The organism is Silvanigrella aquatica, from assembly GCF_001907975.1.
GTDB lineage: Bacteria > Bdellovibrionota_B > Oligoflexia > Silvanigrellales > Silvanigrellaceae > Silvanigrella > Silvanigrella aquatica.
The window spans coordinates 1930352-1988022 of sequence record NZ_CP017834.1; the positions used below are offsets into that span (position 1 = coordinate 1930352).

Below are 57671 nucleotides of genomic sequence, written 5' to 3' on the forward strand. Positions count from 1 at the left end.
GGGATAATGGATACGGTATTTCTGTGCCACGTTCCTTACAAACCGTGAACGATTCTATTTCAAAAGCGTTATCCGGCTTTCAATCAAATAAACCTGGAAAAGGTATTGATATTTACAAAGTAGAAGGATGGAATTATTTAAAATTATGCGAAGTTTATTTAGAAGCGGCAGAAAAAGTTCGTAAAGAACACAAACCTGCTTTAATTCACGTCATCGATATTACACAACCGCAAGGACATTCGACAAGCGGAAGTCATGAACGCTACAAGACAAAAGAACGCTTAGATTGGGAAAAAGAATATTGTTGTATTAAAAAATTTCGTGAGTGGATTATTGAAAATAAAATATCTACAAGAGAAAATCTTAATACTTTAGAAGATGAAGAAAAAGAATATGTCGAAAAATCACGCCTAAAAGCATGGGAACTTTTAATGTCTCCCTTAAAAAAAGAACGTGATGAAGCTTTAAATATATTAAACAAAGTGATTAAAAACACCAAGAAGCCAGATCAAGTTCAAGCGGCTATTGCAGGGCTTGAAAACACTGTTACTTTAAACAGAAGAGTTCTTCATGCCAGTTTATTTAAAACAATTGTTTCTTTATCTGATGAAAATACCCCTGAAAAGCTATCGCTTCTCCATTTTTATTCTGAATTTTCAAAAAAATATGTAAAAACATATGAAAATAAACTCTACAGCGAATCCCTTCAATCACCTTTAAACATTCCCGAAGTTAAACCGACTTATTCCGAATCTGCAGAAATTGTCGATGGTAGAGTTGTTCTCCAGCGCTGTTTCGATCAGCATTTTGAAAAGAATTCTAAACTTTTTGTTATCGGTGAAGATGTTGGGAAACTTGGTGATGTAAATCTTGTATTCGAAGGACTCAATGCCAAATATGGTGATTTGCGTGTCACCGATACGGGAATCCGCGAATCCACTATTTTAGGACAAGGCATTGGAGCTGCCATACGAGGGCTTCGTCCTTTAGTCGATATTCAATACCTAGACTATTTTTTATATTGCCTGCAAACAGCTTCCGATGATTTAGCGACGTTACATTATCGTACTGCAGGAGGACAAAAAGCGCCTGTTATTATCCGTACAAAAGGTCATAGATTAGAAGGAATTTGGCATACAGGTTCTCCTATTTCTATGCTTCTAGGAGCTCTTCGTGGTGTTTACTTATGTGTACCGCGTAATATGACTCAAGCTGCAGGAATGTACAATACGCTGTTGCAATCCGATAATCCTGCTCTTGTTATTGAAGTGCTCAATGCCTATCGCTTAAAAGAAAAAGTTCCCGATAATATATCAACATTTACCGTTTCTTTAGGCCAACCCGAAGTATTAAAAACAGGAAATCATATTACTATTGTTACTTATGGAGCCTGCTGTAAAGTTGCTTTAGATGCTGCTGTGGATTTAGAAAAATGCGGCATTTCAATTGAAGTGATTGACGTACAAACCTTACTTCCTTTCGATCTTTCCGGAGCTATTACAGAGTCCATCAAAAAAACAAACGCCGTTTTATTTTTTGATGAAGATGTTCCAGGCGGTGCCAGCGCTTATATGATGCAACAAACTCTAGAAAAAAATAATGCCTTTTCGTATTTAGACTGCATGCCACGTACTTTAACGGCAAAAGAAAATCGATGCGCCTACGGTAGAGATGGGGATTACTATTGCAAGCCCCAAGTGGAACACGTTTTTGAAGTTTGTTACCGTATTATGCAAGAACGCGAACCCCAAAAATTCCCCAATTTATTTCCCAACATGAAAAAAGTTCAGGGAGCTATATCGGTAAGTGATTTAACTGAAATTTCATATTCTCATAATGAAACGCATGCACATGAAGAAAATGTGTTTTTGAAGAACGAATAGGTATTATAATTTTCGATTGAATTTTTAATTTTTCAATTCGAAAAAATAATTTGGCTATTATTTAGACATTATTATTTATATATTTATTCATCTCAAGTAGCTACAGATTATGGAGTTTTAATTTCTAATAATCCTTCCTTGTGATTCTTTTTAGCCCCTTGAAGTGCACAAAATGCAATTTCCTTTGTTTTAACAAATGGACTAGTATATTTATTATTTGTATTAAATGACAGTCCCCAAAGATTATCATAAGGTTTAATCGCAAAATGCCTAATAACATTTTTCCCAGACTTAATATCAAAATTCAATCGATCGTCAAAATCAAAATTATTTGCTTTCCCTAAATAACTAAATATAATAGTTAAAAAAATTTACTCAAATTATTAAAAAAATTGGCTAATTTAAGTAAATTTAAGCAGGTAACTAAAAATTTATTATTTATCAAAATAAAACCTCACAGACTTTAGTCAAAAAACACAAAAATACATTTCAATATTAACTTTTTAAATTCATTGCCGATAGCATAGCGATATTTTCTCTTTTCCAGAAAGGACTGAACATGTCGCTAAAATTATTGATTATTAAAAATTGTGCTGTAATCACCACCCTGCTTGTCGTTTTTTCAAAGTTTTCTTTTGCCGAAGATCTCTCTCTTGTTAAAACAGGAACGTTCACAATAGCACACGACGATTCATTTGCTCCCTTTGGATTTGCAGAAAAAAACAGTCAAGGAAAATATAATAATTCCGTTGGATTTGAAATTGATTTATTAAAAAAAGTTGCTGAAAAAATCGGACTTAAAGCTGAGTTCCAACCAAATGCCTGGGCAAAAGTACTTGTATCTGTAAAGGTGGGAACAGCAGATGCCATTGCGACCATAGGTATAAACGATGAAAGAAAAAAGAGTTATGATTATTCTGAGCCCTATGCAAAATATGCCGCTATACTATTTATTCCAAAAGATAAAGGCTTATCAAAATTGAGTGAATTAAATGGAAAAAAGTTGGGTATCCAAAAAAATCATTTTTCTGTACCCTGGATTCGCGCTCAATTTCCAAAAATTGAGCAGGTCACATTTGAAAATGCAAAGGACTGTTTTTTAGCAACTCTCTCTGGAAAAGTAGAGGGAGCGGTTGCCGATAAATTGGTAGGACTTTATACTATAAACCAAAATTCTGAATTAAAAGGTAAATTAAAATTTGTTGGAGATGAGTTTGCAAGCACTCCTGTTGCCTTAGCATTTGCAAAAGGACAAAAAGTCCAACTTCGTAAAAAATTTAATGAAGCTCTAAATACTTTTCAAAAATCAAATGATTCTGAACAAATATTTAATAAATGGTTTGGCACTAGTGATAAATAAAATTTAAAAATGAATAAACCAAATTCATCACCAAATACACTCACAAAATTAATATACTTAATTATTCTTATATTTTGCATTTCAATATGTTTATTGAGTTTTTTCATTTATAATTCTTCTTCAAAAATTGTGACTATTCGTGCTGAAAAAGAAACATTAAATTTATCCCATCAGGTTGCAGAGCAATTAAATGATTCAATAATACGAGATATAAATATTTTAAAAAGCATATCACAAATGCTACAAACCGCTACAAATATCAATGATGCTATCGTAGAACAATTGAAAGTTCTAAATCAATTTGAACATATTTTTATAGTAAATGATAATGGAAAAATTGCTAATATTGGACCATATAACTTTAATAAAATTGGACTAAATATAAAAAATACAACATATATTAAATATGTTATGAAAGAGAAAAAACCATTTGTCTCAACTCCTCAGGTAGGATTTTGGGGATATAAAGCCATTGTTATTGCAATCCCTATTTTTCTTGATGTAGGTTCAAGTAAATGGGAGTTTTCTGGCGTGATTTGTGGTACCTTAAAACTTGAAAATATGTTTAAACCCCTCAACGAATTTAAAGCGGAAAAATATGGTTTCGCTTTAATTATGGATACACAAGGAAATATTCTTAATAATTTAGATAAAAAATACTCTTACGCTCATAAATTTAGCGAATTAGACAAAAATAGTAATAATATTAAAAAAACTGAAAATTTTATTCTAAACAATACAAATGGTATAAGCAATTTTTATATGAATAAAGTTGAATATATTGTTGGATTCAAAAAAATGGGAATTCAAAATTGGAGTGTTTTAGTTTCACTCCCAGTAAATGAAGTATTAGTGGACGTATTTGAATTAAGAATGAATACTTTTATTTTAACAACTATCTTTCTAATTTTATCAATAATATTTACAGTCATCATTCAAAATAGAGCATATAAACTTCATTTAGTAGTTAGCGAAGCACTCATATCTCTAAGCAACTTACAGTCAAAATTAATTAGCTCATCTAAAATGTCTGCTCTTGGTGAAATGGCAGGTGGAGTTGCTCATGAAATAAATACTCCACTAGGAGTTATTACATTACGAGCTTCTCAAATTAAAAGAGTTCTTTCAAAAGAACCAATTAATCTTGAAACTATAAAAAATTATATAGATATTATTGAAAATGTGGCACAACAAATTGCAAAAATAGTATTAGGATTAAGATCATTTTCACGTTCAGGGGATCAAGATAAATTTGTTTTGACCCCCTTAAGATCAATTTTTGATAATACATTTATTCTTTGCTCAGAAAGATTAAAACAAAGAGAAGTAACACTTATTGATGAATTAAAAGATAATAATATTTCTTTAATGTGCCGTTCCGTTCAAATTTCTCAAGTCATTTTAAATTTAATTAATAATGCATGTGATGCTTTATTAAATCAAAATGAAAAATGGATTAAAATTTCAGTTATTGAAACAAATTCCATAATTAAAATAAGCGTTATGAACAGTGGTACAAAAATAGCGAAAGATGTTCAAGAGAAATTAATGCAACCTTTTTTTACAACAAAAGACATTGGCGAAGGAACAGGACTAGGATTAAGTATATCTAAAGGTATAATTGAATCTCATGGAGGATTATTATATTTAGATCCCTCATCTGATCACACAGAATTTATTATGGAACTTCCAAAAAAATCAGTTTAGATAATTAAATTGTAGTAGATGGTATTTTATCTGACAATCTCCCTGTTTAAAAAGACTCCCAAAAATGAAATTGTCTGTCAGTTAAAATTCAATCCAATATCTTTTTCCTTCCATTTTGGTATTCCGTCAAGGAAAGTTTGCATTGGCGTTCTTCCACAACACATTTTACCTTGGTGCGTACGATTTAAATTATATTCTTCTAACCAATTATCAAGATCTATTTGCAATTCCTCCATGCTATTATAAATCTTTTTTCTAAAAGCTATTTGATAAAATTCATTTAAAATTGTTTTATGGAAACGTTCGCATATTCCATTTGTTTGGGGATGCCTTGCTTTTGTTTTTGTATGATCAATGTCATTGATGGCAAGGAATAATTCATAATCATGCGTTTCTTTATTGCCGCAATATTCAGTACCTCTATCTGTTAACATTCTTAATACAGGCACATTATAACTATCAAATAAAGGTAATACCCTATCATTTAAAACATCAGCAGCTGTAATAGGAGTTTTAGTATTATAAAGTTTTGCTACAGCCACTTTGGAATAGGTATCAACAACTGTTTGCTGGTAAATCCTACCTACACCTTTTAAGGTGCCAACATAAAATGTATCTTGGGATACAAGGTAACCTGGATGTGCTGTTTCAATTTCTCCACAAGCTTCATCATCAAATTTTTTTCGCTCTAAAGCCACAATCTGGGCTTCGGTAAACACAATTCCTGCTTCTGCTGATTTAGCTTCTAATGCTTTTAATCTCTTTTGAAACACTTCTAATCCGTGTCGTTGCCAAATTCCACGTACACCAGCTGAAGATATAAAAATTCCATTCTTACGAAGTTCATTGCTGGCTCTAAGTTGGCCATAAGCAGGAAAATCAAATGCCATTTGCACGACACTTATTTCAGTAGCATCATCAATTCTATTCTTTAAATTGGGTTTGCGTCTTGATTTATCATGAAGTGCAATTTCTCCACCTTCATCTACGAGATCACGATATCTATAAAAAGTATCTCTTGAATAACCGAGCATCTTGCATGCTTGTGATACATTCTTTAGCTCTTGAGCTAAATTTAATAGACCAAGTTTATTTCGTATAACTTTTGTGTTACTCTGCATATAAGTTACCCTTAATGATTTGCTCTTTGAGCTATTTGTTTTGAAACTTGAAATTCTTCAAAACAGGGTAACCTATTTTTTTACGATTGTCAGATGGAATCCAAACTAATACAAATTAATTATTTTCAACTCTATTATATATTTTATAGCAACAGCGAGATCCTTTTTTTATTTCAGATTTTCTTTCAATTTCATTAAGTATATTTTCATAAATAGTCATTCCAGCAGTTTCATCATTTTCATTACTTACATTACTGGTATTTTTATTTTCAACACCCTCCTTATTTTCAAATAAATTTTCCAAATTTTCAAGTTGTCCTTTATTTAGTAAAGCATATTTGATTTTTGTTCTAATGCTTTTTACTTTTTTGTATACTCTTGCATTAGGATTTAATTTTAAGGAATCTAATATTTCTAAAGATTTTTGCAAATCTTTATTTCGAACATAAGCAAGCGCTAAATTATATGTGATTAATTCTTTATATTCATTTAAATCATCAGACAAACTATTTAATGCATTTTTATATAAGTCAATTCCTTCTTCAAATTTTCCTGCAAGAATTTTTGAAACAGCATCATTATTTATAAGCCCTATAACACCTGTCAATGAATTTAAATTTTTCAAAATATTTGATGCTTTTTCAGTATCTGAGTTTTTAATTGCAATGCGATAATCCATTTCAATAACTTCGGTACTTGTTGAGTCAATTTTTTTTGCTGATTCAAGTAATATACCAGCTTCAGCAACATTTCCTGACTCCTGCTTTAAATCAACAAGAGTAAGAATTCTATCCATATTTGTAGGAGAGAGTTCGTGTGCTTTTTCAAAACATTTCATTGCAGATTTAAAATCTTTTAATTTTAAAAAACATTTTCCAAGTAATGAAAAAAGGAGAACTGACCCACCAACAGACTTTAAAACGTTTAATGCAAGTTTACTAGCTGCTCCATAATTCTCTGTTTCATACTCATATTCTGCCTGCATTTGAAATTTTGAATACTTTGAAATTTGAGAACGACTTAAATATTCATCCAACAATTTTTTTGCTTCATCAACCTTTTTTGAAGATAACAAAAGACGGATTTTTCTTTCAAGCGATCTTTGCTCAAGAGGCTTGCGGTCGCGTTGAGTGACTCCAATAAGCTCTTTTGATAGTTTTTCCCCATCAAAAGGTTTCTCTATAATTGTATCTACTCCTACCTCCTGTAGCAGGGGATGTTCTGTCACTTTAACAAGAGAACTTATTATTACGATAAAGCATTGATTAAATCCTAATTTCCGAATTCTTTGAACTAAAGCAACACCACTAATTTTTGGAATTTTCCACTCCATTATAATTAAATCTGGTTCTTTATTTTTAGTTAAGTATTCAAGAGCAGAATCACCATCTGTTATTTTCTGACAATCAATAACGCCTAGTCTTTTTAATGTTTCACTGACATAGTATTGAACATCTGAGTCAGGATCAATAATCATACAATTTTGAATTCCCAAAATATTTTTATTTTCTTCTTTTGATACTTCATTTAAATGTTTCAAATACTTTTCATAAATAATATTGCATTGACTTTCAGATTCTGGATCAATAAATTTAGCTTGTGCAATAGTTTTTGTTGCAGATGAAAAGTCTTTATTTAAGCACTCAGCCTCCGCCAAATTAATCAAACAACGAGGCGATCCTGGAAAAAAATCTAAAATGGATTTTTCAAATTGCAATAGATCCTTATACATTTTATTTTGTTTTAATATATTTCTTATAAAATTACTTGAGACAAGAGTATAATTACCTTTTAAAATATTCACACTTTCTAAAAGATCTTGCAATTGTTTTTCAAAATCTTCCATAGAAATTGGTTTCAAAAAATTTGAAAATAATCCTTGTTCAAATAAAGACAACAATAAATTTATATTATCATTTTCCTTATTAATAATACTAATAGTTAATAATTGATTTTTTGAAGATCTATACAAATTATTTAAAAAATCAATTAAATTAGTATTAACTAAATGCTCTAAGCTTAGAATACACCAGTCCACGTGAGATTCTCGAATATAATTAATGAGCTCATTTAAGTCTGAAAAGGGCGAGACTAACTTATAATCTATGTTTATAAATGCACTCATATACATTTGCTGAATGGGTGAAATAGTTTCTAATATTACTATAACACACTTCTCTTTATCTAAAAGTGAAATGTTCGTCATGCTACTGTCTCCGGTTACTTTCCACGTGGAATAACTTCAATTATTTCTTTACTTTTTAACTTATTTATCCATGCAGCTAAGGTGGAAGAATGAAGATAATCAAAATAGAGACCATACTCATCAGATTTTCCCTCAGGATTTTCTTTTTTCCAAACGATATTACCCATTCCTTCAATTTGTTTAAAATCACCGCTATTAAATTCAAATTTAAATGAAATAATATCACCAATTTCAAATACAAGTTTTTCAATAGCTAAATACATACCAGCTCGGCCAAAATTAATTTCTTTAAGGCTCTGATCGTCATATGCACATGGAAAATTTTTAGAGATATGATAAACAGCTGAAGTTTTTGGAAGTTCATTCCATCGTTTTTCAATGGGACGACATAATTTCTGTAGCAAGATTTCTAATTTTTCTGGATTTAATGGCTTGCCTAAAAACCCATCAGCTCCCATGGCATAAGCTTCTTGAATTGAAAGATCGGCAAACCCTGTCATAAATACAAAGGGAGGAAATGATTTTTGAGTCTTTCGAAGCTCATTCAAAAACCACTCACCATCTTTATTTGGCATACGAATATCAGAAATAATAAGGTCTAATTTTGATTTATGAGCTTGCTCTAGAGCCTCCATTCCGTTTCTTGCTGTAATAGAATCAAAGCCTAGAAAATTGACTTCATCGACAACAGCTTGAAGAAATGTATCTTGATCGTCAACAACAAGCACAAGCAACTTTTTTTTTGAGTCATTCATAAAACACCTCAATTTTAGAAAAATTAACTTTAATATAGATCATACATTTTTTTATACTTAACAGTATTTGAGTTGTTTAAATTTTTTTAGTGTCAATTTAATGAAAGTTTAATTATTTGATTTTTTTCAGAATTCATTAAAATAAATTGATACCGAAAGGAGATCTTAATACAATGAAATACGCCATACTTATTTTAATATTGTTATCATTTAATTCATATGCTAAAGAAATGAAGGTATGTTTTGAGGATTTTTTACCTTCAGCCGGAATGAAAGGTGACAAACCCATTGGAATCGATGTTGAAATAATTAGTGCGGCCATGAAAACGCAAAATGTAAAAATTAAATTTATTATGCTTCCTTGGAATCGATGTATATATGAATTAGATAAAAAATCAATTGATGCTATTATACCCATGGTTTATAGCCAAGAAAGAGATGAAAAATATAGTTTAGGAACCTCAATGCGAACCCGAGGTAATATTCTTATACGAAATCCAAAGACAAAAGAAATCAACTCACTTCAAGATATGTCAGGTTTAAAAGTAGGAAGCGCTAAAGGCTATGTTATTTCGAAAGAATATACAGAAGCGACAAATTTTACAAAAGTTGACATTACGTCCTCTGATGAAGTCGCAGCAAAAATTTTAAAAGAAATTGCGAATGGCTCTGTGGATTGCGGAATTGTCGATATGGATTCTGCATATATATTAATAAAAAAATTACAGCTTGAAAAAAAAGTTATAATTTCAAATTTTAAACTTAAAAAAGCATCGCATGTCGGCTTTGTAAAAAATAGTCCATATTTAAATTTATATGAAAAAGGATTCAAAATAATTTCAGATAATGGACAAATTAAAAGGATAATTGATAAATACTACCATAATAAATAAAAAAATGGGATTTATGTCTTGAAAAATTTTAAAATGTATTATTTTGACTGCGAAAGAACTTCATTTATCTATTTGCCAATACCAAGATAATATATTTGATTTTTAGTTTCCGATACGGGCTTATTAATAACTATTTTTTTACCATCGGATTTCCCATCGGCATAATACTCACTATATACTTTATTATTTGAAGCTCCTTGCCTACTCAATCTTGGATAAATTCTTTTTGTATATTCATTTAATTTTTTATTTTCCAGTATAATAATTTCAGACATTGAATTATTGTGCTTTTGAGAATAAAAATTTATTTCATTATATAATTTATTTTTTGCAATAGAATCGAGCTTATTTTGAAATCCAACTAACACTCCTTTTTGATAAGAGAGCTTATAGCGAGCAGGAAGATTATTGTTCATTTGATAAATTTTCCATAAGCTTTCAATTGTTTCTTTCAAAAAATAAAACACATACTCAGCCATAAGTACATTATGCCGTGTACCAATTATTTCAATAATTTTATGGGATTCATCACATAGAGGGTCGTACAATTCAGAATAGATGATATTTACAAAATAATGAGCTTGAATAAGTGATGATATATAAACATAAGTTGTAGGAACACATTTCTTTTTAAAATTAATAATTAAGGAATAAAATGAAGAATCTAAACCTTCTTGAATCCGATTTAAATTATATTTTAAGTTGAGCTCTTGAACTTTTTCCATTGCTAATAGAGCTTCGTGCTCATTAGCAGATTGAGCTAAATTTAATAATTTATCAAGCTTGCGCATGACAACCAACTCTTCTTCACCTAAAGTTGAATTTTTCCAATGAGTGATTTTATTTTCAATATTTAGAGAAGCCTTACAATACTCCTTCGGAACTCCAATGAGTTCACATGCCTTTTGAAAGCTTTTTCCATGAATATCTTCTGAATTAAAAACCTCTGTGACAATTTGATGTGCCATTTCGTGTTTTAAAACACCAATGATAATATCCCAAGAATATTCTTCAACTAGTTGAGCAGACAAAGTAATAACTCTGCCCAAAGGATCCCAATTACCCCAAGTAGAATTTAATTGTTCGATAATTATTAAGGGTTTTTTTAAATTCACACGATGCTGAAAACAAATATTTTCAAACTCTTTATATAGTTGAACTATCATTCTAGAATGCAAATCATTTAAAAAAGTTTTAAAATTCACAGCATTTCCTTTACCTTAGACACTTGTCAGCAGAAATTAATTTTGATAGGTTAACCCCATCAGTTCTTTTCTATAAATACAAAGAGAACAAAATTAATTTTATTTCAAATAAAATACTATTCTCTATTTAAAACATCTTATATATATTTGAGGTTTATATGATATGCAATAAGGAATGTTCACTTTTCATTGTTATTTTTTCAATTTTTTTTTGCGAATACAATGCTTTCTCAGAAAACATCCCCACCCTACCCGATCATCAGTTCCAAGTTCCTGATTATAGAGAGATACCTCTTAACGATCACATTTCTCCTTGTGATAATTTTTATGAACACGTCTGTTCCATAGAAAATTCTCGTTTTAGCATGCCAGAGTCTCATAGCAAATATATATATAATTTTAATGATTCTGCTTTTCGAATTAAAAATATTCGATTAAAATACATAAAATCTTTATTAAATGAAAGTAATTTAAATCAAAGCAATACTATGCTAAAAAATTTCTACCAATCATGTATGAATACATACGCAAGAGAAGTTGAGGAAGATGAAATATTCACTGAATTTGAAGAAAATATATTAAGATTAAATAAAAAGAAAATTCTTGAAAAAATAACATTAGACACAATCCAAGGTGAAGACTATTTATTTGAAATAAAAGAAATTAAAAACATAAAAAATCCCAAAATAAAAGATATTATAATTTATTATAGTCTCCCTCTAAAGTCCAAGGAATATTATGAAGACGAACAACTCATGGCAGATTATAAAGATTTAATAAAAGAATTTTTTTCCTTAATTTTATATTCAAATGGAGAAGAATATGCTAATTTTATAATAAATCTCGAAAAGAGTATCGCAAAAACTTATCCCACAAAAGCAAAATTACGCGAAGCACTATCAGCAGATAATTCTATAACAAGACAATATTTAACTTATCATTATCCAATGTTTAATTTTCATAAATTATTTGAAAAAATCCCACAAACAACAATTATAAATTTATTACCTAAAGAAGCTTTTATAAAATTAAACGAGCACTTAGAAACTGCGAATGACTTAGAAATAAAAGCTTTAGCACTATGGAATAAGTTCTCTTTAGGAATGATAAAATACTCAGTACCAGATTATTATTTAAAAGTAAAAGAATTTAATCATAAGCACTTTGGCAATTCCTTAACAGAAGAACAACTGGAAAAGCAATGCATTCAGGAAACGCACAATCATTTAGGCTCAAGATTAGATTTTGAAATCATTCAAAAACAATATCAAAATTTTCCTACAAAGCGTATTCATTTGATAATTAAAGAATTACAAAAAGCAACTTCTGAAAATATTAAAAACTCAAAAGGGATGTCTGAATTCGCAAAAAAGAAAGCTCTAAAAAAAATCGAAAATATGAAATTTCAAATTGTAAAACCGGAGCGCATTGAAGATTGGGATTTGGAAGTTTCTATGCATATAGATTCAAAAAAATTCCTAAAAAACAAAAATGAAATCAAAGCTCAATATTTTCAAAAATTTATTCAAAATATTTCTCTCCCCATTAACGAAAATTTATGGCACATGAAACCCCTTACTGTGAATGCCTATTACGATATCAATGCCAATCGATTTTTCCTACCATTAGGCATTTTACAACCCCCTATTTTTGATGAAACAAAGTCCGATATTGTTAATTTTGGCTCCTTAGGGGTTGTTGTGGGACACGAAATTGCTCATGCTTTTGATGACAAAGGTTCTAAATTTAATGAGCATGGCATATTAGAGCCCTGGATGAGCCGTTATGATAAAGAGCAATTTAAAAAACAGGCCAACAAAATGATTGCCCATTTCGACACTGCGGGTATCAATGGAAATTTGTCCGTTGGAGAAAATATATCAGACTTTCTTGGTATTCAAAATGCATTTCATGCCGCTTTCTCAAATAAAAATATAAAATTGCAAAAAGAATTCTTTATTCAATATGCTAAAATTTGGTGCGGAGTAACACAGCCTAAATATAAAGAACATTTGAAAAAAATTGACTTTCATGCGCCAGGGGAACTCAGAGTAAATCAGCAATTAAAATTGTCTAAGAATTTTTATGAAACTTTTTCATGTAAAATAGGAGACCCTATGGCATTAAGTGATGAGGAAAGATTTTCAATTTGGTAATTTAATCTTTTATTGGTGACAGAGTTGTATTTGTCGTATAAGTGGTATTATTTTTATTTTTTTCAGATTGCTGTCCATCGGATGTCTTTTGAGTATAAACAGGTATCACAAATTCTTTTGTTGTACCTCCTGCTAAAATTACATCAATCCTTGTTTTTGGTAAAACTAAATTTTGATCTCCTACAAAATAAGTCAACAAAAATTCGCCTTCGGGCAAATAAATTTCATCAGGTTTAAAATACATTAAGTCAATTGATTTTCCAAAAACATTGACTCCTTTCGACTCAAATCTTACAAAATCTGTTTTTATATTTCCTGTTGTATAGCGTGTCTCCCATTTTATTTTTACTTTTCCTAATTTATCTATTTTTACAGAATCTTCAGAAGTTCCTAATATTTTAAAAATCCCTTTAATTCCTTCAATTCCATATTCATACTTCTGATCAAACACAAGAAATGGCATATCAGTAAGTTCTGTCATAAGAATAAAGGGCATTCTATTGATATGAATTGTTATTCTCGTCATATGTCTGCATTTATCATAATTATTATCACAAGGTGGTGATAAAACAAGTGCTCCTCGAGTTTTAACTTCACTCACTTGATCTTCAATAACAGTGACATATTTTTCAATTTCAGAGCCTTCTAAAGTAACACGATATTTTCCTGGAAAAACGGGATAATCCGTGTTAAGTCGGAATAAAACTTTTTCATTAATAAATGCAAAAATAGGTTGTCCCCCAGCCTGTAAACGCTTCTCAATAGGAAAATTTTTAGGTGACACTATACGAATCACACCTAATTTTATTTCAGAAGAGGAAGAATCTTTTATATTCACAATTTGCTTGCTACCATTCACTTCAATTTGATATCGCCCACTCTGTAACCAAACTGTGCTATTTACAGGAGAGGAAATCACAAATTTCTTTTCGGTTGAAGTAAGATCAAGTGGAAGTGAAAAAAACTTACTTGAATCCGTATTAATAGGTGAGGAAAGAGTTAAAGGCCAAAGTTGAATTTTTTTGTCTGAAAAAAGTGTCGGATGTAAATTTAATTCAACATCTCTACCAGAAACGGATAGTATATTTTTACCTGGTAATATATCAAATTCAGATTTATTTATAAACCAATGTTCTTGTTTGTCTAAGGGATCGTAGCATAAACTATTAAATGTATTTCCAATTTTATTTATAACTTGATTTTGATTATTTTTTCCAAAATTAAGACTCAATTTACTTAAAACTACTTTTTGCTCATGAGTTCCATCATTAAAAAACTCATAGGAAGTGCATTCATTTGCAAGAAGATAATTTCCCATAGGCAATAGAATTTTAGTATTTGTAGTTAATCTCATTAAAGGATAATAAATTTTTTTATCCTTATTATTTTTAGTTACTTTATATAATGTTACATCTTTGTTAGGTAATCCTAGAAAAACGACATATTGCTTGCCTTCCGAAGATGAATTTTTTTGGCAAGAGGGCAAAAATAATAATATGAGAAGTAGCGAAAACAGTAATTTCAATTGCTACACCTCAATAATGAGGAAAAAGTAAAATATTTATGATTTTCATAAATAGATAATTTTCCTAATATAGATACATTTTTTCCTTTTTGAACACAAGAAATATGCGATGGAATATTTTCTGTTGTAACTTGAATATATCCTGTTTTGTCTTCAAGAATAAACCACAATCCTCCTGGTCCTATGTCATTAATTTTGCCGTTCAATACAACAGGAAAATTAAAAAAATTATCTGGCGTTAAAATTAATAATTTAATATCAACCATACGTGTCTTTTTTTCACATGAATAAATTAAAGATATTAAAAAAAATATGTTAATGATCAGAAGCGCCTTCTTGATCCGCATTTTCTGTTTCCTCTTTAAGACCCAATGTCATCTCTGAGACAATTTTATCAAGATCGATGATACCACGAATGCGCTCACCAACTCTAGATACACCAGCAAGAATTCGATATTCAGCAGGAAAGAAATTTTGAGGAATAGATTCTATTTCTGCTGCTTGTAACCTTACAAATTCCGTAATGTCATCTACAATAACTCCAAAACCACCATAATCACATTGTAAGATGATAACGCGCGTTGTTGAATCGGCTTTGCCGCGTTCAAATTTTAAAAATCTTCTTAAATTTAAGACGGGCATAATTTCACCGCGTAACGCAATAATTCCTTCCATTAGAAATTTAGCACCAGGAACAAATGTAATTGTGGTGAGCATTATTATTTCACGAACTAACGACATAGGTAACAAAAATTCTTCTTTATGTAATTTAAATCCTATGTATTGAACACCCGGAGTTTGAACAACGCCTTCATCCGTCACATCATTAATATAGCTATTTGCTGTATCATCTTGATAGGGTAAAGGTACAGGAGCTCCCGCATTATTTCCGGCATTACCTCCCGCTTCATTTGACATAAAAAATAAATTTTTAATTTTGTAAAGCAGCACGGTTTGCATTCCCCGGTTTTGTTTGTGAAAAATCGTCTATTATTTCGCCAACATCAAGAACAAGAGCCACTCTTCCATTTCCTAAAACACATCCTCCCGCCACTCCGCGTCTTTTACCCATCAAGCGTCCTAAGGATTTAATCACGATTTCCTGTTGTCCCTGTAACTGATCGACAACCACGCCAACACGTTTTTCACCCACGCCAACCACGACAAATATTATTCTTGGTTTTGTGTGACGCACCCGAAAAGATAACGAATGATTTTGATGTGTTTTTCCTTCACCTTCATGAGGTTTAGATAATACTTCAACAGGTTTGGAAGACTCTTCAGGAGATTTTATTTGTGCAAGAGCTTTATCGCCTTTTTCATTTTTATCTGTATTTTCTTCTTCATCATGATGTTTAATTCTCTGAATATCATTAACAGAATACCATAAAAGATTTTCCATAGCATGCAAATCAAAAACATCGGCGAGTTTTAATAAGGGTAGCACTCTGTCACGTAACTTAACAAAATCAGCACTTCCCATTTTTTGAACATCTTCTGGTCTAATACGAATACTTTCAATTACATTTACGAGAGGAATAGCATAACTTTCACCCTTAGTTTCGACCATCAAACTTGGAATGATGGCAAGTGTTAATGGTAATTTAATTGTTGTCGTTGTTCCTTTACCAATTTCACTATCAAGTTCAATAATTCCTTTTAACTTAACAATACTTTTCTTAACAACATCCATTCCCACGCCACGTCCTGAAATATTTGTTACTTTTTCAGCCGTTGAAAACCCTGATTCAAAAATAAGTGAGAATATTTCTTTATTTGTTACGTGATCCGTTTCTTTAATTAAACCTCTTTCAATTCCTTTACTGCGAATTCTATCTACTTGTAAACCTTTGCCATCATCAGAAATGGTAATGACAATCATATTTCCATCTTGACTTGCTTTTAAATGAATATTTCCTTTTCTTGTCTTACCTATTTTTTCTCTGTCATCGGGAAGTTCCACACCATGGTCAACACTATTTCGAATCAAATGCACAAGGGGATCACCAATTTCTTCCACAAGCGTTTTATCGAGCTCTGTTTCTCCACCGATAATATGAAGATCAATTTCTTTACCAATTTGTCTACACAAGTCACGAACAACTCGTGTAAATTTATAAAATGCGTTACCTACAGGTACCATGCGAATTTTCATGATAATGCTTTGGACTTCATTCATATGACGTCCAAACAGCAAAACACTTTCACTCATGGCATGACCCAGTTCACTATTTCCATTGCCCCTAAGTTCTTCTTCAATACGAGCAAATCTCGTTCTGTCAATAACTAATTCACCCACTAAATTAACAAGACTATCCAATCTTTTGAGGTCAACACGAATGGTCCCACCGGCTTCATCGGCTTTTTTCTCATCGGGTTTTTTCTTATCACCACCTGCTGCAGGTGGTTTTGCCGCTGCGGGAGGAGCTGCTGGCGCAGCAGGAGTTGCGGGAGCTGCCGGAGCTGCGGCCGCAGGAGCGGCGGGGGTGGCAGGAGCCGCGGCTGCCGGAGCTCCTCCTGAGGCCTTTTTACCTCCCCCACCTGTTACGGCTAATCTAAGTTTGCTTAAGGCATCGTTAATAGGCTGTTCTGAAGATTGATTTTTCTTGATGGCCTCAAACATACTCCGTATTCTATCAAGACCAAAAAACAAGCCATCCATAAGAGCCGGAGTGACAGAAAGTGTGCCTTTACGAATGCGATCAAACAAATTTTCCATCTTGTGGGTAAGTTTTTCAATGGCTCGAAAGCCAAACATCCCCGATGTTCCTTTAATCGTATGCGCATTTCTAAATATACTTTCGACGGCTTCTTTACTTTCAGGATTTCCTTCTAGCTCAAGCATAGCTTGACTTAAATTTTCGATTAAATCATCGGCATTAGATAAGAAGTCTTGCAACATTTCCGGATCTAAATCCGGCTTTTCAAAACCATCACCACCGGCTAAGTTCTTTGTATCAAAATCCTCTTCGGGCTCTTCTTCTTCTCCCCCTCCGCCACCATGAGCATCTTTAGGAGCTTCTGCAGCGGGGGCAGGAGGCGCTTCAGCCACTGCTGCTGCTGGTGCTGGTGCCGCTGCTGGTGCGGCTCCCGCATAGACTAAACTCTCCCAAGGAGCACCCAGAACTTTTAAACAGGCTGGATCTTTTTTATCCAAGGCAACAACTTCGCCTTCAGCAACACCTGTAAGAGTTTTAGCATCGAGTTCGGCTGCAAAAACGATAAGAGAACCGCTGTCAAAGGCGCGCAAAAGAATGAAGTCACCAACACGAGAAATATTATCATAGTGCTTTCCTGCTTTTAATTCATCGATAGTTTTGTATGTGCCATCTTTTAAACTTAATGCAAAAAGATTTTCAATACGCGGAACAAATTTTGCGTAATTTGCATTTTCTTCATCGGTTAAGGGGGTCACGCCTCCACCCCCGCCTGCCGCAGCGGGAGGTTCACCAGAGGGCGGTGAAGCGACAGCGCCTCCTGTCGCAGGCTGTCCTCCGTTTTTAACGATATCTGCTAGAGCGTGGAATTCATGAACAATTCTATTAGCTTCCATCAAAACATCAGATTCAATAACACTGGGATAAGCTTTATAAACTTGCTCAAATACATTTTGAGCATCGGAAATAAGCTCAATGACTTCTTTAATCAGTTTCACTTTTTCGGAACGGACAAATTCAATATAATCTTCAACGGCATGAGCCATGGCAACCATTTCAGCAAGGTTTGCCATTTGAGAAAGGCCTTTAAGAGTATGGAGAGTTCGGAAAAGCTCTTGACTCTCTTCTAAGGGCACTTCTTCATTTGCGATAAGATGCTCTTGAAATCCTTGACACAAGCCCGCAAGTCGCTCATAGAGCTCCGTCGCTTCGTTTTTAAGTTCTTGAGCAAGCCCCGAATCTGTTTGATCGGGAGCGAGAATAAAAACAGATCTTCTACCGTGGTACACAGTTACCCCCACATGTATACATCATATTGGCATGACAGGGGTCACGCCATTTATTGATATTTTAATCTCAATAAATGCGTATGTACTTTTTCAGAGTTAAGGATTTGGCGGTAATTTATGAAAAGCAATAATATGACAAAAATTATCTTAGCAAGCGCATCACCGAGAAGAAAACAAATGCTTTTAGCAAGTGGCATTCCTTTTACCGTGGTGGTTTCAAACATCGACGAAGTTCCCAAAGAAAATGAAGGGGGACACGATTACGTACAAAGAAATGCACGAGAAAAAGCATTGGCCGTAAATAAACAATTTAAAAATGGTGAATTTATTTTAAGCGCAGATACTATTGTGGTAACAAAAGAAGATAAAATATTAGAAAAACCTCTTAATCACGATCATGCAAAAAGTATGCTCCAAATGCTATCAGGAAATACGCATCTTGTACTTAGCGGATATTCCATTTATCAGAATAATAATGAGATTATAACTCGAGTTATTGAAACATTTGTTACTTTTCGTAATATTTCTAATAGAGAAATTGAGGCCTATATTATGACAGGAGAACCTTTTGACAAAGCGGGAAGCTATGGTATACAAGGACGAGCCATGGGATTCATTGAAAGTGTAAAAGGAAGTTACACAAATGTAATGGGATTACCATTAAGTCATGTCTTAATTGATCTCGAAAAATTTGTAGGCGTAGAAACATTTAGCACCCTAGAAGATTTTTAAAAAAATAAATTGCTGGAAGTTTAACATGTCCAATGAAATCGAAAAAAATATAAACAACATAAAAAATAAAATTTCTTTCGCAACACAAAAATACAACCGTAATCCAAATGAAATTGAATTGATTGTTGTCAGTAAATTTCAAAGTGCTGAAAAAGTTCAATCTGCATATCAAGCGGGAGTTCGACATTTTGGTGAGAATTACATTCAAGAATGGAAAGAAAAAATCTCGACTTTATCACATTATTTTCCCGAAATAAAATGGCATATTATCGGGAATGTCCAGTCCAATAAGACTAAATATATCAATTCTCATATTCACTGTTTACAATCTATGGATAAAATTTCACTTGCCAAAGAAATTGAAAAAAAAGCACCCTTAGACTCAAAACTAAACGTCCTAGTGCAACTTCAAATTGATAAAAATGATATCAATAAATCGGGCGTAACATTTGAAGAAGCAAAACAACTCTGTGAATTTATCGCAAAAAGTAACAAAATGCAGCTGCAAGGTTTTATGGGCATAGGACCGCTGGAAATAAAAGACAACCAAAGAAGAGAATTATATTCTCATTTTGTGCAAGAGTCACATAAGCTGTGGAAAGAATTTTCGTTAAATTTGAATAAAACTCCCGTTATTTCTCTCGGCATGAGTTCTGATTTTGAAATAGCTCTAGAATGCGGAAGCACCATGTTACGAATCGGTACTGCTATTTTTGGTGAAAGAAAAAAAGATGTTAGATAAGTTTTCGCATATATTTTCAGAAGGAATTACCAGACTCATCCTTATTACAAATTTTATCAAATAAGTCTGTATTATATAAATTAACTAATACTCAAATTAAAGAAACATTTGAATCTGCTGCTTTTTTAGAAAATCCTTATGATGAAAGAATAGACTTTGCTATTAAAATGCTCGAAACAGATTTTTTAAAAGTTATGAGTTGTATCTCTATAACTCATACTTTAGTCATTATAAATCAACAACTCCAATTGCCGCGAAAAGAATTAAAACCTGGCGATCAATTTTTCAAAAATTTTCTATTCGATTTAATTATTAAAGAAATATGTATAGAGAAAAATTCAAAGTTACTTGAACAAACAAAAAAAGAACTTAGTTTCAGTCGCAATCCCTTGTTTAAAGATACACTTTCTAAATTACTCAGTATCATTGATAAAAAATTTTTAAACATTCAATTAGATGTGAAATCTCCTCTTTTTAAAAATGAAATTCAAAAATCATTTGAAAACTATTTGAAATTAGATGAATTTTCAAATCAAACCTCAAAAATTGGACAAAGATCTTTACCAGTAAATAATGATTATGTATAAAAATTATTTGATATTTATTATGACTATCATTTACTACTTGAACCTTATTATATTAAAATGGCATTTAATAGATCTATAGAATTAACAAATCATAAAGGATTACGTAACCCTTTTTTTGCAAGAATAATTTTGCAAAAATCCTCTAAAATGATTGAAAATGATCCTCAATTACTCTTAAAAGCATTCCGCCATTTTACTTACTTTAAAAGCCATAAAAAGCTCAATGACGAAACACTGGCCTTTTATGTTTTAATAGCCATTGAAAAACAAAAAAATCCCTATTTTTACGATGAATTAGAAAGAATATATAAAAATATCTGCGTTGTATTTTATAATGAATCTCTGTATTTATTTGATTTTTTAAATAAATTACATCAAGTCTTGCATAGCATTAATTCAAAGCGTGCTGAAGATGTTGAACTCGTGATTAAATCTAAATATTTTTCGAATAATCCCCATTTTCATATGAAACGGGTGGATAATAGGAGAATTTCTCACCTTGAACACGTTGCGCCTGGCCACCTTCAAAGTTAATAATATTAGAACAAACTGATAACAATATTGACTTTGGATGCGCCGCAATGAGAACTGTGGCATTGATGAAATCTTGCAATAAAAGATCTACAACGCGCTGCTCAGCATCTTCAGAAAGAATTAAGTTGTCAATTAAAACAATTTTATTTTTATACAAAAGAGCCTTAGCAAAAGAAAATAAAATCATTTCACCAGACCAGTACATTTGCCTTGGAAAATCTTCAATTTTAGTATTGAGTCCATTGCGCAATACGGCAACAGACTGCGCAACTCCTACACGGTTTAAAACGGACCAAATTTCGGAATCATCAAACTGCTCAGAAGGATCTAAATTTTCCCGTAAAGTTAAAAAAGGAAAAAGTGATTCCATTGAAATATAAGCAAAACGATCTCTTAATTCAAGTGGATTTAATCTTAATATATCTTCATCATCAATCACTATTGTTCCTGTTTCAAATGGAACAAATAAAAGTAGAGAGGCAAAGAGAGGAGAAATTTTTACATATCCTTTGTCCACTATCATTCCAAAATTAGATCCTTTTACTATAAAGAGATCGAGATTCATAATTGGTTTTGGAATATCTTTTGTTTTTTGTGTCGTCAAAGACATAATATGAATAGATGCATTTTGTGGCCAAATATCAGATGTAGAATAATGCTGATTTTCTATTTCTTTATAGCTTGTTGAAGTCCTCATTAAATTTTCAAAATAGGGGATTGATTTTACAAATTTCTGTAAATCATTTTCAAGATGTATAAAGGCCTCAAAAAAGAAAACAACTGCTAAAAACGCAAGAATAACAGTGCCCATCTGAGTTGTATTATATTTTGCAACAAAAAATAAAATTGAAATTGCTGCTCCTGCAATCATAGAAAAAGCAATAAATCTGTAAAATGAAACTAAAATATGATCAATATTTTGAGATTGTTCTTCAGACAAAGAAACATCTTCTTCAAATTTATTATATAAAAATAATTTATAACTATAAGAATTCGGCGCAGTAAGAGAATTCAAAAATTGAAAACGAGAACGACTGAGTCTCATTTTTTCAGCCTGTAAATTAAAATAACAACGGATAAATGAAGTTTTTTTAATTAAAATAAAAACACTCGTAAAAATAAATAACGAAAATAATAATAACAAAGCAGAAATATTACTCATAGCAAGTAATAATATTCCAGCTAAAACAAAGGAAACCCTTACCATAATTGACGTTAATGAAGAAAAAAGATCTTCTTTAACTTTAGAAAACCTTTCTAAATAAGAGGCTGTATAAGTATGGTTTTCATGGTATTCTTTAATTAAAACATCATAAACTTTTTTCTCAAGCGCAGATCCAAATAATGTATTTATTTTTTCATTTTTAACATGAAAAAAGTAAAATGAAAGTATGGCTAATACTGAAAAAAAGCCAAATAAAATAATTTGAACATACTTCGACATATTATCCGAAGCAAATTTTGAAAAAAGAGAGTAAAAAGCCAGGCAAATAAAAATCTGTGAGGCTAAGACATACATAAAACTAAAGTACGGATTTTTTTTCTTAAAGTAGGAAACTAAAAAGTATTTTGTTGATGCAAATATTTGTCTAATATACTGAATTTCGTGAGCCTTACTATAAGTGCTAAAATCGTAAAAATGATGATTATCAGAATTAGATTTTTCAATATTTTGCAATAATGCTGTTGGTTTAGCTTGAAAAGATAAGCCAAATTGTCTAGAGTCAGCTCCGGCATAGTGGAGCTTAGCATACACTCCGGCTTTTTCAATTAAAGATTTGTGGTTTCCTTGCTCAACAACCATACCCTCTTTCATAACAAGAATGTAGTCGCATAAAGATGCCAATTCTAATTTTTGCGTAATTACAATTCTATTTAATCCATGTAAATGCTTTAATATTCCTTCATTAAAAATATGTGAAATTTCATTTTTCGATAAACCTAAAAAAGGTTCATCAAAATAATAAAACTCAGATTTTGCATATAACATTCTTGCTAAGTTAATTTTTCTAATAAAACTTTCAGAAAATTGATGATCTTTAGGAGCAATTATTGTTTCATCACCATCTTCTAGTAAATTTAATTCTGCTTCAAGGTAACACGCACGAACGGTATCAATATAACGCCTTCCTTCGAACTCATGCCCCAAAATAATATTTTCTCTAATTGTTCCATCAAATAAAGAAATCTGCTGCGGCATAATTTCAAAATTTTGCGGTAATTTCACATCACCACTAATGAGACGTAATTCATGGGCACACGCGGCTAAAAAAGATGATTTTCCAGATCCAGGAGCTCCTATAATAGCAACAACTGTGCCTGGTTTATGATCATAACTCACATTATAAAGACGAATCCCCTTTGGAGACATAAAAGAAGCTTTATGAAACCAAATTTTTTCTTGCGAAAAGGAAGGTGAAGAACTGATAAAATCTAAATTTTCATCGAAGTCTTCCTCTCTATCTGCTTTTAACTCTTCAAGATGATATTTTTTAATTAAATGAATACTTGAATTTAATACTTCTACGCTTGACTTAAGATGTTGACGCCTCGATAAGAAAGATAAAATATTCGAATAAAAATAAGCAACTAAAATAAAAAAAGTTAATAAGGCAGTAATAGACGGTAAAGTAGCATTCTTATGAATCAAAAAATAACAGATTAAACTAGGAATCGCGATAATAAAACCAGAATAATAAAATATAACCTTAGCAATTGAAGTTTTATTTAAAACACTCACTGTGATATTATTGGCATTTTGTTGCAGTGTATTCATTCTACCTATGAAAAACGATTCCATTGCTAGTAAATGTACTCTATTTCCATATAAAAATATTTTTTTAAGAAGTTGACTTCTTGTTTCTAAAAAAAATGATATTTTTTTAAAAACTCTGGCTAAGTAAACTTGATTTTTTATCTGTAAAAAAAATGTTAATAAAAGCAATGCTACAGGAATAAGAAACAATTTATCCATCAAATTATAAATTAAGAAAAAAGAAGCAATTAATGCAGGAAAGCTAAAAAATAGACAAAATATATTGGGAAGCTCCATAAATTTATGCGCAAAAAACTTTCCTTCTGCATCGGTAAATTTGTTCAACATGATATTGCTTTGTTCTTTGGAAGAAAAACAAGTGATTTGAGCCATCAGACTTAACGAATGATACTCTATTTCTCTTTTCCAATTTACCATCAATTTCTTTTTTAAATAAGAAGCTAATACAATTAAAGTCATAAAAGAAAATATGTATAAAGATGCATAAATTAATTTTTTTTGAATTTCCATTGAATTCGAATTTACAAAAAAACTAATGTAATATTGAATGATAAAGGGAGAGGTTAAGGCAAGTGATAATAAAATGATTTGCACGAGGGTACAAATAAAAATTTGTTTTTTAAATGCTAAAAAGAAAATCCACCATAATGCTCGTTTTTTATGAACCGTTTTTTGTAGAATTTTTTCCAGCGATAGGGAATTATGATTAAAAAGTGTGCCAATTGATGAAACATTCAACGCAGATTTTTTTTGATAACCAGGCATATTAGTATTTCAACCTTTTCGTCATGAGCAAACAAATTGTAATAATAAAATATATCATAATAGTTATAACATTTGCAGGTCCTGACATCCACAAATTTCCATTTTCTGATATGTAACGGGGGGCAAGCGCAAAGTAAATTACTTGGAACACACTCGCTGCTATAATTGGATGCAACAAACTTCTTTTTGCTAAATTATGATGCGAATTTCGCGATCTCTCATTTGGTGATAAAGAAAGCCAGTAATAAAAAATAGATAAAAAAACAAAAAGAAAAAACCAAGAAATGAGATGTAAAATATTTCCTTTACCCCCGCCAAAGTAACCATACCATAAAAAAGGAAGACATGAAATAAATTGTAGAATAGCTGAAAAAATAAAGGGAACTTTTATTCCTGCTTTAAGACACAACTCTATAAAAAAAGCTCTGTAAATTAATTCTGTACCCATAGAAATCACAATGCAGAAGATAATAATAGGAAAAAGATGCGCAAGAGATAAATGTAAAATTCCTTGAATGGAATCTCCATCAAAAAACAAGGGCATGTTTGGATCAATCCAGGAAATTTGCGAAAGTACTAAACTTCCTTTTACACCTAATGCCGCTATTAAACAAGGCAATAAAATAGCCCAGATTATTTTTTTATTTACAACGGGACGCAATATAAAGAACTCTATTGGTAATTTAAAAGATATGGAAAATAAAAGCGCCATGAGCACCGGTAACCAAACCACAAACAATAATGCTATTAAAATTTGCAATAAATTTCCATTTGATAGAATAGTATAAATTTGAATAAACCAAGATATTGAGAATGTGAGTATTGAAAAAATAATCGCTAAAATAACGTAACTACTTTTTTTTCTTGTCCCCTTCGCCACTGTGGTCTGCCATGAATTTTTCTGCACCTTTATCTTGAAGCTCCTTTAAAATTTTCTTTTCATTAACTAAGTTAGCATCTTGAGCCATTGCTGCTTGAAAGCAACTCAGAGCACTCGCGATATTGCCCGATCTATAATAAGCCATACCTAAATTAAAATACACCTGACTTTTATACTTATCAAAAAACTGTAAGGCATTTTCATAAAAAAGAATGGCATCCTCAACCTCGCCTTTCTTTACAAGAGCAACACCCCGATTATTAAAAAAGCTAGCTAAAGCTTTGCTCTCAAAATGACCATCCATTTTTTCAAAAAAGGATGCGGCTTGATCGAAATTTCCCGATACAGAACTACTCTTAACCATACCCGCCAGTGCTTTATTATTTGTCGCATCTTGCTTTAGAACATCATTGTACTTTTCTTCTGCTCCTGCCACATTTTCCATTCCTAATAGTGCGTCACCCAGCATGATTTTATGACTTAAATTATGCGGACTTTTTGCTTCTAACCTTTCATATATCGTTAATGCCTCTTCAAAATTACCAATCAAACACAAGGCTCTCCCTAAAGTGCTAAAAGTTTTTAAGTTTTCATTTTGCTTATTTTCATGATTTTTTTCTAGCCTATTTTTTAAATAAGAAATCGCATCAGAATATTTTTTATGTAAAATGCGTATTTCTCCACCCAAATAAGCGTATTTATTATTTTCCATGATTTCTTTTTCAATTTCGGGATGAGCTAAAAGTTGATCACATGATTTTAGATCAGAATCATTTATAATATGTTGCAGCTGTTTTAATTTCGTTGTCAAAGAATTATTATTTTTATAACTGAGCCGCGCATCTTCCATTTTAGATATCAATTCAGCAGCATTCACAACCTTTGGCATAGTATAATAAATATCAATTTCACTCATTAAAAAAGTGTCTTCCGTTGAAAAAGCAGCAGAACAGACTATGAGTTCAATATGCTCGAAATCAGGAGTGTCCTTAATTTTTTGTGAAAAGACATAACCCGGCATGTCTTTCATATTCCAATCAAATAAAATAAAATGAATTTTTTTAGCATCTTTATTTAAAATATCTAAGGCTTCTTGAGCATTTGCAGCATTGACAACTTCAAATTTTTCCGTTTTGGTTAAAGTGGTCATAAAAAAGGTACGAAGATCGGTTTTTTCTTCAATGATTAAAACACAAAGTTTATCCGAATTTTGTTGCTTTTTGGGATCTTGCGCCATCCTTAACCCTTGTTTTATTTTAACTTTATTTCACGAACACGTATAAGTCATCGGATATAAATAAAACTTTTCTACATAAAAGAATAGGGATCAACATCAATTTTAAAATGAGGTAACAATTCTTTATCATGAAAAATTTCTTTGGGAATAAGCTTAAAAGGATGAATTTCTCTAATCGTACTCACACATATTTGAACTCTAAACTCATTATTTAATTTTTCTAATGTCGCAAAATAGGGTCCCGCAAGACGTATTTGATTTACCTCAAAAGAGTTCTCTTTCCAAAAGTTTACTAAATAATCCTTTATTTTATGAGCTAAAACCATGGCCTTACCTTTATTACTCTGGCGTATTTCAAACAAAATCTGACGAGAATAGGGTGGATGAAACCCGAGTTTTCTTCTGTTAAGTTCCCGATCTATGAAATCTTTTACATTGTTATTTAAGGAAAGCTCAATAACGGGATGCCCCAATATAAGTGATTGTAACAATAATGTTCCCTTATGCTTTCCGCGTCCCGCCCTTCCCATGGCTTGAGTTAAAAGCTGAAATGTTCTTTCCGATGCCCTAAAATCCGGTAAAAATAAGGAGTCTTCAACGTGTAAAACAACAACCACTGTTACGTTAGGAAAATCATGTCCCTTAGCCAACATTTGTGTTCCTACAAGACAATCTGTATTTCCATTACGAAAATTCTCAATAATGTCATTTAATCGAGAGTTGCTTGTTAACACATCTCTATCCAAACGTTGAATATTTAATTCGGGGATTTGCCTTTGAATTTGCTCTTCAATATTTTGTGTGCCAATGCCCCGTGTCATTAAAAAAGGAGAGAGACAGGAAGGACAATTTTTTCTTGTATTTACTCGAAAGGAACAATAATGACATATTTCAATAGAACCATTATTGTGTAACGTTGTTGAAACTGAACAGCGGGGACATTTTAAAGATTGAGAACACGCCATACATAAAGAAAAATTAACATAACCCCTTCTATTTAAAATCACCATGCTCTGCTCGCCTCTATCTTTTGTTTCTTTTAAAACAGCAAAGACTTCAGAAGATATGGCATCATTATTAAATGCAATTTGCGACGATTTTAAAGGATAATTTCCTTGCTTCATTTTTAAAGGAATATTTAAATTTTGTTTGCTATCAATAATCACAGCCTGGACAGAATTATTAGAAAATTTATTTTGCAAGGAATAATATTTGTATTTTCCCTGCTTCACATTGTACATGCTTTCTACAGAAGGAGTAGCAGAACCTAATAAACAAAGAGCACCCTCTTTTTTAGCACGGAGCACAGCCACATCACGTGCCTGATAAAAAGGAATATCTTGGGATTTATAACTGTTATCGTGCTCTTCGTCGACTATAATTAAAGCTATGTTTTCTAATAAAGAAAATATTGATGTTCTCACACCTAAAACAACTTTAGCTAAATTATAATGAATGCGAAACCACTCTTTTTCATATTCATTGGAAGTCAAACCAGAATGTAAAATAGATAAATGATTTTGAAAAACAGCACGAAAACGTGAGGTCATTTGCGGAGTCAATGCAATTTCTGGAACTAAAATAAGAACATTTTTATTTTGTTGAATAAAATATTGCGCCAATTTTAAATAAACTTCTGTTTTTCCAGACCCTGTTACGCCATGTAATAAGGAAACAGTGGGATGAGATTCAATAATATCTTGAAATATAAAATTTTGTTCTTCGTTTAATGCAATACACTCACGAAGGGGTAATTTAATTTCACCCTTAACTTGCTGACTTTTATTTTCATTAATTAAAAAATATTGATTATTATTTTTTACAAATAATTTCTGCAGTCTTTTTTCAAGCATGTCATGCCGATTGACATTCCAAATAAAACTAGGAGCAAGCAGCGCTATAAAATTTTCAAGAGGTGATAAATAATATTCCGAAAGCCATTTTAACATCAAAATTAAGTTTTCAGGAATACTGTTTACAAATTCAAGTTTTTTTATAATGTCTTTACATTGAAATGGGGGCTTTTCACACAATCCTAAAAAAACCCCGATATATTCACCCTCTTTTTTTCCGCGCATCATAGGCACAACAACAAAGGAACCCACTTGTAAATTTGAAAAATGATGAGAAATCGTATACGTGAGGCAAAAATTCCTTCCTGCACTAACCGCAAAATGCCCAAATAATTTTTCCTCTGTTTGTTCTTCCATTTCCCAAACCTATTTTTGACTTTCTTATAAAACACGGCATAAATAAGATACCCACGCCCTCATGAAGGGCTTTTTTTCTGTATCATCCAGGAGAATCCATGCAACGGCCACGCTATGCTTTTTTTGATTTTGACGGCACGCTGATATGCCAAGACTCATTCGTCACACTTTTAAAGAAGACTCTCAAGAGCGAACCCTGGAGAATTCTCTTTTTTTTCCTCATCACCCCAGTCCTGATTGTCACTGTTATTTTTAAACTCAATAAAACCACAGCAAAATCTGCTATTTTATGGAGTTTGACCGTGGGAAAAAGCAAACGAGAATGTGCTCAATTTTTGCGCAATATTCTCACCACAGAAAGCAACGCCCTCTGGTTTCAAGAAGCCCTTCCTACATTTGAACAACTCAATGCCCAAGGAGTTGAAATCGTTATTGTCACCGCATCGGGACAAACTTGGGTGCGAGGCATGCTCCACGGAAAATTTTCTAATTTTAAAACCATTATTGGCACAAAACTGCGTTTTTTTGCGGGCGGCGTCATCCTCAAATCAAGAAATTGTTACCAAGAAGAAAAAATAAAGCGCATTCATGAAATCCTCGGCCATGATTTTATTTGGCACAGCGCCTGGAGCGATCACATTGCCGATTTGCCCATGCTTTTAAAATCACAAGAACGTTACATTATTTGTCCTAAAGAAAAACATAAAAAAATATTCGAAGAAAAACTAGGGAATAATTATAAAATTTTAAATTGGACGAATTTGGAGGGATAAAAATAATTTTTATTATTAATGCCATATTCATAATAGAATATTTGAAATAAATACTATCATTTTTTTATTAAAATGCATTAAAATTAAATATTTTATTCAAAAGTATATTGCTAAAAAATATTTTAAATATTAATTACATATTGCGTTTTATTGAGAATCGGTCGCTATTTTAATTTAAGGAATATATCAATATGATTAATAAAATTCACTATATTTGGATAGGATCAATAATTCCAGAAAAGTATATTTACAATATTTCTTATCCATATTTTAATAGTGATAATAATATTTATATTTGGACAGATCAACCTATTAAGAATGAGAAAAAATTTCGTGATTATCTAGGATATTCCTCAAATTTACCAATGAAAAGATTATATTTTTATGATATTAATATCTTAGATTCTTATTGCAAAGAATTTCTTTTTCCTAGATTAGATTTTACTGAAAGAAAAACCTTTATTAATAGCATGATGCTAGAGTACAATTTTTATCCGGATCGTATCATTCCACATTACGATCTCGCCGTTTTCAAAAGATTAGGTAATCTAGCCACATTAAGTGATATTTTGAGACTCATAATTCTATATAAAGAAGGTGGAATATATATTGATTGTGATAATACTTTTAGAGGACAGTCGTACCACAGTAATGATATAAATAAAACTAAATTAGCACTCAAAAGAAAAAGGACTGAAAAATTTAAAATTCATTTACCTCATAAAAATATACTCTATTCCAATCAAAAATGGTTTGGGAACAGTATTTTAGCTTCACATTCAAAAGCAGAAGGCACATTAAAAATGTTTCGAAATACTTTAAATGCTATTTTTCAGCAATTAAATAATAAAGAAAAATCAAAATATTTTACTGATAAAAATTTGCTTAGTGAAAAATTTAGGGGAGATTCTCAATATAAACATTTTTTAGATCAGTTATTAAAAAATAAAATTATTAATTCAGATTCAGATTTACGTAGATTTGGAAAATTTAAATCAACTAAACTAAAAAATATGAATGAAGATTTTAGAGTTTATGAATGTTCTATTCCATTTATTTATCCCTATGCGGCCTTAGCAATTGCCATAGGTCCTGATAAGCTACAAGAATTTGAAGATTCTGAAATAAATAAACTATCAAGTGATTTTACATTTGATATAGAAGGTTTTATTAAGTTAAATTCAGATCAAGAATGGCTTTAAAATATTTTAATAAATATTTAATGAATTGGTAATTAATAATTCATTAAATATTTATTAATACTCAAAAAATTTTTCCATATTTATAAATTTAAAAAATAAAGCATTGACTAGAAACTACATTCCACTTTTGTTTGTTAAAAAAAATCCGAAAATAAAAAATGATACTTTCTGGAAAGTAACTTTTTATATTTTTAAGTAATTTTTTTTATGATTTAGCGAGTGATGGTTATTTATGAAAAAATCAAATTTTATTTGGCTGTTTTTTTTAATTCCTATTTACTATTTCCATAGTTGTGCTCCATCAATTAATTTACAAGATCCTCCTATGACACTAGTGCAATCTTTGAGCTCTGATGGGTCACTTAAAGATTTAGCAAAATCAGCTCTCGCTGCAGGGAAAGTTGCCCAATATACAACACATGGAGGAAAAAATGGACTTATCTCCTTGGGAGACGCTAATGGTTGCGTGGTGATGACTAAAGGATGGTTAAAATGTTGGGGAGAGAATTTTAATGGTCAACTTGGCTTAGGTTACATATCACCCAGCACAGAAGGAATTACCAATCCCACTTGGGCGAAAGCTGTTAATCCTAAAGAAGACGAAAATGACATTATAGCCTCTGTTGTTATGGGAAGATCATCGACATGTGCTCAATATGCAAGTGGTTATAAATGTTGGGGAAGGCAAGAACATGGCGTTCTGGGAAACAGAAAAACAGTTGAAAATGCCTTAGAACCTGAGCATGTCATAAATACTGAGAAACTGGTTTTAAAAGCCGTGCAGCTTAATGATGGATTTTCTTGTGTTCTCGATACTACGGAAAAAATCACCTGCTGGGGAGAAAATCACGTAGGTCAACTTGGTAATAGAAATAAAGATAAGTCGATTACGGGAAGTGAAGTTTTTTTAGAAGGCGTTGCAGCAACTGAATTAGTGTCTCATAATGCGGATAGCTGTGTTATTTTATCAACAGGAGAGGTAAAATGTTGGGGCAGAAATTTCTCTAATTCTTTTCCCTATTCTCCCGTCTCAATTACGACAGCTCATCCTGTAAAGTTTTTAGGGGGAGGTACATGTTATAGTCCTGCATTAATTTGTGCTGTTTTACAAGATACAACTGTTCAGTGTTTTGGAAATTCATTAAATCTACTTGGCGAATTTGGAAACGGAACATTTGACAGGCCTTCTTCTATTACAACAGGAGAATCTGTCAAAAAAGCAGAGGGAGGAGGAATTCTTAATGGTATTTCAATGATTGGATCTGGCGGAGCTAAATCACTCAGCGATAAAGCAACAAAGAAGACAGAAGTCTCATTCGCCTGTGCCGTAGGAGATCATAATACCTCTGTTTATTGTTGGGGAGCGAATGGTGACGGAAATTTAGGTAACAGTACTCATAATGATTCTAATGTTGCAGTTAAAGTGCATGAATCGTGGAATCAAAATTTGGATCATAATTTAATAATTATAGATTTAGCTGTTTCAGATGCTCGTGCCTGTGTTTTATTAAAAAATGAAGATGTGTGGTGCTGGGGTGGAGGACTTCATAATAAAGGTGAACTTGGCAATGGAAAATTAGATGGCACTTCGAATGTTCCTATTAAAATCTTAAATAGAAATGATGAATAATAAAATCGAATTTTAGCAACTCCATGTAATATAAACTTTTTATAATTTTCATCTCTCCATAGGTTATGACTCTTATAATATATTGATATTATAAAAAAATTATAATATACGAAATTTGGTCTATTTAAAATAAAGTAAAATCTCATTTATTTTAAATACAATGCCTTACAAGCACTTTTAATATAAGGACAATTTATTTTGAAAAAGTTTAGGACTTATTTCTCATCATTTTTGATGTCATTTATTGAGTGGTTTGATTTTCTTATATTTATCTATATTTTTATCGCTTTCTTTAAAAGCCAAAATGATTCTTCAATATTAAATGCTTTTCAGCAATTAGGTATTATCATCAGCTTTATTGCCCGCCCCATTGGAGCCTATGTCCTAGGCCTTGTTTCACTTAAAATAGGACGCATAACTTCACTACTTTATACCGTGAAACTCATGATGGTCGCCTCGTTTTTGTTAATTGTAGCCGCGTACATGACCGATCATCTTATTCTTTGTGCCACTATTGCCTTTATTGCGCGCTTTATTCAAGGTTTTTCAATTGGCTCTGAAACAAGTAGCAATTATATGTATATTTATGAAATATCGAAGAAAAAGGCTACGGGAGTGGCTATTGCCGGCGTGGGCGTAGCTTGCGGACAAGTTCTGGCTTCTTTTGCGCCCAACTTATTGAACGGCATTGGTTCTTTTCAAGATAAAATATTATGGGCTTATGGTTCCTCTATTTTATTATCCTTTGTGGTATTGTATTTAAGAAAATCCATGCCCGAAACCAAAGATCCGCGCTATCAAAATATCAAACAAAAAGTCAGCGTATTTAAAATCACCCATGAAATATTAAAAGCCGTGTTTCCTTTTGGGTTTCTCATTTATTACGTGCTCATTATTTTTCCAAAACATGCTGAACAGCACTATGGCATTTCAAAGGAATTTTCATATTATTATCTTACTTACGCTTGTCTTATTATTGCCTTTTTACCTCTATTATTTGCATCCATTGCCGATAAAATAGGAACGAGTAAAGTACTGACTCTAGCTATATATATGACTGTGCTTTTCATTCCCTTATTTTTATTAATTAAAGATCCTTTTTTTCAAATTACTTATATCGCCGCATTAAATTCTATTCATTTTTCTGTAGCTCTTGTGCGCGTCTTTAACGATGTGGGTACAGAACAGTTGTATTTGCATTTTCCTTTAATATATAATGTTATTATGGCAGCTTTATCCAGTTTTATTGTAGCCTTTTTTAATTCGGGTCTTGAGCATGATCATGTCTTTCTCATGTTCTTATTTGGCATAATTGCTCTTCATTATAAACATCTTTTCTTCTTCTTATTTAATCCGAAAAAAGCACAATCAAAAATATATGGGTCTTAATTAGAATTCTTTAATTAAGCTTAATTGGAAATATAGTTTGTAATTCTTTCATACTATATGGCTTTAAATAAATATGATCGGATAGTTCTCTAAACTGGTGATGAAAGAAAATCTTTGCAATTACAAGGGAACTGCTATCGGGTTTAAAGTGTCCAGAATAATTTGATAATTCAGTTAATTTTTTTATTTCATGATTATAATATATTTTTCCTGCTGCAATCACAGGCTGATAATTATTTAATGCAGAATGAGGAGCTATTTCAATTCCATCAGAAGTCAGATTTTGTCTTTTGCCATTTGAAAGTGTCATAATATTATCTTCATAGCCAAAAATAATAACACCAGATTCACTTATAACAAATCTATAGAATGCCGATCTATTTAAAGCTTGAATATCTGAAATTGTTAACATTTTAGGCATTGAAAAATTTCAATGTCTATATTTTGAGTCATCTTTTGGAGACATTAAAGATCTCCATTTAGGAGAAAAATTTATAAGTTTTTCAAATGTATTTTCAGATAATTGCTTTTTATTATTTATTTCTATTTGTGCACTTTTTATTAAATGTTTCATTGGAAATAAATTGTTGAAGAGATTTAGAGACCCCATATTATTCTTAAGATTACTTGTCTTTGTTGTCGTATCCATAGCAATATATCCAGTACTTTTCTTAACAAATTTTAGCTTATATTTTTTAAAAATAATATCTGCTGCTGACTATAGTTTTTTAAGTCTTGCAAAGCCGGGATTTTTCCAAGAATATAATAAAATGTCTTGATTTGGAATTTTAAAATAGTTTGACATCTCAGAAGTATAAAACATTGAATATTCCATAGAATTTTTATATTTAAAAAATATACCTAGTAATTCATAGCTAAAAGATAGGCAAGGGTATGAAAATGAAATATTTTCATTTTCATTCAGTTTTCTAAAATTTTTATAATCCTCTTTATTATAAAATTGTAAATATTTTGAATCATTTTTATCATTAAAAAATGACTTATTTAATTTCATAAATTTTTCATGATTAATATTTTTTTTAAAACTTTCAATATCTTCAATATGATCATTAAAAAAATCTGAATTATCATTTAATTGAAGTTCATAATACTGAAGTACATTTTCAAATGCATTTTTTTCAAATGCTATAATCATTTGATTTTCTAAAAGCCCTTGATTACCTACCATCATAATATAATAAAATTTAATATCAAATCCAGATGATTGAAATTTATTTTTTATCTCTTGAATATTTGAATAAAATTTCCTTCTTGAAGAATTTTCGATATCGCAATCTATATAAATTCCAGGAAGAAAATCTAAAATTAAAATTCTTGCTAAATCCGATGAAAATACATAAATATTATTTTTTATTAGTAAATTAAATATATCTATTATTCCCTTATAGACCAATTTGTATTTTGAAATTAAATTTTCTATCTCTATAACTTTTATATTGTGATATTTCCCATTTGCATCTGGAAGAGACCAATTATAAATATTTGGACTTATTTCTTTTAATTGCGATATTGTATTTTTATCATTAAAAAAAGTGAGCCCTTGGTTTTTTTGTTTAATTTTTTCAATATCATTATGTGTCGTCCACAATAAAATTTCAGCGTTACTATTGGAATATGACAAATATTTTTTCCACTCCCCTAAATTATTTTTCAATTCAACTGAAGGGACACTCCCTGTCCAAAAAAAACTAATAAAAATTGTATTATCATTAATATTTGGCATTTTTTTTCCTTTGATTGATATTAAATTCAACTCTTCAAGATAAAAATTTAATAGATAAGATAAGATTTTTTCTTAACCATTTTTGACTTTAAATAAATTATATATTAATAGCTAAAAAAATTATTATTTTTTTTAAACAGGCAATAGAAGACATATACAATAACATATTGATATAAAAGTGTAAAAATATTTTTTATTACAAAATAACTATAAATATTAATATCTAAAAATACTTCATATAAATACCTAATTTAATTAAAAATAATGGGATCTAGCGGAAATAATTTTGATAATAGCTTTTAGCAGCCAAAATTGATTTTACGGAAAATTAAGAAAATTTTGTTATGAAATATAATATAAATTAATACTTTCTCAAATTGAGTAGGTAGAAGCACAGTGTTACCACTGTGCAACCCCATTAGAACCGTACTTGCCCAATTAAGGCATACGGCTCCTTCACTAGCACCGCTTATAAGCGCTCGAGTTAAAGATAAGGCTATGCCGAATTGATGGTTTTGGAAAATCCACTCTCTTAAGAACTTCACTAAATTGTTTCCAATTAAAACTGCGTTTTTGACTTCGTCTATTGAGACATTTGAACATAAGGATTTTAACCACTTCCACGAATTGTGTAATTCGTTTTCTATTATCGTTAATTGCAAAATATTCTAGGTACCCGTTGACAATTCTTTTCGCATAATCAAAGAAATCTTTTCTGTGCATATTCTTATTAAAATATTCGGAAATTAATTTAATTTTTGCCCTGAATCGCAAGGAACAGGTTTTCCTTTTTACACGCCAGAAAATACTGTTTGTCTTTCTGGAAAATGATTTGCCCCACACATGAAGAAAACCAAGAAATGTGAATTTTGGTATTTTGTTTCCTCTTTTATGAAGATAATTTGCCACAAATTTTCCATTTGAAATAACCTTGGTTTTTAGTTCGTGTAATTCTAATCCAAATATATTCAACCGTTCTTTTAATTTAATTCTGAGTCTTTCAGCTAAATCCAAAGATTTAGCTGTGAATATCATGTCATCAGCGTAACGCACAATTGTGCAGCCAGATGCTAATTCATTTTTATTCAAGTTAACAAACCACTTATCCACCACTTCATGTAAATAAATATTTGCAAGGAGCGGTGATAAAACAGAACCTTGAGGAGTTCCTGTTTGATTGACTACAACTTTACCTTCGATATCAATACTTTTACACTTTATTAATTTAATTAATAGGTTTAAGAATCTTTTATCTCCAATTTTGTTACTAAGAATATTAATTAAAGGTTCGTGAGGTATATTTGAAAAGCATTTCTTAATATCCACATCCAGGACAGCCCTTGTTGAGCTATTCATCAAATCTTTGTCTAGTGTAGCCAATGCTTGATGGCAGCTTTTATTAGGTCTGAAACCAAATGAGAATTGATAGAAATGCGGCTCAAATATTGGTTCTAAAATCCTTCTTGCCGCTTCTTGGACTATTTTGTCCTCAAAGCATGCAATTGAAAGTGGTCTCTTAGTACCATCGGATTTAGGTATTTCTACCGTTCTTGTTGGCTTTGGGTAATAACTTCCATTTCGGATTTTAGATAACAATGCTTTTAAATTAATTCCTAATTCTTTTCCATATCCCTCCTTAGTTACCTTATCTGTTCCTACGGCTTTGTTTTTGTCCAAACTGTGGAAACACTCTCTAAGAAAATCCTCCGATAAAATATGCCCTAAATTGGTAAACTTTATCTTCGCATTTTCTTTTGATTTTAACTCTACTCGCAAGAGTTTCGTATTCGCTATTTTGTTCACTATGCTGGGTTGTTTCACAGCGTTTCCCTCTTGACGATTGCTAATTACTGGGTTCCTTCGCTCCATGATCATTACTCACTTCCCAACTACTATGAACCCTCTGACTTTTCATATCTCATGTTGATTTGCTATGGTTTTATCCTTTTGCTTGTCAGTTCTGTATTTCTACAGTGAGAATATGAAATCTCCCGTGTTGACTGACAGATTTCTTTGTACATGCCGAGCTTAACAACCCCGCTCTTGCCAATTACATCTCACGTCTATCGAAGTAATTGATTTTGGTTTCCGCTGGACGTACGGCGTCACCCAAGAGGTTGAAGGTACTTTCGGGACTAAATCGCTTCACGTTTTCACATTTCGGCCTGCACAATTCGCTCCATACGCTTAGTGCAATTCATCACTAAATTACACTCAATGTTCGCTACAACGTGGTTACGTTATTCCTTCGTTGTGTGGACTTACACCACCAAACCTATCGCCCTTTGCACGGCGCACACATCCTTCCCTCCCTAAAAACCTCCTAACGTCGATTTTTTGAGGAAGGGGATTCCTTAGATACAAAAGCAAAACTAGCTAGAATTTTTCTTCGTACGAGTCGGCCTATCATGCCCGATAGGGAACATGTTCTTGTATGCGTTGAGTATGTTTATACTCGCATTTACATCACGATCATGGATCGTATTGCACTTTTCACATGCCCATGTTCTTACTCCAAGCCCGATCCGTGGTAGTATTTCACTACACTTTGAGCACGTCCGAGTTGAATCTCTTTCTGAAATTTCTTTGTATATTGAAGCAGCTCTAACGGCTTTGTACTTCAACATATTTTTAAATATCCCTATTCCTGAATCGAGTGATATTCCTGATAGCTTTTTATTGCGATTCATGAATTTACAAGGAACATCACCTACAACAATAAGAGAATATTTTTTACAAGTTTTGTAGATTCCTTATGCAAATAATCTTGCCTTATATTAGCAACTTTTACATGTAGTTTTCTTTCTTGTTTTGCTTTGGGAAAAGAATGATATTTTTTACTTTTAGATTGTTTTCTTTGTGCAAACTTTTGGCATCTTTTTAAATACCGCATTTTTGCTAAAGCATTTTTTCTTAAGTTGGGTCTATCAATCTTTTCACCATTTGAATATGTTGCAAGAGTTTTAATTCCAATATCTATCGCAATTTCTTTATCATCATCTATTAACTTAACGGATTTATTTTTAAGAGCATCTTATTGAGTTTGTTTACAAAAATTCCATACCATGTTTACAGAACGAGACATTTGAGAGAGCACTCTATTTGCTTTCCCTGAATCTTTAATTCTGTAGCGATATATTGTTATCATTAATGATCAACTCCACCTTGATTTTCAATATACCTTTTCAGAACATTTATAGGAGCACTGCCTACACTTATTAAGCAATAAGATGTTGTCCAAAAAGATTCTTCCCAAAGTTTCTTTTTAATTTCAGGAAATTCTTTTTTAAGAAGTCTACTTGTAGCTGATTTCATCGCATTTATATATTTAGAAAGTTCACAGTTTGGTTTAGTTCTAAGCAAAAAATGAACGTGATCAGGTTCCCCATTCATTTCCTTAATTTTTACATTGTGGCTTACCCCAATATATTCTGCAATTTCTCTTAGTCGCAATAACATTTTTTGATTTGTTAAAACTTTTTTTCTATATTTAATAACCAAAATCAAATGATAGTTTAAACTAAATACAGAATGATTATTAGAATCTAACTCAAACGTCATGAATCTCCCCTATTAATTATAGGGTACTACCGATTTATTTAAATATCAAATTTTCTATATCAAAAATTAATAATTATAATTACGTCTGATTAATAAGACGGCTAAAGCCAACTTTCGATAAGCAAAAATTCCTATCGTCTTTTTGCATGCCTCGTCAGGCTTTCAATTAAACCTTGCACCGTTTGGTGCTGCGGTCTTTTCAGCTCACTTATATCCCCGACTTTAGAAGTCGGGGATATACGTTCGTTTCTGGTAAATAATTTAAATAGCGAAAATTTAATTAATTCTTCCTTCAAAACTATAAGCATTCATTGAATACTCCGTTCACTTGGACTCTATTTTCTGACAATTGTCACTTTAAAGCTTCTCTATATATTACCGAAACACAATATCGTAGCCAAGCAGGGAGGGCATTGATATGGGCGATTACAAATGTTTACTATGCAAATCTGAAGCAACAATAACAACGAATGGCAAGGACGAGCTTGCTAGCATTGACTGCCCAAACTGTGGCGCATACCGGGCAACAGAGAAAAATATTAGGTACGCCATGTATAATCCCTTGAGCGATAAAGAATTAGCAAAGGTAAGCTGCGAAATTCAAAGCGACCCCGATTATCTTCTAAAAAATACCCTCTATTTTTAGTTATTTTAGATAGCATTCACTTAATATAGTCTTCTGAAAATCTGTGAACAAGAAAGTGCAAAACTTATTAATAAAATTATTTTATTTTATTAAATGTTATTTCAAAATTATACCCTATAAAAACTGACACTTGAGCCATAACCATAAGAGAAATATCTTCTGTTTCATCCATTAACCTCTTATAATCTTTATTAGTAAGGTCAATATATTTGCAAAAGTCATTCTTATTCATATTCTTTTCATTTAAAAAAGAATTTATTTCTTTAATTAAACTCCTCTTAGCTTGGGTATAATTACTCTTAACACCGAACCATTTTTTTTCCAATTCAGAATCAGAGTCATGCTTAGCAAGTGTAAAGGTTTTATTTTTTTCAGCCATATAAAATCTTTCTTTCATTTTTAAAATACCTATTTTTATTGAACTTATCTAATAATATATATACTATTTGTCAATTAATTAATTTATAAACTGATTGGCTCAGAAACAAAATATTTTTCAACAAGATTTTTAAATTCTTCGGGTAGTTTTAATATTTTATTTTTCTTAAAATGAAATCCGACTAACTTCACATTGCCAATTGCTGAAATAATATTTTTGTCGGTATTATAAACCACGGAATTTATTTTAACAGAGCATAAATTCAAATCAAAAAAACAGGATGTGATTTTAATATTATCTAAAAAATGAAGCTCTGATTTATAATAAAAATGAATTTCATTAACAATTAAAGAACATTCTTCCTGTCCTATGGATAATTCATTTAAACCATATTTTTCGAATAAAGAACAGCGAGCATCATGGACAAGGGTCACCAAGCGATCGTGCCCCACATGATTGCCATAATTTAAATCACCTATACGCATTTGATAGTACTTTTCATTTGGATTCATATGATTTCCATTTTTAAATAAAGGTTAATATAATAACACGTATCAAAAATAATTTACACACAACACGAAATAAAATTAGGGAGTAAATTATGAAAAATCAAATTTTAAAAATATTTTTTTAATTCTACCAATGCAAAATATGATTATATTTAGAAAATAATTGAGGACATTCTTTTACAGATATTTTTTGAGCACCTGTTAAAAAATTTTCAATTTCTATACCGCGTTCCACAGCGTCTTCAGATATATAAAATACCATCACACCTTTTTCCATAATTTTAGCAATGTCATTTGCAATGTGAGGAGGTTGGGTTTGTCTTTTTTGACCGAACATAAGACCGGAAGCATTTTGCTTTATTGATAAATAATTTATGGCATGACCTCTTAATAAAATATCTATGTTACCCCCGGCATCTTTTAAAATATGGCTGAGCCAAATAATGGTGTCGTCTTGTTCCTCTAAAGTACCACGATAAGCCGACTCAACAATTTGCAAAATCTTTTTCATATTCACACTCTTTTTAATTCTCACCGGGTGGGAATGACTAAAACATTATCTGAGTTTTCTATAAATTTAAGCAGCTCAGTGGGGCCATTGCGACGCATTTCGGGAGCATATTCACCAGCACCCCGTTCATCGACGCAAAAGCCGCACTGAACCCAATCTATTTTAGAACCTGAGATTTTTGCCTGCTCATAAATTGCGGCTATCCAGTCTTTTGTTGTGGGGTGATCTTCCTCTTCAACGCTACGGCCATGCACAGGATTGGAATGGGGTTTTTGACCCGCAAAGGCTAAGGAAACAGCGCCCTCATAGGCAAAGACATTAACATCAATTCCTTTATTAACGGCAATACCTATTAGACGCAAAGCTGTTGTGCTGCGCGCACTTTCAAAGGGAGGATCCATTAACACAAAAGTTAATTTTTTCTTGGTCGACATAGCTATATCCTTGAACTATTAAGAATGCCATATAACCTTTGTCTTAGTTAATAATTGCTCAATAATAAAATCCAAATGAGATATCATAATTCCCTCTAAAATATTTTCTTTGCCTAAGCCTCGTTCCTTTAAAGAAAAATCATCAACATAAATAGGAATATCTGATGAAATTAAATTTGAAATAGAATTAAAATTAGGAATATTTTTTCTTAAAGAAAAAACTGCATTTTGCAGAAAAAATAATTTTACATTATTTTTTTGTAACTTTAAATTAAGCGCGAGATAATAAAAATTATTAATATTTCCTGAATCAAAATGATCTGTTGACGAAATTAATAAATATTGATCCATAAGAAAAAGATCGCCTTTATTTTAATTAAAGTACTAATTTTATATTAGTGGCTTTTAATCCAATCAAGCATTTGTTTGAGAGCATCATCGGAGGCATCTTTATTATAAGTAGGTCTGTAATCTGCAAAAAAACCGTGATCCGCATCGGGATAAAGTATGATTTTAGAACCACTGCTGCCTTTATCTAATACTTCTTCCATTTGTTCCACATGTTCTTTGGTAATATAAGTATCTTTTCCACCATATAATCCAAGAACAGGAACCTTTAAAGTTGCCGCAATATCAATAGGCATTTGAGGTGCTTTTTGATTTCCTTGTTGTGGTCCTGGAACGAGAGGACCGTACCACGCAATGGCCGATTTGATTTTAGGATTATGTGCGGCATAAAGCCAAGTTGCTTTACCACCCCAACAAAAACCTGTCATAGTTATTTTATCTAAATTGGCACGTTTTGTTGATCCTAAATATTTTACAGTGGCATCGAGATCCCCATTAACTTGCTCGTTAGTTACTTTAGAAACAACCTTAGCTATAATATCTGGAATTTCTTTTATTTTAGTCACATCACCTTGGCGATAATAAAGATCGGGGGCAATGGCAAAAAAACCAAGTTTGGCAAAGCGTCTGCAAAGATCTCGAATAAATTCATGCAAACCAAAAATCTCATGGCTGATCATTAAAACTGGAAACGGTCCTGTTCCTTTAGGCATGGCTTGATAAGCTGGAATTTTTAATTTTCCAACAGGAATTTTCACATCTTTCGCTTCAATTCCTTCGGTATCGGTCATAATTGCTGAGTGAGCAATAGGTAACACAGCCAATGCGAATCCGGCAGCGGCAACAGTTTTATAAACAAAGTCTCTTCGATTCATTTGATTGCTCTGTGAACTTAAGTCTTTATCCATGTGATAAATTCCTTGGCAATAAGGTTGAATAAAAAAACAAATATATAAATAAAAACATCTGCACAAAAGTAACAAAAAAAATTATCAAAATATTGTAAGTAAGTCAATTTTCTTTTTACTTGGATTTTTAGGTAACATAATTGTAAATACACTTCCTACGCCTACTTCACTGCGTAAAGAGATAGAACCACCATGCGCTTGGACAACATGTTTTACAATAGCGAGACCTAAACCGGAACCACCGCCTAAACGATTGTGTGATTTATCGACGCGATAAAAGCGTTCGAAGGCGCGAATACGAGAGTGATTTGGAATTCCAATACCGGTATCTTCTAGAAATATAATATGATGTGTTTCATTTTTACGAACACTAATTTTAACTATACCACCAGGGCGATTGTATTTTACAGCATTATCAACTAAGTTAACAAGAACAGAATCAAAGCGTTGTGCGTCAACATATATTTCTTCAATTTCGGGATCCACATCGGAAAGAATTTCGACTTCAGCTTGTTTTGCTTTGGGCAAAATATTTTCGACAACTCTCCGTAGTCCTTCTTGAATATTATAGGGTTTAATAACTAAGGTTAAGGAACCCGATTCTAATCCTGTTACGATAAGCATTTCATCAATTAATTTGGTTAAATTTTCCGAGTTTCTAACAATAACAGATAAAAAATTTTGTGCTGTTTCGTTATTTAAAAGAACAGGGAGATCTTGAATAATTTCGGCATAACCTCGAATGGCGGCAATAGGTGTTTTTAATTCGTGACTCACATTGGCAAAAAATTCGCGACGGATTTCTTCTCCCTTATGAATATCTGTTAAATCAAAAAGAAAAATCATAAATACAGGTTTTTGCTGTTCCGATTGCAAGACCACGATTTTGACGCGCACACGACGAATTTCGGGACCATCTAAATGCAAGGACTCAATAATTTGCGCTTGAATAGATTGATTTTCTTTAATATCTTGAATCATTTTTTGGATAATTGCAGAAAGTTCTACGCTACGTAAAACTTCAATCACATCACGATCGGTTACGTCAGAATACCAGCCAATCCAACGCCGCACCGTATTATTAACTTTTAATATTTTTCCTTCATGATTGACAATGACAACGCCTTCACCAATGGCCGCAAATATTTCATCTAATCGTGAGGTTTGTTCGCGCGCTTCCAAAATACTGCCACGCATTCTTTTCGCCATGTCTTGCACAGCACGCGCAATTCTTGAAAATTCATCATTACCAACAATGGGAAGGCTATCAATTCCCGCATCAAATCCACCATGACGCGTAAGCTGCATAAGAGAATGAGTAGGTTTATCGACAAGAATATATAAAATAAAATAACAATAAAGTAAAAATAAAGGTAACACAAAAAACAAAGGTAAAAAATGATAAAGTACCAATGAAAAAATAGTTCCAATAATAACACCCAAAAAAATACGCTGTTTTACAGTGCTTGGATAAAACACAGATATCAAAGGTCGTAAATTCGCTTTTACATTAATAAAATGCGATTTAAAACTCACATAATCCCCTTTATTCCTGAATCAAAAACCAATGTAACAGGTCCATCGTTGCAAAAGGATACTTTCATATCTGCTGCAAACACACCGCTATAAACCAAAGATTTTTCATATTTTAAATTGAGTATATCTAAAAATTTTTCATATATGGGTTTTGCCAAAAGTGGTTTGGCGGACATGGTAAAACTGGGACGATTTCCTTTGCGACAGTCACCAAAAAGAGTGAATTGACTAATGATATATATGCCGCCTCCAAAGTCTTTTACAGACAGGTTCATTTTACCTTCACTGTCTTCAAAAATCCGTAAAGAAACAAGTTTTTCAGCTAATTTTTCCATGGAGGGAATAAATTGTTTTAAAACATGAGGAACATTTTCTTCAGAAATATCGGCCTGTATTTCTTTAAATCCTATGCCAAGTAAAATAACAAGACCCTGATCCATTTTTCCTTGGGAATTCCCTTCAATTAAAACTTCGGCATGCTTTGCTCGTTGCACGACACAGCGTAGAAATAAATTTTCTAACATTTAAAAAAACTCCAAATTATTTATGTCCGATATAAGAAGGATAAGTAAAGAAAATAAAGTGAACCAGATTAAAGCCAAAATGAATTAATATTGCAGATTCAATTTTAAATGATTTTTGATAAACATATCCATACCAAATTCCTGAAAAAAATGCAAAAATAGCGTATAAAATACCTCCCTGTACATGATTTAAACCAAAGGCTACAGAGGTCAATACTATGGCAAAAATATCTGCCCCTTTTTTCATTTTTAAATTTTTACTGAGAAAATCGAATAGATTTTTTTGTAAAAAGCCTCTAAAAAAAGCTTCTTCAGCAACACAGGTTAAAAGTAAATTATTAATAATAAAAAGATATGTATCACTAGGAATTTTATAATTAATTTTTACAAAATGAGACAGCAATGCGGGAGTGAGTAAAAATAAGAGTAAAGTAATTAAGGGCAGTGGAAATTCTTTTATAGTTTGAAACCAATCACTTAACTTTTTTGACTTTTTTATTAAAAATGCGGTTAATATAATTCCACAAACGGATTTTTCAATTTCAATTGACATCCAAAATGGTTTTGACAAGGGGCTAAATGTGACGCCTTGAAAAATAGGGATGGATTTTGACTCTGGAATTATTTTTAAAATTACAACCGTTATAAAAGTAGCAATTACCAATAATAATGCAAATTTTAAAAAATTATTTTTTACAGACGTATAATAGTAACATGAAAAAGAAAATAAAATAATTAAGAGTAAGGAAGGATAAGAAATATATCCTAAAAAAAATGTTATAAATGAAAAAATAATTGCAATGGTAACAGAAATTTCTACTTTACTAAACAACCAAATAGAAAGGGAAGAAATTCCAATGAGGAACAATAAAACTTCCGCTCCAAGCATGAATTTATTTCCTTTAAAAAAAACACCGCAGTTTTAAGCTACGGTGTCTAATTCTTGCTTCACAATTTCAACCATAAGTTGGATATCATTTTCTTCTATACAAGTACTTAAAAAGCCGACTTCATAGCCACTTGGCCCTAAATAAATACCATTTTGTAACCAAGAATGATAAACTTTATTAAACATATTCATATTTGTCGAAGAAACTTCAGCAAAATTTTGTGGAGGAACATTTGTTCCAAAAAAGAAGCAGAAAAAAGACCCTATACGCACAAAACTCACCTGTGCTTTTTCAATATAGGGGGTTAATAATTTAGCAACAATTTTGTCTAAATATTTACCCAAGTTTTCAAGCTTTTCAAAGGCATTTTGCTTTTCCATTTCGCAAAGAGTAGCATATCCTGCTACCATCGCAAGAGGATTTCCCGATAAAGTTCCCGCTTGATAAGCGTTACCTAAGGGAGAAATGGTTTGCATAATTTCTTTTTTACCACCATAAGCTGCCGCCGGAACACCGCCGCCCACAATTTTACCAAACGTCCAAAGATCGGGTTGAACATTAAAATAGGTAGCACTACCGCCACGCGATAAACGGAAACCAGTCATCACTTCATCAAAAATGAGAACAGAACCATTTTCTTTTGTTACTTTACGTAAAAATTCTAAAAATCCAGGCTTTGGTAAAACAAGACCCATATTAGCTGCTACGGGTTCAATAATAACAGCAGCAATGTCATTGCCATATTGCGCAAAAATCTCACGAATACTTTGTTCGCTATTATAAATTCCTGTCAAAGTGTCTTGAGTTGTTCCTGCTGGAACTCCAGCAGAACTGGTGTTACCTAAAGTAGCTAAACCACTGCCCGCTTTCACAAGAAATTGATCGGCATGACCATGGTAACAGCCTTCAAATTTCACAAATTTATTACGATTTGTAGCTGCTCTGGCAGCACGCACAGCGCTCATAGTAGCTTCAGTACCACTGCTGACAAAACGCATCATTTCAATACCAGGAATCCATTCTTGAATTTTTTCAGCAAGACGTGTTTCCAATTCCGAAGGAGCGCCAAAAGTAACAGCCTTGTGAAGTTGTTCTTGCATGGCTTGAATGACGACCGGATGCGAATATCCTAAAATGAGCGGCCCCCAAGAAGAACAAAAATCAACATATTTATTGCCATCGATATCAAATAAATTTTTTCCTTGGCCATGGGAAAAAACAAGAGGTGTTCCTCCCACAGAGCGAAAGGAACGCACCGGTGAATTTACGCCACCCGGAAAGACTTTACGACTTCGCTCCATAACAGATTCAGATTTTTCATAACTACGTTGAATGGTCTTCAAAATTTAAACTCCCTCTTTTCTTTTTGAATTGACCAATGCGGCTGCAATAAAATCTCTAAAAAGAGGATGCGGCGCAATAGGGCGACTCTTCAATTCAGGATGGGCTTGACAGCCTAAGAACCAAATATGATTTTCTAATTCCATCATTTCAACAAGCGTACCGTCGGGGCTTTCCCCAGAAACGATAAAACCCGATTCTTCAAAACGATTTCTAAATTCCGGATTAAACTCATAGCGATGACGATGACGCTCGCTCACACGGTCAGCATGATATGAATCAAATGCTTTTGTATTACGACGCACAATGCAATCGTAAGCACCAAGGCGCATGCTACCGCCTTTTTTACGCACACCATACTGACTTTCCATCAAATGAATGATTTTATTTTTTGCATTGGCATCGAACTCTTCCGAAGTGGCATCGACAAGACCAAGCGCATTGCGCGCGTATTCGAGACACGCCAGCTGCATTCCTAAGCAAATACCAAAAAATGGAACATCATTTTCACGAGCATATTGGATAGCGGCCATTTTACCTAAAACACCACGATCGCCAAAACCACCTGGAACAAGAATAGCATCATAGCAAGAAAGCATTTCCTTTGCGTTAGAAGCGTTTAATTGTTCAGAATCGATACCAACTATGTTCACTTGTGATTCGTTCGCTATGCCCGCATGAGTGAGCGCTTCGTACACAGATTTGTAAGAGTCCCTTGTTCCCATATATTTGCCCACAACAGCAATTTTAAGATCGTGTTTCGGACGCTCAATACATTCAATAATTCGATTCCATTCATCTAAATTCGGTTGTGCTGTCCAAATGCCAAGCAATTCCACAATGCGGGAATCGAGCCTTTGCTCATGATAAATAATAGGCATTTTATAAATACTATCCGCATCAAGTGCTTCAAAAACACTTTCTTTCGGTAAATTACAGAATGTTGAAATTTTCATACGCACATCAGGAGCCATAGGCTGATCGGCACGGCAAATTAAAATGTCGGGCTGAATCCCAATGGAGCGCAGCTCTTTTACGGAATGTTGCGTTGGTTTTGTTTTTAATTCCCCCGCTGCCCGAATATAAGGGACAAGGGTAACATGGATAAAAATAGAATTTTCTTTTCCAACATCGTTGCGAAACTGGCGAATTGCTTCGAGAAATGGTAGACTCTCGATATCGCCAATGGTACCGCCAATTTCTACGATGGAAACATCAGCCCCTTCAGACGCAGTGATGATGTTTGCTTTGATTTGATCCGTAATATGCGGAATCACTTGTACTGTTCCGCCCAAATAATCGCCACGGCGTTCTTTGCTAATGACGGTATCGTACACTTGTCCCGAGGTAAAACTATTGCGTTTCGCAAGATTCGCTTTGGTAAAACGTTGATAATGACCCAAATCCAAATCTGTTTCAGCGCCATCATCGGTTACAAAAACTTCGCCATGTTGGAAAGGGGACATTGTACCAGGGTCAACGTTAATGTAAGGATCCATTTTCGTCATTGAGACACGTAACCCACGTGTCTCAAGTAGGGCTCCAATGCTTGCTGCGGCAAGCCCTTTACCTATACTGGAGACGACTCCGCCGGTAACGAATATATATTTTACAGGGTGTTGAGAGAACCGCTTAGGGGCCTTACTATCATTATGTTGCATTCGACTTACTCCGTTCGACAATCTTGTTTCGACACGGGAACACAGGGTAACACTAACTTATGGTCAGGAGTCAAGATAACAATGAAGAATCTGCGCAATCAATTTCAAATGAGTGCAGAACAGCAATCTACAGATGGCATTGTGTCTCATATGTTGATGGGTTTTGTGGAAAGAAAAATATCTCCACAGACAATCGCCGACGTTCTGCGTGCCCAAATTTTTGAATCCCATGTCCCTGCTCACCTTTTAAATACAGCAACTTGCAACGGTATTCTAGAGGCTGTGACCCAGGCGACTTCCACAGAAGATTGCTGTGACCTTGTTTTTTATTTGGCAACACACCCTCAGTTTCCTGAGTTTTTGTCTTTTAAAGCGGCATCAGGTTCGTTAAGAGCATTATTAAGACATTTGCAAAAAAATATGAACTATGATGCTCAAAATAACATTAAAATTGATACGTTAATCGAAAGTTTATCGGAAAAAATTCTGTCTTTTTTTCACGCTAGAAAACAGGTCGATCTAGATGATAAAGCAACTTTAACTGTTTTAATTAAAACAACCAACCCTATTTTAGCGAAGTTAATGAGAAACTCTGCTTATTTTCAACAATTACGTTTTATGCTCATGTCGCCTAACGATTATATTCATGACACGACTGTGGCCACCGTAAGACCCGAGCCCCTAGAAATGATCAATATTATTTTAAAAGCTTCGGACGATCATCTCTTACGTAATGGTACTTTTTACTATAAAACAAATCCGACTAAAAATGGAACTTCAGGACGCATCAAACATTTAAATACTGTTTTAGAATTATTTAAAGCAAATAAAACAACAGAATTTAAAATTGGATTTATAATAGAATGGTTATTCGAAAAAGCCTTAGTGGAAGCAATATTACATGAAGAAAGCCATGAAAGTTATGTCACATCCATAAAATGCGCTGCTGAAAACGCAAGTTCACAAATTCAAATTTTTCGCGGTCTTATTCGTGCTATTCAAAAAGATTTTTCTTTTTTAGCCTCTCATCCTATGCAAAAAATTCAAGAAAATGCACCCAATTTACTCGATCAAGCAATGTCTTTAGCACAAAATATATTCCCCATTTTAGTTACCTTAACTGAAAAAGATAATAATTATGTGTCGAAATATATTGCCAATTGGGCTGTAGAAATGCCTTTGCAAAATGAAGAAAGTCGCTTTTTTAAACGCTCCCAATGGCGCTGGATCCGTACCTTAGCCGCTCATCTTTGGGACGCCAGTCTACGAGAACCACCGCAATGGGTTGTGGAAGGAGGAAGCAACTATTGTGCTACTATTTTTCAATCGGCTCCTGCACTCTGGTTACAAGAATATTCCTTTAATTTGCTAGAAAAAGTGTATCGAGAAACTCTGCAAGAAAATTTCGAACCCGCTAAACCTCACTATGATTATGTTGAATTTCTTGCGCGTTCTATGCGAAAAAAGTCACCTTTTTTCGCAAGTAGAACCGAATCCTTGTACGCTCTTCATCTGCTTTCACGCTTAACGCGTACCGAGGCACTGCAATACGCCAGCGCAGAAGCGCGCTTTCAAGCTCAATTAGCAAATATGGGTTCACAACAAGAAATTTCTGCTGAATTCGCACTTTGGAAAGAAATCATATTAAATCCAAATCTTGAAAATGATCTCGGCAATAATCCCGTTACCAGAGCTCTCTCCGTTCTTGCGCGCCTTTCAAGAGAAACTGCAAAAAAATAACATTGCCAAAACAATTCCTAATAAGTAAACTACATATAGAAACTTAAAAAATTATCGATTTATCAATAAATTTTTCATAAAGTGAGTCACTATGTGTGGTTACGCAGGAATTATTTATACTCCTTCCAGTGTTTATTCCTTAAATTCAAATTTTAAAGAAAAGTTTTATTCTAATGCGGCAAAATTAAAGCATAGAGGCAATGAACCTATGCGTAAGGTTGAACTTGAAAATATTCTGTTAACTCATTTTCGATTGTCTTTTTTAGATGTCAAATCAAATATTCAACCTATGTTAAGTAAAAATAAAAAATGGGTTATTGTATTTAATGGCGAAATTTATAATCATAATATCATTCGTAAAAAAATTACTGCGGAGCAGGGCTATCAATTTGCTACTAAAACCGATACAGAAACTTTACTTGAAGGTTTTTTAAACTACGGTCTTGAAATAAAAAAATATATTGAAGGGGAATATAGTATTGTTATTTGCAGTACAGATGCCTCAGAAATGATTGCCATGAGAGATCCTTTTGGCGTTAAGCCTCTTTTTTTAGCTCTTGAAGATGTGCCCACCAACGCATTTACGGTTGCAAAAGAATCTTATGTTTTTAAAACAAAGTCAATTCAATTTGCAAGTGAAATGAAAGGTCTTGTCATAGATAAAAAATGGGATCGAGAAGGATTTTTAAGGCAATTTGTTGGACTTTACGAACCTATTCGCACACCATTTCAAAATATTATTCAACTCCCACAAAATTCTTTTTTATATGCAAAAAAACAAAATGATCATTATGTGGTAAAGTTACAGCTTACCAAAGCCCCTATTCGATCTTCTCAAGTAGAAAAAGAGCCCAGTCATAATGAAATATACGGCGAATTTTCTAAATCACTTCACAAAGCGGTCGAACATCGCATGCTTTCCGAATTGGAATTAGGTGTTTATTTAAGTGGTGGCATAGACTCTAAAGCAGTTGCCTTTGAAGCAGCTCAATATAATTTAAAACACAAGCCTAAACAAAATATACAATCTTTCACCATCAGTTTTCAGCATGATGAATACAGTGAGTCAACAGAAGCTTTATCTTTTGCAAAAAAAATGTGTTTAACACCCCACATTTGGAAAGTGAGCGATGAAAATTTAAGTTATTCTTATAAAATTGCCGTTTATCATTCTGAAAATGTACAACCTTATACCAACGGAGCCGGCAAATGGTGGCTCAGCAGGTTTGCGGGACAGCATGTAAAAGGCGTTTTAACAGGCGACGGTGCCGATGAATTATTCTGTGGTTATCCAAGCTTTCGTTATGCAAGTTGGTGGAAATTCGCATTACACAACCGACCTGAAAAAAATGTATTCGATAAAATAAATACCTTACCTATTGGAAATAATTGGCGAGACACTGTTTACTTAAAAAAGTTTGCCAGCAATGAAAAAGATCCTTGGGCGGCAGGCTCAAGTGCAGAAGGAAGTGGAGAAGATTTCATTGACAGTTTAAAACTATGGGGAATTCCTCATCCTTTATTTGGTCAAATTAGAACGATCACTTACGCATTAATGGGTTCGGAAGAAGGATTAAAATGGCTCACCGAACAAAAAGAATCTATTGTTTCTTGGTTTTCATTTGGTCTGCAAAAAGATGAAGAATTTTTAATCGATCCTAATAATAGTTTAATTCTTTGGCAAAATTATTTTTGCAAGACCCATTTACCAGTTCAAGTTTTAAACTGGGTGGGTGATCGTATGGAAATGGCAAATACGATAGAAGGACGAACTCCTTATTTATCTAAAGAAATGGCTCATATTGCTGCAAAACTTAAGGATAATCTTTTAATTCGGGGTTTTGAAGACAAATCTATTTTAAGACGCAGTTATCAAAAAAAATTAGGGCAATTATCTGCTATGGTACCCAAAAAACAATTTGGTGCGCCATTTTTATTTAATGATAATAGCATTAAAACTTATCAAGAAAAAATTATTGCAAAAGCTAATGAAACAAAATTATTTGAAACAAAAAATGCTTTAAATTTATTTGAATTTATGCGAGCAGAGCACCTTAAGAAAAAAACAGCTCCTCATACCTTGGCACATTTAAATGCAGCATATCAGACTTTAATATGCTTTACGGAAGTAGACGATAGTATTATTAAAGGAATAATTCCTGAAAGAGATTTTGATTTAGAAGAAAAAGTCATTCGCAATCAAAAAATTATTTAAAATATTTATTTTTTCGCATTTTGATCAGCACAGTCTAAAGTAACTATCACTGTAGAACTTATTGAATTGAATTCAAACTGAATTTTAGCATTATGAGATTTTAAAATAGGTTGAATTTTATCTTCAATTAAAGATTCTATAAAAAGAGAAGCCCCACTTGGAATACAAGTAAAAATAATATCTACATTTTTCTTTTTACTCGCATTAATTGCAATCATGCAATTTGAACCTTTGATATCCCGCATAGGATGAACTAATTCATAAATAAGCAAAGTAAAGACACTTAATATTTGTGGACTGCGACATAAAATTGATATTTTTTCTTCATGAGGTAACAAATAAATTTCAGTAACCGTTTTTGATATTTTTTCTTTAGCAGCTCGCACAGATTGACTTAAAATATCATTTAAATCCTCAATTTTAAAAGCAGCAAGCTCAATTTGACGCGTTCTCGTTTCATTAATTAAGGGCACTAAAAACTGAACATATTTTTCACGTCCTTCCGTAAATTGAATACCACATCCCATTTGCTCTCCCACTTTTGCTTCCTTCCGAACCCAAGCAACACGCCCTTTCCCTTCCAAGGCCTCTGTTGCTGAAAACATCAGACGAAATTCAACAATACCACCCACTTCAGGAAAATTATCGGTTAAAGCCGCAAAAAAGCCGCCAAAGCTGATATTAGTTGAAAAAGTAGAGATCACTCTTTGAGAATCTGGCAATTTGAGATTTAATCGCGACGTCAGATCGATACGCTCGTCCAAACGCTTGGTATAGCCCTCTTTCCTAGAAAAAACAGCATCTTCCACTGAATAATATAAGGATTTTATCTGAAAAGGTTTTTTAAAAAGAGCCCAGCAGCTCATCGCAATAGTCACTTCAGGAGTTAAAGTGCTTTGAGGATCGGCAAGCAATATGGCAACAGGAGGCGTTTCTTTACCTGAATCGCTCTTCAAAGCATCATAAAAATCAAAAAAATTGCCATCAGATTGAATGTGGTCGGCTACAATAACATCGGGTTTTTCTTTTTTGCACAAATCACGGGCTTCTTTCAAAGAAAGTGACTTAAAAATATCATAACCTTGTTGCTTAAATTCAGAACAAATTGAATTAACGAGATCATTATCTTGACTCACAGCAAGAAATTTCACTAGTATCCTCCCTTGCAAAGCCTCAAATTGTTAGCTTTGCCGTACTCAAATCATGATAGGAACAGACTTATGGATTTCATCTCTTTTTTGATGGATCAAAACTCAACTATGGGCGCGTCCCTATCTTACCTTTTTAATACCTTCATTTCTGTTTTTGTGATGGTAGACCCATTTGCCGCTATACCAGTTTATCTCCTTCTGACAGAACGTTTCACCCCAAGTGATGTCAAAAAAACAAGACGCAAAGCGATCTTAATTGCTTCGAGCATTTTGTTAGTGTTTGCCTTCACGGGAATGAGTATTTTAAATCTTTTTGGTATTTCCATATCAGCATTGCGCATCGCTGGCGGAATTTTGTTACTTCGTTTCGCTCTTGAGCATATGATGGGCTCTTCTGAAAAAATGAAACATGACGAAGAAGACGAAAGCAGACTAAAGGATGATATATCCGTAGTTCCTCTCGCCATGCCCTTACTCGCGGGCCCTGGAGCGATTTCCACTATTGTTGTGCAGTCTACAGAAGCACATAATTTCCTTTATTATTGTCTCCTAGTTATAGCGATCATACTCGTTATGTTTGTTACAGCATTAACCTTAAATTACAGCCAGTATTTATTTCGTTTATTGGGTAAAACAGGGTTAAATTTAATGGGACGCATTATGGGTATTCTCATTGCAGCCATTGCTATAGAATTTGTAATTAAAGGATTAAGCGAAGCTTTTCCTGGATTTCTAAAGTAAAAAAAATTACATTTTTATTAAAAATTAATTAAAATTAAATTAACTATTTATGGTCACCTTATTATTACAACAAAAAGACTACAATCGTTATTTAATAGGTAAATCTTTGTAATTTTTTGACAATAAATGAACATATCCTTTCAAAGCGAATCCGTTATTATAAATGCATAATTGAGTAAACTTCCCATAAATAATGTGGTAGCTAAAAAACCATGTAGTGAATTTTTTTTATTCAACTACATATGACTCGTTTTTTGAAATAACTTATAATATTTAAGACGAAGCTGAGACTGATATTGGCACATTCTAGCTTTAATTTAAAAAGACATTTCCAAATTAAATTTTATCTTAATATTTAAAAAAATCAATAAACAAAATTACCAATAATTTTTATAAATAATTGAACATAAATACATCGTAATTTATTGAAAACTAATTTCATGAATTAACATGAATAAAAAACATTTATTATTCAAATACAAAAAAAATAATTCAAATAATAGTATTTTTATGGTAAAATTAATTTTCATATTTCTAATTATTTTTTATTCATTTAATATTTTTGCTGCAAATATTCCTGTATATGACTGGAGTTCGATTGATCAAGCTGACACAGAATTACCTAGAAAATATAATCTTTCATTGAGCAGTGGCTATTCACAACTCGTTATTAGTGGAATTTATTATAATGGCTATAATATTTTTACAGATTTGTTAGTTCTGCTAAGCAAACGCGGGCTCATTGGATTTGGTTTCCGTTATGAAAATACTTCTTCAACCTCGGGAGCCTTACAGGATCCGCAAGCGTTTGGTGTGATCCCCGAAAAGTGGACGATTAAATTTCATAATTCTTTTCATATTCTAAAGGTGCAAGATAATCAAGTGCAGAGTGTGCACGAATTCGATTATAAAATACCTCTATGTATTCTATAATCGAAGATTTTGCTTCTTTTCTGGTAAGAAAATTGCATCGATATACCAATTCTTTTTTTAAAGTTGAAAAAAATGTTTCTGTAATAGAATTCTCATAGCAGCTATTGCTCATGCTTTGATGAAAATGATTTAATTTTAAATATTTTCTAACTTATTTGCTTGAATATTGCGATCCTTTGTCACTATGAAAAATTATTCCATTTGGAAAATGAGACCTTTTTTTGTATGCCATGTTTAGCGAATTCAAAACAATTTCTCTTTTTAGATTATCTTGCATGCTCCAACCAATGATTGCTCTTGAAAAAGTATCCAATATTATACACAAATAAACCCAGCCTTCTTTTGTTGGAATATATGTAATATCGCTGGTCCAAAGTTCGTTGGGCTTATAGGAAGTAAAATCTCCTGAAATTAAATTCGGAAAATGCATTGCTTGCTTATCAACCTTTGTTGTTGTTTTAAATTTAGGCTTGCCGACCCCATTCAGATTTAGTTTCTTCATAATCTTGGATATGCGTTTTTGCCCAACTTTAATAAATGATTTTTTAAGAGCGGATAAAATCCGCCGTCTTCCATATGTACCTCTTGAAGAAGTATGTATTTTTTTTATTTCTTCTTCAAGGCTAAACTCAAAGTGATGATTTTTATCTTTACACTCAAACCATTTATAAAATCCACTCTTAGAAACGCGCATAACTTTACAGAGCAAATATACAGGATAATTTTCCTTCTCTAGCATAACAAACTCGAATTTTAATCGAGCTGTTTTGCAAAGAAGGTTGCCGCCTTTTTTAGGATTTCATTTTCCTTTTTTAAAAGTTCGTTTTCTCGCTGTAGTTTTTTTAATTCATCAGGGTTTTTCATTAAAAATTTAACTTATTTTTATCTCCAATAGAACGATTCCAACTATTTAGAGTGGGGTAAGATACTCCAAACTCTCTAGCTATTTGAGCCATGTTTTTAGGACTATTTTCTAAAACTTCAAGAACTTGGTTCTTAAACTCAAGAGAATATTGACTTTTAACTGATTTCTTCTTTACCATTGGACAACCCTTCTATATGAACGCCTAAGTTCATAGCACATTGTCCACCAAAAGGAATCACTTTAAGGTTCAGGATTTAATATTCCAACTAGTATATCGATATTAGAAACGATATCACAATAATAATTAGAATTTATTTAACGCAGAATGTAGATGAATTTAAATTCTATGTTAACTTGCCAAAAACCTAACACTTTCAAAATTATAAAATTAATCATGCTAAATTCATTATTGAAACATTAAAGGAAATCCAAAAATGAAATCAACTTTTCATAACTTTTTAAAAAATGTATTTTTATCTGCCACAATGCTATTGCCCATTACAAATGCACTTTCGGAAGAGCAAAAGGTGATCCAATTTGGCAGCGACTTTTGGTGCCCCTATACCTGTGACGAAACAACAAGCCAAAAGAAGGGTTACGTTGTCGACATGGCAGAAGAAATATTTGCAAAGCACAATATTAAGTTTAAATATGTTGTACTCCCCTGGGCACGGGTTTTAAAAGCAAACGAAAAAGGGGAATTAGACGCTATGGGTGCGGCTTACAAAGAAGGACGTGAAGATAAATATATTTTTCCTAAAGAAGATTTTGGTAAAAGTTTAAATAAATTTTACGTATTAAAAGATAACAAATGGAATTA

The 57671-nt window shown here is 32.3% G+C and carries 51 protein-coding genes (2 of these 51 running past the window's edge); 17 read left to right on the forward strand and 34 right to left on the reverse strand.

What is annotated here, in order from left to right; genetic code table 11:
* The 3 genes from AXG55_RS07965 to AXG55_RS07975 form a co-directional block, all read left to right on the forward strand.
* Positions 1-1883 carry the 3' portion of an alpha-ketoacid dehydrogenase subunit alpha/beta gene (locus AXG55_RS07965; RefSeq protein ID WP_148697594.1) on the forward strand. 649 nt of this gene lie to the left of the window's left edge, so only the last 1883 of its 2532 coding nucleotides appear in the window; the start codon falls outside the window, past its left edge; its stop codon occupies positions 1881-1883.
* Between the two features lie 559 nt (positions 1884-2442).
* Positions 2443-3243: a substrate-binding periplasmic protein gene (locus AXG55_RS07970; RefSeq protein ID WP_148697595.1), complete on the forward strand. Its 801-nt coding sequence runs from the start codon at positions 2443-2445 to the stop codon at positions 3241-3243.
* Positions 3244-3252: 9 nt separating this feature from the next.
* Positions 3253-4950 carry a sensor histidine kinase gene (locus AXG55_RS07975; RefSeq protein ID WP_148697596.1) on the forward strand — a complete coding sequence of 566 codons (1698 nt, stop codon included), beginning with the start codon at positions 3253-3255 and terminating at the stop codon, positions 4948-4950.
* Positions 4951-5027: 77 nt separating this feature from the next.
* On the opposite strand, the gene AXG55_RS07980 is transcribed toward AXG55_RS07975, so the two are convergent.
* The 3 genes from AXG55_RS07980 to AXG55_RS07990 all read right to left on the reverse strand — a co-directional run bounded on the left by AXG55_RS07980 (position 5028) and on the right by AXG55_RS07990 (position 9032).
* Complete coding sequence (locus tag AXG55_RS07980; RefSeq protein WP_148697597.1) at positions 5028-6071, reverse strand: IS481 family transposase; 1044 nt, start codon at positions 6069-6071, stop codon at positions 5028-5030.
* Positions 6072-6186: 115 nt separating this feature from the next.
* Positions 6187-8277 carry a response regulator gene (locus tag AXG55_RS07985; protein WP_148697598.1) on the reverse strand — a complete coding sequence of 697 codons (2091 nt, stop codon included), beginning with the start codon at positions 8275-8277 and terminating at the stop codon, positions 6187-6189.
* A 14-nt stretch (positions 8278-8291) separates the two neighbouring features.
* Positions 8292-9032: a response regulator gene (locus AXG55_RS07990; protein WP_148697599.1), complete on the reverse strand. Its 741-nt coding sequence runs from the start codon at positions 9030-9032 to the stop codon at positions 8292-8294.
* A gap of 173 nt (positions 9033-9205) precedes the next feature.
* Here AXG55_RS07990 and AXG55_RS07995 point away from each other — a divergent pair, with 173 nt between their 5' ends.
* Positions 9206-9925, forward strand: a complete 720-nt coding sequence (locus AXG55_RS07995; protein ID WP_148697600.1) for a substrate-binding periplasmic protein — start codon at positions 9206-9208, stop codon at positions 9923-9925.
* A gap of 68 nt (positions 9926-9993) precedes the next feature.
* Here AXG55_RS07995 and AXG55_RS08000 read toward each other — a convergent pair whose 3' ends face one another.
* Complete coding sequence (locus AXG55_RS08000; protein WP_148697601.1) at positions 9994-11130, reverse strand: DUF2786 domain-containing protein; 1137 nt, start codon at positions 11128-11130, stop codon at positions 9994-9996.
* A gap of 158 nt (positions 11131-11288) precedes the next feature.
* Between AXG55_RS08000 and AXG55_RS08005 the strand changes: the two genes are divergently transcribed.
* Positions 11289-13286 (forward strand): M13 family metallopeptidase, encoded by a 1998-nt coding sequence (locus tag AXG55_RS08005; protein WP_148697602.1) that lies wholly within the window; start codon positions 11289-11291, stop codon positions 13284-13286.
* Position 13287: 1 nt separating this feature from the next.
* On the opposite strand, the gene AXG55_RS08010 is transcribed toward AXG55_RS08005, so the two are convergent.
* From AXG55_RS08010 to AXG55_RS08025, 4 genes are read right to left on the reverse strand one after another with little or no spacing between them, the layout of a single operon-like run.
* Positions 13288-14811: a hypothetical protein gene (locus tag AXG55_RS08010; protein WP_148697603.1), complete on the reverse strand. Its 1524-nt coding sequence runs from the start codon at positions 14809-14811 to the stop codon at positions 13288-13290.
* A complete protein-coding gene (locus tag AXG55_RS08015; RefSeq protein WP_148697604.1) occupies positions 14808-15158 on the reverse strand; it encodes an OB-fold nucleic acid binding domain-containing protein in 351 nt (116 codons plus the stop codon). The genes AXG55_RS08010 and AXG55_RS08015 overlap by 4 nt, the downstream gene beginning before the upstream one ends.
* Positions 15127-15762, reverse strand: coding sequence for a chemotaxis protein CheW (locus AXG55_RS08020; protein WP_233231086.1), 636 nt, complete (start codon positions 15760-15762; stop codon positions 15127-15129). Before AXG55_RS08020 ends, AXG55_RS08015 begins: the two co-directional genes overlap by 32 nt.
* Positions 15743-18757, reverse strand: a complete 3015-nt coding sequence (locus AXG55_RS08025; protein WP_148697606.1) for a chemotaxis protein CheA — start codon at positions 18755-18757, stop codon at positions 15743-15745. The genes AXG55_RS08020 and AXG55_RS08025 overlap by 20 nt, the downstream gene beginning before the upstream one ends.
* Before the next feature lie 117 nt (positions 18758-18874).
* Between AXG55_RS08025 and AXG55_RS08030 the strand changes: the two genes are divergently transcribed.
* The 3 genes from AXG55_RS08030 to AXG55_RS08040 all read left to right on the forward strand — a co-directional run bounded on the left by AXG55_RS08030 (position 18875) and on the right by AXG55_RS08040 (position 20818).
* On the forward strand, positions 18875-19489 hold the full coding sequence (locus AXG55_RS08030) for a Maf family protein (RefSeq protein ID WP_148697607.1): 615 nt from the start codon (positions 18875-18877) through the stop codon (positions 19487-19489).
* A 25-nt stretch (positions 19490-19514) separates the two neighbouring features.
* A complete protein-coding gene (locus AXG55_RS08035; RefSeq protein WP_148697608.1) occupies positions 19515-20231 on the forward strand; it encodes a YggS family pyridoxal phosphate-dependent enzyme in 717 nt (238 codons plus the stop codon).
* Positions 20232-20398: 167 nt separating this feature from the next.
* Positions 20399-20818 carry a hypothetical protein gene (locus tag AXG55_RS08040; RefSeq protein WP_148697609.1) on the forward strand — a complete coding sequence of 140 codons (420 nt, stop codon included), beginning with the start codon at positions 20399-20401 and terminating at the stop codon, positions 20816-20818.
* Between the two features lie 433 nt (positions 20819-21251).
* Here the strand turns inward: AXG55_RS08040 and AXG55_RS08045 are convergent, their stop codons facing one another.
* The 4 genes from AXG55_RS08045 to priA form a co-directional block, all read right to left on the reverse strand.
* Positions 21252-24893 (reverse strand): ATP-binding cassette domain-containing protein, encoded by a 3642-nt coding sequence (locus tag AXG55_RS08045; protein ID WP_148697610.1) that lies wholly within the window; start codon positions 24891-24893, stop codon positions 21252-21254.
* Between the two features lies 1 nt (position 24894).
* Entirely contained in the window at positions 24895-25800 is a 906-nt protein-coding gene (locus AXG55_RS08050; RefSeq protein WP_148697611.1) for a hypothetical protein, read from the reverse strand.
* Positions 25745-27010 carry a response regulator gene (locus tag AXG55_RS08055; RefSeq protein ID WP_148697612.1) on the reverse strand — a complete coding sequence of 422 codons (1266 nt, stop codon included), beginning with the start codon at positions 27008-27010 and terminating at the stop codon, positions 25745-25747. Before AXG55_RS08055 ends, AXG55_RS08050 begins: the two co-directional genes overlap by 56 nt.
* 71 nt (positions 27011-27081) lie before the next feature.
* Positions 27082-29220: a replication restart helicase PriA gene (priA, locus tag AXG55_RS08060; RefSeq protein ID WP_148697613.1), complete on the reverse strand. Its 2139-nt coding sequence runs from the start codon at positions 29218-29220 to the stop codon at positions 27082-27084.
* Positions 29221-29318: 98 nt separating this feature from the next.
* Here priA and AXG55_RS08065 point away from each other — a divergent pair, with 98 nt between their 5' ends.
* The 4 genes from AXG55_RS08065 (at position 29319) to AXG55_RS08080 (ending at position 34214) form a co-directional block, all read left to right on the forward strand.
* Positions 29319-29993 (forward strand): HAD-IB family phosphatase, encoded by a 675-nt coding sequence (locus AXG55_RS08065; protein WP_148697614.1) that lies wholly within the window; start codon positions 29319-29321, stop codon positions 29991-29993.
* A gap of 191 nt (positions 29994-30184) precedes the next feature.
* Positions 30185-31195 carry a glycosyltransferase gene (locus tag AXG55_RS08070; protein ID WP_148697615.1) on the forward strand — a complete coding sequence of 337 codons (1011 nt, stop codon included), beginning with the start codon at positions 30185-30187 and terminating at the stop codon, positions 31193-31195.
* A 232-nt stretch (positions 31196-31427) separates the two neighbouring features.
* Positions 31428-32825, forward strand: a complete 1398-nt coding sequence (locus AXG55_RS08075) for an RCC1 domain-containing protein (protein WP_148697616.1) — start codon at positions 31428-31430, stop codon at positions 32823-32825.
* A 198-nt stretch (positions 32826-33023) separates the two neighbouring features.
* The gene (locus AXG55_RS08080; RefSeq protein ID WP_148697617.1) at positions 33024-34214 is read left to right on the forward strand and encodes an MFS transporter; all 1191 of its coding nucleotides are present in this window, start codon (positions 33024-33026) and stop codon (positions 34212-34214) included.
* Between the two features lie 10 nt (positions 34215-34224).
* On the opposite strand, the gene AXG55_RS08085 is transcribed toward AXG55_RS08080, so the two are convergent.
* From AXG55_RS08085 to AXG55_RS08165, 18 genes are all read right to left on the reverse strand, one after another.
* The gene (locus AXG55_RS08085) at positions 34225-34635 is read right to left on the reverse strand and encodes a hypothetical protein (RefSeq protein WP_148697618.1); all 411 of its coding nucleotides are present in this window, start codon (positions 34633-34635) and stop codon (positions 34225-34227) included.
* Between the two features lie 297 nt (positions 34636-34932).
* Positions 34933-35958: a glycosyltransferase family 32 protein gene (locus AXG55_RS08090; protein WP_148697619.1), complete on the reverse strand. Its 1026-nt coding sequence runs from the start codon at positions 35956-35958 to the stop codon at positions 34933-34935.
* 459 nt (positions 35959-36417) lie between these two features.
* Positions 36418-37779 carry a group II intron reverse transcriptase/maturase gene (gene ltrA / locus AXG55_RS08095; RefSeq protein WP_233231087.1) on the reverse strand — a complete coding sequence of 454 codons (1362 nt, stop codon included), beginning with the start codon at positions 37777-37779 and terminating at the stop codon, positions 36418-36420.
* A 551-nt stretch (positions 37780-38330) separates the two neighbouring features.
* Positions 38331-38648, reverse strand: coding sequence for a zinc ribbon domain-containing protein (locus AXG55_RS15145; RefSeq protein WP_148697621.1), 318 nt, complete (start codon positions 38646-38648; stop codon positions 38331-38333).
* Between the two features lie 20 nt (positions 38649-38668).
* A complete protein-coding gene (locus AXG55_RS15150) occupies positions 38669-38962 on the reverse strand; it encodes a transposase (protein ID WP_148698834.1) in 294 nt (97 codons plus the stop codon).
* Positions 38963-39105: 143 nt separating this feature from the next.
* A complete protein-coding gene (gene tnpA, locus AXG55_RS08110; protein ID WP_148697622.1) occupies positions 39106-39519 on the reverse strand; it encodes an IS200/IS605 family transposase in 414 nt (137 codons plus the stop codon).
* A gap of 426 nt (positions 39520-39945) precedes the next feature.
* Entirely contained in the window at positions 39946-40071 is a 126-nt protein-coding gene (locus AXG55_RS15045; protein WP_272866900.1) for a hypothetical protein, read from the reverse strand.
* 170 nt (positions 40072-40241) lie between these two features.
* Positions 40242-40562: a hypothetical protein gene (locus tag AXG55_RS08115; protein WP_148697623.1), complete on the reverse strand. Its 321-nt coding sequence runs from the start codon at positions 40560-40562 to the stop codon at positions 40242-40244.
* Between the two features lie 65 nt (positions 40563-40627).
* Complete coding sequence (locus tag AXG55_RS08120; RefSeq protein WP_148697624.1) at positions 40628-41056, reverse strand: acyl-CoA thioesterase; 429 nt, start codon at positions 41054-41056, stop codon at positions 40628-40630.
* Between the two features lie 124 nt (positions 41057-41180).
* Positions 41181-41564 (reverse strand): hypothetical protein, encoded by a 384-nt coding sequence (locus AXG55_RS08125; protein WP_148697625.1) that lies wholly within the window; start codon positions 41562-41564, stop codon positions 41181-41183.
* Positions 41565-41584: 20 nt separating this feature from the next.
* Positions 41585-41998 (reverse strand): DsrE/DsrF/TusD sulfur relay family protein, encoded by a 414-nt coding sequence (locus AXG55_RS08130; RefSeq protein WP_148697626.1) that lies wholly within the window; start codon positions 41996-41998, stop codon positions 41585-41587.
* Positions 41999-42016: 18 nt separating this feature from the next.
* The gene (locus AXG55_RS08135) at positions 42017-42349 is read right to left on the reverse strand and encodes a DsrE family protein (RefSeq protein ID WP_148697627.1); all 333 of its coding nucleotides are present in this window, start codon (positions 42347-42349) and stop codon (positions 42017-42019) included.
* 44 nt (positions 42350-42393) lie between these two features.
* A complete protein-coding gene (locus AXG55_RS08140; protein WP_148697628.1) occupies positions 42394-43254 on the reverse strand; it encodes a dienelactone hydrolase family protein in 861 nt (286 codons plus the stop codon).
* Between the two features lie 84 nt (positions 43255-43338).
* Positions 43339-44790, reverse strand: a complete 1452-nt coding sequence (locus AXG55_RS08145; RefSeq protein ID WP_148697629.1) for an ATP-binding protein — start codon at positions 44788-44790, stop codon at positions 43339-43341.
* Positions 44787-45314, reverse strand: a complete 528-nt coding sequence (gene dtd / locus AXG55_RS08150; protein WP_148697630.1) for a D-aminoacyl-tRNA deacylase — start codon at positions 45312-45314, stop codon at positions 44787-44789. Before dtd ends, AXG55_RS08145 begins: the two co-directional genes overlap by 4 nt.
* A gap of 16 nt (positions 45315-45330) precedes the next feature.
* Positions 45331-46203 (reverse strand): CPBP family intramembrane glutamic endopeptidase, encoded by an 873-nt coding sequence (locus AXG55_RS08155; protein ID WP_148697631.1) that lies wholly within the window; start codon positions 46201-46203, stop codon positions 45331-45333.
* Between the two features lie 33 nt (positions 46204-46236).
* Complete coding sequence (gene hemL, locus AXG55_RS08160) at positions 46237-47547, reverse strand: glutamate-1-semialdehyde 2,1-aminomutase (protein ID WP_233231088.1); 1311 nt, start codon at positions 47545-47547, stop codon at positions 46237-46239.
* 3 nt (positions 47548-47550) lie between these two features.
* On the reverse strand, positions 47551-49206 hold the full coding sequence (locus AXG55_RS08165; protein WP_148697632.1) for a CTP synthase: 1656 nt from the start codon (positions 49204-49206) through the stop codon (positions 47551-47553).
* 81 nt (positions 49207-49287) lie between these two features.
* Here AXG55_RS08165 and AXG55_RS08170 point away from each other — a divergent pair, with 81 nt between their 5' ends.
* Both AXG55_RS08170 and AXG55_RS08175 read left to right on the forward strand, forming a co-directional pair.
* A complete protein-coding gene (locus tag AXG55_RS08170) occupies positions 49288-50946 on the forward strand; it encodes a hypothetical protein (protein ID WP_148697633.1) in 1659 nt (552 codons plus the stop codon).
* 91 nt (positions 50947-51037) lie between these two features.
* Positions 51038-53161 (forward strand): asparagine synthetase B family protein, encoded by a 2124-nt coding sequence (locus tag AXG55_RS08175; RefSeq protein WP_148697634.1) that lies wholly within the window; start codon positions 51038-51040, stop codon positions 53159-53161.
* Positions 53162-53166: 5 nt separating this feature from the next.
* Here AXG55_RS08175 and AXG55_RS08180 read toward each other — a convergent pair whose 3' ends face one another.
* Positions 53167-54312 (reverse strand): PilZ domain-containing protein, encoded by a 1146-nt coding sequence (locus tag AXG55_RS08180; protein WP_148697635.1) that lies wholly within the window; start codon positions 54310-54312, stop codon positions 53167-53169.
* Positions 54313-54381: 69 nt separating this feature from the next.
* Between AXG55_RS08180 and AXG55_RS08185 the strand changes: the two genes are divergently transcribed.
* Positions 54382-55053, forward strand: a complete 672-nt coding sequence (locus AXG55_RS08185; protein ID WP_148697636.1) for a MarC family protein — start codon at positions 54382-54384, stop codon at positions 55051-55053.
* Between the two features lie 510 nt (positions 55054-55563).
* Positions 55564-55986, forward strand: a complete 423-nt coding sequence (locus tag AXG55_RS14855) for a hypothetical protein (protein WP_233231447.1) — start codon at positions 55564-55566, stop codon at positions 55984-55986.
* Here the strand turns inward: AXG55_RS14855 and AXG55_RS15155 are convergent.
* The 3 genes from AXG55_RS15155 to AXG55_RS08200 all read right to left on the reverse strand — a co-directional run bounded on the left by AXG55_RS15155 (position 55889) and on the right by AXG55_RS08200 (position 57029).
* Positions 55889-56098 (reverse strand): IS3 family transposase, encoded by a 210-nt coding sequence (locus AXG55_RS15155; protein WP_148697637.1) that lies wholly within the window; start codon positions 56096-56098, stop codon positions 55889-55891. The two genes, AXG55_RS14855 and AXG55_RS15155, sit on opposite strands and share 98 nt — an antisense overlap.
* 39 nt (positions 56099-56137) lie before the next feature.
* On the reverse strand, positions 56138-56725 hold the full coding sequence (locus AXG55_RS08195; protein ID WP_148697638.1) for an IS3 family transposase: 588 nt from the start codon (positions 56723-56725) through the stop codon (positions 56138-56140).
* 124 nt (positions 56726-56849) lie between these two features.
* Positions 56850-57029, reverse strand: coding sequence for a transposase family protein (locus AXG55_RS08200; protein WP_148696755.1), 180 nt, complete (start codon positions 57027-57029; stop codon positions 56850-56852).
* A gap of 256 nt (positions 57030-57285) precedes the next feature.
* Here AXG55_RS08200 and AXG55_RS08205 point away from each other — a divergent pair, with 256 nt between their 5' ends.
* Positions 57286-57671: the 5' portion of a substrate-binding periplasmic protein gene (locus AXG55_RS08205; protein ID WP_148697639.1), read on the forward strand. Its footprint extends 403 nt past the window's final position; the window shows 386 of its 789 coding nt (coding positions 1-386); it begins with the start codon at positions 57286-57288; the stop codon falls past the right edge of the window.

Excerpts from the sequence above, each read along its gene's own strand:
- AXG55_RS07980 (WP_148697597.1), bottom strand. The coding sequence starts at position 6,071 with ATGCAGAGTAACACAAAAGTTATACGAAATAAACTTGGTCTATTAAAT.
- dtd (WP_148697630.1), bottom strand. The coding sequence starts at position 45,314 with ATGTTAGAAAATTTATTTCTACGCTGTGTCGTGCAACGAGCAAAGCAT.
- AXG55_RS07995 (WP_148697600.1), top strand. The coding sequence starts at position 9,206 with ATGAAATACGCCATACTTATTTTAATATTGTTATCATTTAATTCATAT.
- AXG55_RS08090 (WP_148697619.1), bottom strand. The coding sequence starts at position 35,958 with ATGCCAAATATTAATGATAATACAATTTTTATTAGTTTTTTTTGGACA.
- AXG55_RS07975 (WP_148697596.1), top strand. The coding sequence starts at position 3,253 with ATGAATAAACCAAATTCATCACCAAATACACTCACAAAATTAATATAC.
- tnpA (WP_148697622.1), bottom strand. The coding sequence starts at position 39,519 with ATGACGTTTGAGTTAGATTCTAATAATCATTCTGTATTTAGTTTAAAC.
- AXG55_RS08075 (WP_148697616.1), top strand. The coding sequence starts at position 31,428 with ATGAAAAAATCAAATTTTATTTGGCTGTTTTTTTTAATTCCTATTTAC.
- AXG55_RS15045 (WP_272866900.1), bottom strand. The coding sequence starts at position 40,071 with ATGGCGTACCTAATATTTTTCTCTGTTGCCCGGTATGCGCCACAGTTT.
- priA (WP_148697613.1), bottom strand. The coding sequence starts at position 29,220 with ATGGAAGAACAAACAGAGGAAAAATTATTTGGGCATTTTGCGGTTAGT.
- AXG55_RS08200 (WP_148696755.1), bottom strand. The coding sequence starts at position 57,029 with ATGGTAAAGAAGAAATCAGTTAAAAGTCAATATTCTCTTGAGTTTAAG.
- AXG55_RS15145 (WP_148697621.1), bottom strand. The coding sequence starts at position 38,648 with ATGAATCGCAATAAAAAGCTATCAGGAATATCACTCGATTCAGGAATA.
- AXG55_RS15155 (WP_148697637.1), bottom strand. The coding sequence starts at position 56,098 with ATGAGCAATAGCTGCTATGAGAATTCTATTACAGAAACATTTTTTTCA.
- AXG55_RS08040 (WP_148697609.1), top strand. The coding sequence starts at position 20,399 with ATGCTCGAAACAGATTTTTTAAAAGTTATGAGTTGTATCTCTATAACT.
- AXG55_RS08170 (WP_148697633.1), top strand. The coding sequence starts at position 49,288 with ATGAAGAATCTGCGCAATCAATTTCAAATGAGTGCAGAACAGCAATCT.
- AXG55_RS08035 (WP_148697608.1), top strand. The coding sequence starts at position 19,515 with ATGTCCAATGAAATCGAAAAAAATATAAACAACATAAAAAATAAAATT.
- AXG55_RS08175 (WP_148697634.1), top strand. The coding sequence starts at position 51,038 with ATGTGTGGTTACGCAGGAATTATTTATACTCCTTCCAGTGTTTATTCC.
- AXG55_RS08115 (WP_148697623.1), bottom strand. The coding sequence starts at position 40,562 with ATGAAAGAAAGATTTTATATGGCTGAAAAAAATAAAACCTTTACACTT.
- AXG55_RS14855 (WP_233231447.1), top strand. The coding sequence starts at position 55,564 with ATGGTAAAATTAATTTTCATATTTCTAATTATTTTTTATTCATTTAAT.
- AXG55_RS07970 (WP_148697595.1), top strand. The coding sequence starts at position 2,443 with ATGTCGCTAAAATTATTGATTATTAAAAATTGTGCTGTAATCACCACC.
- AXG55_RS08030 (WP_148697607.1), top strand. The coding sequence starts at position 18,875 with ATGAAAAGCAATAATATGACAAAAATTATCTTAGCAAGCGCATCACCG.
- AXG55_RS08045 (WP_148697610.1), bottom strand. The coding sequence starts at position 24,893 with ATGCCTGGTTATCAAAAAAAATCTGCGTTGAATGTTTCATCAATTGGC.
- AXG55_RS08065 (WP_148697614.1), top strand. The coding sequence starts at position 29,319 with ATGCAACGGCCACGCTATGCTTTTTTTGATTTTGACGGCACGCTGATA.
- AXG55_RS08135 (WP_148697627.1), bottom strand. The coding sequence starts at position 42,349 with ATGGATCAATATTTATTAATTTCGTCAACAGATCATTTTGATTCAGGA.
- AXG55_RS08070 (WP_148697615.1), top strand. The coding sequence starts at position 30,185 with ATGATTAATAAAATTCACTATATTTGGATAGGATCAATAATTCCAGAA.
- AXG55_RS08140 (WP_148697628.1), bottom strand. The coding sequence starts at position 43,254 with ATGGATAAAGACTTAAGTTCACAGAGCAATCAAATGAATCGAAGAGAC.
- AXG55_RS07990 (WP_148697599.1), bottom strand. The coding sequence starts at position 9,032 with ATGAATGACTCAAAAAAAAAGTTGCTTGTGCTTGTTGTTGACGATCAA.
- AXG55_RS08005 (WP_148697602.1), top strand. The coding sequence starts at position 11,289 with ATGATATGCAATAAGGAATGTTCACTTTTCATTGTTATTTTTTCAATT.
- AXG55_RS07985 (WP_148697598.1), bottom strand. The coding sequence starts at position 8,277 with ATGACGAACATTTCACTTTTAGATAAAGAGAAGTGTGTTATAGTAATA.
- AXG55_RS08015 (WP_148697604.1), bottom strand. The coding sequence starts at position 15,158 with ATGCGGATCAAGAAGGCGCTTCTGATCATTAACATATTTTTTTTAATA.
- AXG55_RS08125 (WP_148697625.1), bottom strand. The coding sequence starts at position 41,564 with ATGAAAAAGATTTTGCAAATTGTTGAGTCGGCTTATCGTGGTACTTTA.
- AXG55_RS08185 (WP_148697636.1), top strand. The coding sequence starts at position 54,382 with ATGGATTTCATCTCTTTTTTGATGGATCAAAACTCAACTATGGGCGCG.
- AXG55_RS08130 (WP_148697626.1), bottom strand. The coding sequence starts at position 41,998 with ATGTCGACCAAGAAAAAATTAACTTTTGTGTTAATGGATCCTCCCTTT.
- AXG55_RS08055 (WP_148697612.1), bottom strand. The coding sequence starts at position 27,010 with ATGGCGCAAGATCCCAAAAAGCAACAAAATTCGGATAAACTTTGTGTT.
- AXG55_RS08085 (WP_148697618.1), bottom strand. The coding sequence starts at position 34,635 with ATGCCTAAAATGTTAACAATTTCAGATATTCAAGCTTTAAATAGATCG.
- AXG55_RS08195 (WP_148697638.1), bottom strand. The coding sequence starts at position 56,725 with ATGCTAGAGAAGGAAAATTATCCTGTATATTTGCTCTGTAAAGTTATG.
- AXG55_RS08120 (WP_148697624.1), bottom strand. The coding sequence starts at position 41,056 with ATGAATCCAAATGAAAAGTACTATCAAATGCGTATAGGTGATTTAAAT.
- AXG55_RS08165 (WP_148697632.1), bottom strand. The coding sequence starts at position 49,206 with ATGCAACATAATGATAGTAAGGCCCCTAAGCGGTTCTCTCAACACCCT.
- AXG55_RS08155 (WP_148697631.1), bottom strand. The coding sequence starts at position 46,203 with ATGCTTGGAGCGGAAGTTTTATTGTTCCTCATTGGAATTTCTTCCCTT.